This window comes from Nitrosovibrio tenuis (assembly GCF_900109785.1).
Classification (GTDB): domain Bacteria; phylum Pseudomonadota; class Gammaproteobacteria; order Burkholderiales; family Nitrosomonadaceae; genus Nitrosospira; species Nitrosospira tenuis_A.
On record NZ_FOBH01000013.1, the window covers coordinates 1 to 57,671 of the forward strand.

At 52.5% G+C, this 57,671-nt stretch carries 53 protein-coding genes and 1 pseudogene (1 of these 54 running past the window's edge); 23 read left to right on the forward strand and 31 right to left on the reverse strand.

Annotation, left to right across the window (positions count from 1 at the left end; all coding sequences use genetic code 11):
- Positions 1-112 precede the first annotated feature (112 nt).
- Both BMX00_RS15145 and BMX00_RS15150 read right to left on the reverse strand, forming a co-directional pair.
- Entirely contained in the window at positions 113-367 is a 255-nt protein-coding gene (locus tag BMX00_RS15145) for a retropepsin-like aspartic protease (protein WP_090829387.1), read from the reverse strand.
- Positions 325-423 (reverse strand): annotated as a pseudogene (locus BMX00_RS15150) (helix-turn-helix domain-containing protein); the annotation flags it as partial. The gene BMX00_RS15145 and the pseudogene BMX00_RS15150, both read right to left, overlap by 43 nt.
- Before the next feature lie 265 nt (positions 424-688).
- Here BMX00_RS15150 and BMX00_RS12405 point away from each other — a divergent pair.
- Positions 689-1,282 carry a hypothetical protein gene (locus BMX00_RS12405; RefSeq protein WP_090829340.1) on the forward strand — a complete coding sequence of 198 codons (594 nt, stop codon included), beginning with the start codon at positions 689-691 and terminating at the stop codon, positions 1,280-1,282.
- Between the two features lie 234 nt (positions 1,283-1,516).
- Here BMX00_RS12405 and BMX00_RS12410 read toward each other — a convergent pair whose 3' ends face one another.
- Positions 1,517-1,738, reverse strand: a complete 222-nt coding sequence (locus tag BMX00_RS12410) for an SOS response-associated peptidase family protein (protein WP_090829341.1) — start codon at positions 1,736-1,738, stop codon at positions 1,517-1,519.
- Between the two features lie 157 nt (positions 1,739-1,895).
- The gene (locus BMX00_RS12415; RefSeq protein WP_090829342.1) at positions 1,896-2,294 is read right to left on the reverse strand and encodes a DUF1801 domain-containing protein; all 399 of its coding nucleotides are present in this window, start codon (positions 2,292-2,294) and stop codon (positions 1,896-1,898) included.
- Positions 2,295-2,794: 500 nt separating this feature from the next.
- On the opposite strand from BMX00_RS12415, the gene BMX00_RS12420 reads away from it, so the two are divergent.
- From BMX00_RS12420 to BMX00_RS12425, 3 genes are read left to right on the forward strand one after another with little or no spacing between them, the layout of a single operon-like run.
- Positions 2,795-3,193 (forward strand): hypothetical protein, encoded by a 399-nt coding sequence (locus tag BMX00_RS12420; protein ID WP_143053101.1) that lies wholly within the window; start codon positions 2,795-2,797, stop codon positions 3,191-3,193.
- Positions 3,163-3,402: a hypothetical protein gene (locus BMX00_RS14605; RefSeq protein ID WP_177171858.1), complete on the forward strand. Its 240-nt coding sequence runs from the start codon at positions 3,163-3,165 to the stop codon at positions 3,400-3,402. Before BMX00_RS12420 ends, BMX00_RS14605 begins: the two co-directional genes overlap by 31 nt.
- A 55-nt stretch (positions 3,403-3,457) precedes the next feature.
- Complete coding sequence (locus tag BMX00_RS12425) at positions 3,458-5,236, forward strand: phospholipase D-like domain-containing protein (protein WP_177171859.1); 1,779 nt, start codon at positions 3,458-3,460, stop codon at positions 5,234-5,236.
- 281 nt (positions 5,237-5,517) lie between these two features.
- Here the strand turns inward: BMX00_RS12425 and BMX00_RS15000 are convergent, their stop codons facing one another.
- The gene (locus tag BMX00_RS15000; RefSeq protein WP_281245910.1) at positions 5,518-5,640 is read right to left on the reverse strand and encodes a hypothetical protein; all 123 of its coding nucleotides are present in this window, start codon (positions 5,638-5,640) and stop codon (positions 5,518-5,520) included.
- A 199-nt stretch (positions 5,641-5,839) separates the two neighbouring features.
- On the opposite strand from BMX00_RS15000, the gene BMX00_RS12430 reads away from it, so the two are divergent.
- The gene (locus tag BMX00_RS12430) at positions 5,840-7,000 is read left to right on the forward strand and encodes a metallophosphoesterase (RefSeq protein ID WP_245728052.1); all 1,161 of its coding nucleotides are present in this window, start codon (positions 5,840-5,842) and stop codon (positions 6,998-7,000) included.
- Between the two features lie 301 nt (positions 7,001-7,301).
- Entirely contained in the window at positions 7,302-7,433 is a 132-nt protein-coding gene (locus BMX00_RS15155; RefSeq protein ID WP_425433902.1) for an HU family DNA-binding protein, read from the forward strand.
- Between the two features lie 37 nt (positions 7,434-7,470).
- Here BMX00_RS15155 and BMX00_RS12440 read toward each other — a convergent pair whose 3' ends face one another.
- On the reverse strand, positions 7,471-7,692 hold the full coding sequence (locus BMX00_RS12440; RefSeq protein ID WP_143053103.1) for a hypothetical protein: 222 nt from the start codon (positions 7,690-7,692) through the stop codon (positions 7,471-7,473).
- 7 nt (positions 7,693-7,699) lie between these two features.
- Between BMX00_RS12440 and BMX00_RS12445 the strand changes: the two genes are divergently transcribed.
- A complete protein-coding gene (locus BMX00_RS12445; protein ID WP_090829346.1) occupies positions 7,700-8,119 on the forward strand; it encodes a hypothetical protein in 420 nt (139 codons plus the stop codon).
- Positions 8,120-8,353: 234 nt separating this feature from the next.
- Here BMX00_RS12445 and msrA read toward each other — a convergent pair whose 3' ends face one another.
- Positions 8,354-9,694 carry a peptide-methionine (S)-S-oxide reductase MsrA gene (gene msrA / locus BMX00_RS12450; RefSeq protein WP_090829347.1) on the reverse strand — a complete coding sequence of 447 codons (1,341 nt, stop codon included), beginning with the start codon at positions 9,692-9,694 and terminating at the stop codon, positions 8,354-8,356.
- 414 nt (positions 9,695-10,108) lie between these two features.
- On the opposite strand from msrA, the gene BMX00_RS12455 reads away from it, so the two are divergent.
- Positions 10,109-11,494 (forward strand): sensor domain-containing protein, encoded by a 1,386-nt coding sequence (locus tag BMX00_RS12455; RefSeq protein ID WP_090829348.1) that lies wholly within the window; start codon positions 10,109-10,111, stop codon positions 11,492-11,494.
- 94 nt (positions 11,495-11,588) lie between these two features.
- On the opposite strand, the gene BMX00_RS12460 is transcribed toward BMX00_RS12455, so the two are convergent.
- From BMX00_RS12460 to BMX00_RS12470, 3 genes are all read right to left on the reverse strand, one after another.
- A complete protein-coding gene (locus tag BMX00_RS12460) occupies positions 11,589-13,265 on the reverse strand; it encodes a hypothetical protein (protein WP_143053104.1) in 1,677 nt (558 codons plus the stop codon).
- Positions 13,266-13,779: 514 nt separating this feature from the next.
- A complete protein-coding gene (locus tag BMX00_RS12465; RefSeq protein WP_143053105.1) occupies positions 13,780-14,721 on the reverse strand; it encodes a sulfotransferase family protein in 942 nt (313 codons plus the stop codon).
- A 120-nt stretch (positions 14,722-14,841) separates the two neighbouring features.
- Positions 14,842-15,318, reverse strand: a complete 477-nt coding sequence (locus BMX00_RS12470) for a Spy/CpxP family protein refolding chaperone (RefSeq protein ID WP_090829351.1) — start codon at positions 15,316-15,318, stop codon at positions 14,842-14,844.
- Positions 15,319-15,510: 192 nt separating this feature from the next.
- On the opposite strand from BMX00_RS12470, the gene BMX00_RS12475 reads away from it, so the two are divergent.
- Both BMX00_RS12475 and BMX00_RS12480 read left to right on the forward strand, forming a co-directional pair.
- A complete protein-coding gene (locus BMX00_RS12475) occupies positions 15,511-16,263 on the forward strand; it encodes a response regulator transcription factor (protein WP_342707159.1) in 753 nt (250 codons plus the stop codon).
- 2 nt (positions 16,264-16,265) lie between these two features.
- Positions 16,266-17,633, forward strand: a complete 1,368-nt coding sequence (locus BMX00_RS12480; protein WP_090829352.1) for an ATP-binding protein — start codon at positions 16,266-16,268, stop codon at positions 17,631-17,633.
- Positions 17,634-17,918: 285 nt separating this feature from the next.
- On the opposite strand, the gene BMX00_RS12485 is transcribed toward BMX00_RS12480, so the two are convergent.
- The 5 genes from BMX00_RS12485 to BMX00_RS14420 all read right to left on the reverse strand — a co-directional run bounded on the left by BMX00_RS12485 (position 17,919) and on the right by BMX00_RS14420 (position 23,486).
- Positions 17,919-18,380 carry a hypothetical protein gene (locus BMX00_RS12485; RefSeq protein WP_245728054.1) on the reverse strand — a complete coding sequence of 154 codons (462 nt, stop codon included), beginning with the start codon at positions 18,378-18,380 and terminating at the stop codon, positions 17,919-17,921.
- A 247-nt stretch (positions 18,381-18,627) separates the two neighbouring features.
- Positions 18,628-19,293 (reverse strand): response regulator transcription factor, encoded by a 666-nt coding sequence (locus tag BMX00_RS12490; RefSeq protein WP_245728056.1) that lies wholly within the window; start codon positions 19,291-19,293, stop codon positions 18,628-18,630.
- Entirely contained in the window at positions 19,293-21,104 is a 1,812-nt protein-coding gene (locus tag BMX00_RS12495; RefSeq protein WP_090829353.1) for a sensor histidine kinase, read from the reverse strand. Before BMX00_RS12495 ends, BMX00_RS12490 begins: the two co-directional genes overlap by 1 nt.
- Positions 21,105-21,410: 306 nt before the next feature.
- The gene (locus tag BMX00_RS12505; RefSeq protein ID WP_245728058.1) at positions 21,411-23,141 is read right to left on the reverse strand and encodes a RecQ family ATP-dependent DNA helicase; all 1,731 of its coding nucleotides are present in this window, start codon (positions 23,139-23,141) and stop codon (positions 21,411-21,413) included.
- 123 nt (positions 23,142-23,264) lie between these two features.
- Positions 23,265-23,486, reverse strand: a complete 222-nt coding sequence (locus BMX00_RS14420; RefSeq protein ID WP_143053106.1) for a hypothetical protein — start codon at positions 23,484-23,486, stop codon at positions 23,265-23,267.
- Here BMX00_RS14420 and BMX00_RS12510 point away from each other — a divergent pair.
- Together BMX00_RS12510 and BMX00_RS12515 are read left to right on the forward strand one after the other, a co-directional pair.
- Positions 23,479-24,492, forward strand: coding sequence for a methyltransferase (locus tag BMX00_RS12510; protein WP_177171860.1), 1,014 nt, complete (start codon positions 23,479-23,481; stop codon positions 24,490-24,492). The two genes, BMX00_RS14420 and BMX00_RS12510, sit on opposite strands and share 8 nt — an antisense overlap.
- Positions 24,493-24,607: 115 nt before the next feature.
- Positions 24,608-25,936: an endonuclease/exonuclease/phosphatase family protein gene (locus BMX00_RS12515; protein WP_090829356.1), complete on the forward strand. Its 1,329-nt coding sequence runs from the start codon at positions 24,608-24,610 to the stop codon at positions 25,934-25,936.
- 488 nt (positions 25,937-26,424) lie between these two features.
- On the opposite strand, the gene BMX00_RS12520 is transcribed toward BMX00_RS12515, so the two are convergent.
- A complete protein-coding gene (locus tag BMX00_RS12520; RefSeq protein WP_090829357.1) occupies positions 26,425-27,009 on the reverse strand; it encodes a diguanylate cyclase in 585 nt (194 codons plus the stop codon).
- Between the two features lie 261 nt (positions 27,010-27,270).
- Complete coding sequence (locus BMX00_RS12525) at positions 27,271-27,816, reverse strand: SRPBCC family protein (protein ID WP_218141554.1); 546 nt, start codon at positions 27,814-27,816, stop codon at positions 27,271-27,273.
- Positions 27,817-28,205: 389 nt separating this feature from the next.
- Here BMX00_RS12525 and BMX00_RS12535 point away from each other — a divergent pair, with 389 nt between their 5' ends.
- The gene (locus BMX00_RS12535; RefSeq protein WP_245728060.1) at positions 28,206-30,062 is read left to right on the forward strand and encodes an alpha/beta hydrolase family protein; all 1,857 of its coding nucleotides are present in this window, start codon (positions 28,206-28,208) and stop codon (positions 30,060-30,062) included.
- Between the two features lie 56 nt (positions 30,063-30,118).
- On the opposite strand, the gene BMX00_RS12540 is transcribed toward BMX00_RS12535, so the two are convergent.
- Genes BMX00_RS12540 through BMX00_RS12550 form a run of 3 tightly spaced genes read right to left on the reverse strand, consistent with a single transcriptional unit; the run spans position 30,119 to position 31,987 of the window.
- Positions 30,119-30,937 carry a hypothetical protein gene (locus BMX00_RS12540; protein WP_090829360.1) on the reverse strand — a complete coding sequence of 273 codons (819 nt, stop codon included), beginning with the start codon at positions 30,935-30,937 and terminating at the stop codon, positions 30,119-30,121.
- Positions 30,938-30,950: 13 nt separating this feature from the next.
- Positions 30,951-31,352, reverse strand: a complete 402-nt coding sequence (locus BMX00_RS12545; protein WP_090829361.1) for an ExbD/TolR family protein — start codon at positions 31,350-31,352, stop codon at positions 30,951-30,953.
- Positions 31,349-31,987 (reverse strand): MotA/TolQ/ExbB proton channel family protein, encoded by a 639-nt coding sequence (locus BMX00_RS12550; protein WP_090829362.1) that lies wholly within the window; start codon positions 31,985-31,987, stop codon positions 31,349-31,351. Before BMX00_RS12550 ends, BMX00_RS12545 begins: the two co-directional genes overlap by 4 nt.
- Before the next feature lie 392 nt (positions 31,988-32,379).
- Between BMX00_RS12550 and BMX00_RS12555 the strand changes: the two genes are divergently transcribed.
- The 5 genes from BMX00_RS12555 to BMX00_RS12575 all read left to right on the forward strand — a co-directional run bounded on the left by BMX00_RS12555 (position 32,380) and on the right by BMX00_RS12575 (position 39,786).
- Positions 32,380-34,365, forward strand: coding sequence for a PAS domain-containing sensor histidine kinase (locus BMX00_RS12555; RefSeq protein WP_090829363.1), 1,986 nt, complete (start codon positions 32,380-32,382; stop codon positions 34,363-34,365).
- 2 nt (positions 34,366-34,367) lie between these two features.
- Positions 34,368-34,811, forward strand: coding sequence for a response regulator (locus BMX00_RS12560; RefSeq protein WP_090829364.1), 444 nt, complete (start codon positions 34,368-34,370; stop codon positions 34,809-34,811).
- A gap of 309 nt (positions 34,812-35,120) precedes the next feature.
- Positions 35,121-38,195, forward strand: coding sequence for an EAL domain-containing protein (locus BMX00_RS12565; RefSeq protein WP_090829365.1), 3,075 nt, complete (start codon positions 35,121-35,123; stop codon positions 38,193-38,195).
- Positions 38,196-38,579: 384 nt separating this feature from the next.
- Entirely contained in the window at positions 38,580-39,410 is an 831-nt protein-coding gene (gene pbpG / locus BMX00_RS12570) for a D-alanyl-D-alanine endopeptidase (protein WP_090829366.1), read from the forward strand.
- Positions 39,411-39,483: 73 nt separating this feature from the next.
- Entirely contained in the window at positions 39,484-39,786 is a 303-nt protein-coding gene (locus BMX00_RS12575; RefSeq protein ID WP_090829367.1) for a LapA family protein, read from the forward strand.
- A gap of 181 nt (positions 39,787-39,967) precedes the next feature.
- Here the strand turns inward: BMX00_RS12575 and BMX00_RS12580 are convergent, their stop codons facing one another.
- The 3 genes from BMX00_RS12580 to glnA form a co-directional block, all read right to left on the reverse strand.
- Entirely contained in the window at positions 39,968-41,227 is a 1,260-nt protein-coding gene (locus tag BMX00_RS12580; protein ID WP_090829368.1) for a putative Na+/H+ antiporter, read from the reverse strand.
- A gap of 151 nt (positions 41,228-41,378) precedes the next feature.
- Positions 41,379-42,038 (reverse strand): tetratricopeptide repeat protein, encoded by a 660-nt coding sequence (locus BMX00_RS12585; protein ID WP_090829369.1) that lies wholly within the window; start codon positions 42,036-42,038, stop codon positions 41,379-41,381.
- A gap of 62 nt (positions 42,039-42,100) precedes the next feature.
- Complete coding sequence (gene glnA, locus BMX00_RS12590) at positions 42,101-43,510, reverse strand: type I glutamate--ammonia ligase (RefSeq protein ID WP_090829370.1); 1,410 nt, start codon at positions 43,508-43,510, stop codon at positions 42,101-42,103.
- Between the two features lie 526 nt (positions 43,511-44,036).
- Between glnA and BMX00_RS12595 the strand changes: the two genes are divergently transcribed.
- Positions 44,037-44,489, forward strand: coding sequence for a rhodanese-like domain-containing protein (locus tag BMX00_RS12595; protein WP_090829371.1), 453 nt, complete (start codon positions 44,037-44,039; stop codon positions 44,487-44,489).
- Between the two features lie 64 nt (positions 44,490-44,553).
- Here the strand turns inward: BMX00_RS12595 and BMX00_RS12600 are convergent, their stop codons facing one another.
- Positions 44,554-45,378, reverse strand: coding sequence for an undecaprenyl-diphosphate phosphatase (locus tag BMX00_RS12600; protein WP_090829372.1), 825 nt, complete (start codon positions 45,376-45,378; stop codon positions 44,554-44,556).
- A gap of 296 nt (positions 45,379-45,674) precedes the next feature.
- Entirely contained in the window at positions 45,675-47,582 is a 1,908-nt protein-coding gene (gene thiC, locus BMX00_RS12605) for a phosphomethylpyrimidine synthase ThiC (protein ID WP_090829373.1), read from the reverse strand.
- A 218-nt stretch (positions 47,583-47,800) separates the two neighbouring features.
- Between thiC and BMX00_RS12610 the strand changes: the two genes are divergently transcribed.
- The 4 genes from BMX00_RS12610 to hpnA all read left to right on the forward strand — a co-directional run bounded on the left by BMX00_RS12610 (position 47,801) and on the right by hpnA (position 52,886).
- Positions 47,801-48,466 carry a protein-L-isoaspartate O-methyltransferase family protein gene (locus BMX00_RS12610; RefSeq protein ID WP_090829374.1) on the forward strand — a complete coding sequence of 222 codons (666 nt, stop codon included), beginning with the start codon at positions 47,801-47,803 and terminating at the stop codon, positions 48,464-48,466.
- A gap of 111 nt (positions 48,467-48,577) precedes the next feature.
- The gene (locus BMX00_RS12615) at positions 48,578-49,957 is read left to right on the forward strand and encodes a TolC family outer membrane protein (protein WP_245728061.1); all 1,380 of its coding nucleotides are present in this window, start codon (positions 48,578-48,580) and stop codon (positions 49,955-49,957) included.
- 128 nt (positions 49,958-50,085) lie between these two features.
- The gene (locus tag BMX00_RS12620; protein WP_090829375.1) at positions 50,086-51,732 is read left to right on the forward strand and encodes a MutS-related protein; all 1,647 of its coding nucleotides are present in this window, start codon (positions 50,086-50,088) and stop codon (positions 51,730-51,732) included.
- Between the two features lie 161 nt (positions 51,733-51,893).
- Positions 51,894-52,886, forward strand: coding sequence for a hopanoid-associated sugar epimerase (gene hpnA, locus BMX00_RS12625; protein ID WP_245728062.1), 993 nt, complete (start codon positions 51,894-51,896; stop codon positions 52,884-52,886).
- Between the two features lie 245 nt (positions 52,887-53,131).
- Here hpnA and BMX00_RS12630 read toward each other — a convergent pair whose 3' ends face one another.
- From BMX00_RS12630 to BMX00_RS12655, 6 genes are all read right to left on the reverse strand, one after another.
- Positions 53,132-53,626 (reverse strand): hypothetical protein, encoded by a 495-nt coding sequence (locus BMX00_RS12630; protein ID WP_090829376.1) that lies wholly within the window; start codon positions 53,624-53,626, stop codon positions 53,132-53,134.
- A gap of 298 nt (positions 53,627-53,924) precedes the next feature.
- Positions 53,925-55,202, reverse strand: coding sequence for a c-type cytochrome (locus BMX00_RS12635; RefSeq protein ID WP_090829377.1), 1,278 nt, complete (start codon positions 55,200-55,202; stop codon positions 53,925-53,927).
- Positions 55,202-55,936: a c-type cytochrome gene (locus tag BMX00_RS12640; RefSeq protein ID WP_245728063.1), complete on the reverse strand. Its 735-nt coding sequence runs from the start codon at positions 55,934-55,936 to the stop codon at positions 55,202-55,204. The genes BMX00_RS12635 and BMX00_RS12640 overlap by 1 nt, the downstream gene beginning before the upstream one ends.
- Before the next feature lie 54 nt (positions 55,937-55,990).
- The gene (locus tag BMX00_RS12645; protein WP_425433904.1) at positions 55,991-56,302 is read right to left on the reverse strand and encodes a metal-sensitive transcriptional regulator; all 312 of its coding nucleotides are present in this window, start codon (positions 56,300-56,302) and stop codon (positions 55,991-55,993) included.
- Positions 56,286-56,495 (reverse strand): heavy-metal-associated domain-containing protein, encoded by a 210-nt coding sequence (locus BMX00_RS12650; protein WP_090829379.1) that lies wholly within the window; start codon positions 56,493-56,495, stop codon positions 56,286-56,288. The genes BMX00_RS12645 and BMX00_RS12650 overlap by 17 nt, the downstream gene beginning before the upstream one ends.
- A gap of 39 nt (positions 56,496-56,534) precedes the next feature.
- Positions 56,535-57,671 carry the final stretch of a heavy metal translocating P-type ATPase gene (locus BMX00_RS12655; protein WP_090829380.1) on the reverse strand. The gene runs 1,266 nt beyond the window's last position, so the window shows 1,137 of its 2,403 coding nt (coding positions 1,267-2,403); its start codon lies beyond the right edge, outside the window; it ends in the stop codon at positions 56,535-56,537.

Below are 57,671 nucleotides of genomic sequence, written 5' to 3' on the forward strand. Positions count from 1 at the left end.
TGACCCCAAGCGAATACGTTAAAACCAAGCAGGTCAGACTGCCAGAAGCGGCCAGATTCTAGTTTTGAATCCCAGCAGAATTGGGGGGACGTCACCTGCCAGAAAGTTCTACTTATTGCTTGTCTCTTAAAAAGGGGAGCTTACGCCACCATCCTTCGCTTAGATCCTTTGATACTACGATTTCTTGGAAGGTAACCTTACCGGGAAGAGAGAGGTTTACTTGATAGCCTTCACTCTGATATACCCCGTTTCCACCTTGGACAAGGGTAGGCTTAATGGACCCCAGGGGTTTAAGCCCACATGCCTCGATGACTCTGGGGGTGATTACTGATCTGGTCGCGCCGGTGTCCCATAGGGCCGAATGTATTGATAAAGAGTTTCCCGGCTTATGCCGAACTCTTTTGCTAACTTTGTTTTGTTAGCGCCGCTTCTGCTTCTGTATCTGGAAGCGTCACCTTACGCACCCATTACCTGACCCGTTTACGTCACCCGTTACCTCACCCGTTACCGTAACGTTACCTCACCTGGGCGGTAGGGCTTTTTTGTTGTCTGGGGCGATTTTCATGTAATGGCGGCAAGCAGGGCGGCAAAATTCCCTGCTTAATGCCAACTGTGATACTAAAATTCTCTAATAGGAGAATATCAATCTATCTGGTTGGCGGCTCGGCAAAGCATTGTGGAGGTGCACATGAACGCACATTCTGATTCAACGGCACAGACAAACCACCCTCGGTCTAATTTGAGCTTCCAGGATATTCTGGAAACGGTGAGCCACGAACCGGGACAAGGTCGCCTGCTTGAGCAAATCGAAAAGATTGTAAGGGTCCAGCAGCGGGAACGCTTATATGTCATGCTGTCGGAAGTCACGGAAGACCAACTCCTGCCTGTGCTGGTCCTGCTCGAGCGCGATCTGCCACAGAGGGGAAAATGCAATACGGCCTATAACCGCTTCGTGATTCCATCCTGGAAAAAATACGACGACATCTATTGGCAATCGCTAATCGACTATACGATCCTCGCGCTTCGTACATTCAAGGAAATCGACTTCTGCGCCAGCCGGGGGAAGCTCGTGCTGCATTATTTTGATATTCCAGGTGGAACGCCACGGGTTCAGGATGTCATTAGAAGACTGGTCTGGCTGATCGGTAATGATCGTTTGTCCGTCGACTTTACACGATCCCGGTGGATGGAAAGCTGGCGCAATACTGTGGCGAGCATGAGCCGTGAGGAAGTATTCACGGCTGCCGGCATCCTCGAGATTGTCCCTAAATTGTTGCTCTAGTCCAGATTGGATGGCCCGGATCAGGATCTTTACACAAGGAACGTCAACTGGAGAACAGGACACTTGGGAGAAAGTAGAGATAACTCACGTTTGATCACTTTCATTTACGTCCCTGCCAGAAGCAAGGACAATGGATAAAAGCGGTCTGTTTCAGGTAGTCTCGCTTATGGGTAGCAGCAAGTGCCGCCCGTTGTTGCTGAGATCGGCGCGATTCACCGCCCTGTCCACCTTCCGTCAGACGAATTCTTCCGTAGGCAATGACCGGCTGTGCGCAATATGAGAGGCCTCTTCTACTGGCGTTTCTGAGTCCATCCAGCGCCTGGCATCCTCGGGCGCCAAAACAACAGACCTGCAGTCATGGATGTCCACCATTCCGCCTTCGCACTCCTCGGTGACGATCAAGGCGGCGGAAACAAAATTACTGGCTTGCGCTGGCTGCCTGATACGCTTAAGCATTAATATTTGAAGAGGTATTGCATCCCGAATAGGGGTTGCAATACCATTTTTCGACTGATAATTACGCCAGTAGCATTGTCAGAACACTTCTTGTGAGTACCTCTACAAATCGATTCCAAGGGGTAGATTGAGTTTAAATGTAGGGGCTGTAAGTAGATTAGCTTTGGACTTTGGACTTGTTCAGGGCCACGGCGGCGCGAATGAGAGCCTTCAACGCCTCCTCGTCTATTTTCTCATCCTCGTGGAAGTCAATGGCACGCCTTGTGTTCCCGTCAAGACTGGAGTTGAAGAGGCCCGAAGGATCCGTCAGAGCCGCCCCTTTAGCAAAGGTCATCTTTACGACGTTCTTGTAAGTCTCGCCTGTGCAGATCAACCCGTCGTGCGACCATACCGGAACCCCTCTCCACTTCCATTCCTCGACGATTTCGGGATCGGCTTCCTTGATTAAGGTGCGGAGCTGGCTGAGCATCTTGCCCCGCCAGTCGGCTAGCTCCTTGATTCTAGCGTCGATCAGCTGAGAAGGAGGCTTGCTTTCATGCGACCCGCTCTTCTTCATGCCTATTTTTCTTCCTTTTAAAAAAGGTTTACCACAAACCTGCCGTAGGCAATAAACGCGCGTATGGCAGCCACTATGCGAAGTTGCTCAACATTGTCTTTTTCATGAGGTGAATTCAATATTTCTCTAATCAAGGCCAGGTATTAGGACGAATCTTAGTAAACCGATTAAAGATAGAATTGTTTTCTCTGTCTTTTGAAATCAAAATATTTTTATATCTTATTTGAGTCTCCCATTAACGGCAAATCCGGCGGCTTGCGTCCGCGCAAAGGGGGCGCGCGCCGGGCACTGCCCAAAGGCTGCGCAAGCAGCGCCTGTTTGCCAGCGGTGTTTCAGTTTCATTCCAGAATAGCCCATTCGATCAGGCCGACTTCTAGGGAAGGAAGAAAGACATCATGGCTAGTAAAATTGAATAATATTAGAAGCTATGCGGACCATGAATACAGCGTCCTTAAGGATGAGGCAGATTATGTTGCAGCCGATGCGGGCGACCATTGTTCGTGTCACTCACCGAATCGCGCGGTGCAGAGCTTGGCTTCTCCACACCCGGAGACCCAAGTGCGCCACTTTTTAAACCAGAAATAAGAATGAAGAAAGCTGCCATCATTTTAACACTCGCCCTTTGTGGCTGCTTTGGACCGTATCACGGACAAACGCCAATGGTTGGGACTGATGGCACACCGTTTTATCTATTAAAAGGTGCGGCATCTTTTACTGAAAAAAGCAGGATTGATGCCGCGATTGACTTGGACACACGCTCCCTTGAGATTTGTCCAGCGGGATACCATCTTATCAATCGAGATATTCAGCCCGTAAATAATCCAGCAGGTTTTCATAGCGGCTCATATGACGTGCTTTGGCAAATAAAGTGCAAGAACCAAGAACAGCCAAAGCCCTAGCTGTTAAACATCGCTATAAAAACAAAGCCGCAGCGGGCAAAGACAATGGCGGCAAATATATGAAAAGATACGTGCATCCGTTCAGTTTCGTCAAAGTTGGTGATGGTGATGGTGATGTCGGCGATCAAACGGCGGGCTTATTTGATAGTGGCCAGATCGATCCAGCATCGAGCGAACCTGCGGTATCGCGGGGCTACTCCCATTCATAGTCGCAGCCGGGCGCGACGGCGTACACAGACAATTGTTGCAAGTAAGGAGACTGCGGTGGCCATAGCCATATCAAACAGCACGAACGGAATCCAGCTCAAGCTGATGGCCTACTCTAATTGCGACGACGTACAGTTGTTCTGGCGCGTCACGGTTGATGGCATCGCCGACTCGCCGATTCCCGGCTGCCTCGGCTTCATGATCGAGCGTCAGCGCATGCAGGACAACGGAGAATGGGCACCGGTCGAGATTCTGCGTAATCGCGTCGCATTCGTCGATCAGCCGGAGCCCGCGGCATTTGATGATCCGAAGGACCTTTCGCGGCCTTCGAATGTATGGCCTTTCCAACGTTATGAATGGACCGATCACGGCGCAAACAATGGCCAAACCCTACGCTATCGCATTTCTGCAATCATTCTACCGACTGACGGAACAGCGGGTACAACAGTGCTCACAGCGGTCGCTGATACGGGTTGGACGCAGAGCTTCCGCATTGATGCCGCAACTGGCAACGAGTTGGAGGCCTACTTTAACCGCGGTTTTGTCATGTCCCAGTTCGTCTCGCGGATCGCGCGTGAAAATGGCTGGAAGGCGCCCGATATCAAGGAGCACCTCAAGGAACTAGAGGAGCCGCTACGCCGATTTCTGTCGGGGGAGCTGCGCCTTTCGTTGCTCCGCCTTGTCGACGAGGTAATCGATAGCCCTCTGCTCGAACTCTATGGGGCACTATACGAACTGAGCGATAAGGAACTGATTGATCGCCTCCAGAAGGGCGGCACACGCGCCCACATCGTGCTCGCCAACGGCTCAAAAGGCGGCGACGAAAATGCCGAAGCAAGAGCAGCTTTGAAAAAGGCAAAAGTAGACGTCCACGATCGGTTGCTGGGCAACAAGGGGCTCGGCCACAACAAGTTCGTGGTGATAGTTCGAAAGAAGGATCAGCTGTCGCTTAAAGCATGGACCGGAAGCACAAACTGGACTCCCTCGGGTCTATGCACGCAAGTGAACAATGGATTGCTGATCAAGAACGGTGCTGTGGCGCAGATCTTTCTCGACCAATGGCATCGGCTGGCGGCCGCTGATGGCGATTTTCCGCCCGAGCTCGTGTCGAAAAATGCAGAGTCTCCGCGGAGCGTCGACAATCTGGATGTATGGTTCACGCGGGTCAGGAACAAATCGAAGAAGAACGCGGGATCGCCTGGAATCGACATTCAGGGGCTTATCGATTTAGTCAAGAGCGCTAAGTCGATGGTCCTCTACGTCATGTTCCAACCTGGCCCCGAGCCGCTAACGACCATTCTGCAGTCTACCGCACAGGTCTACACGCGCGGAGTCGTCAGCACCGTCATCGGCAGCAATGTTGAATATTTTTCGTTGAAAGGAATTGATACACAGTCGCGCAGCTACCGCACTGCGCTTATTCAGCCAGAAGGTGTGGCACGAGGGTTCTCGTCTTGGATCGCCGAGGTCACGCGCGCACAATTTCTGCCGCGAGACGGATACCCTGGGATCGGTCACGCTATTACACATTCCAAGATGATCGTCATTGACCCTTTTAGCGATGACTGCAAGGTCATTACTGGCTCGCATAATTTTTCAGGTTCGGCAAGCGAGCAGAACGATGACAACTTTGTGGTAGTGCACCGGAACAAGGCACTCGCAGAAGCTTATGCAGTCGCCTGCCTTGGCACCTATGAGCACTATGCGTGGCGTGCCTACGTGAAGGATCGCAAGGCCGCTGGCAAATCTGTCTGGTCTCACCTTTCGACAGATCCGTCGTGGCAACAGACCTATCTAACGACACAGCGCAAAGATCACCTCTCGCGTTGGTGCTGAACACTAGACTGGGGTTCTCGTCGTTGAAGTGAACGACCCTATCTCTCTTCCTGCCTCCGATATTCCTCTCTTTCGTCTCTTGGTGCGCCAAAAATGTGCCATCGCTTCCGATGTGCCACACTCTCCGCTGATTCGGTTTTCCCGTTGGTACACCTCCTCGATTGAATCATCCCGGCAATTTTGTACCCCTTTATAGCTGCTCATCTTATTGAGTTCGGTTTCGTAATCGGTAGGTCGGAGGTTCGACCCTTCCCCATTACATATAAAAAGCAAGCAAGCGTTTAAATGAACCATGCCAGCACCGCCTGCTCTCCGCCGTTTTCACCAACACAAACCGTACGTCGGCCGCGTAATTGCGTCGCAATCGCCTCGACGTCGTCGCGGCCGCTTTTGTTCGTTTTCATCCATGGTGAAGGTTTTCCTGTTCAATCGCCGTTTTATGAATAGGCCGTTCAGATTACGCAAAATTTTTCTAAGGAGTTACGGTTGTAATGTGTGGCCCCTAACATCTTTGTCGGCAAAGATTGCCGCTGGGACGTCAACGATAGTCAAGGTACTGCCGCCTTGAATAAGGGACACCTTGCTCTTCTAAAGGAAAAAATAATGCGAAATCTTATCTTTTCAATGTTGTTAGGCGCCAACGTTCTCGCGATCGCCGGAACGGCCCTGGCTGACGAATCCGATCACAAGGAGTCGCGAGGCGTCTTAAGCATCGCCGTATTCGGTGATTCCCCTTATGGCAATAACGACGCCGACACAGCCCAGTTTCTCGCGACCCCGGCGTTCATCAAGTCGATCAATGACGATTCCGACGTCTCCCTGGTCCTCCACGTCGGCGACATCCACTCCGGCAAGCAAACATGCAGCTTGGGCTACAACCAATCGATCTATGACATGTGGAAGGCTTTCAAGTCTCCCGTCGTATATACCCCCGGCGACAATGAGTGGACCGATTGCAACAAGAGCAAAGAAGGCGGTCTCGACCCGCTAGTCAACCTGGGTTATGTGCGTGATACCTTCTTTGCGACCCCTGGCCACGCCATTGCAGTTGACAAGCCGGTGTTGTCCCAGTCCCAGCACTACGATCCGAACTACCCTAAGGATGCCGAATACGTCGAAAACGTGATGTGGGAGCAGTCAAACGTCGTGTTCGTCACCCTGAACGTTCCAGGCGGCTCGAACAATGATGAAGACAACTGGTATGGTATCGATCGCACGCAACCGCAGACCGATGAAATTTTGAATCGCACCGGCGCCGATCTGCGCTGGCTCGACAAAGCCTTCGCCCTTGCCAAGGCCAGCCACGCCAAAGCCATGGTCATCCAGCTTCAGGCCGACATGTGGGATCTCGACGGCAATCAGCCCAGCCACATCGGCGCGTATCGGCAGTTCATCGACAGCATAGCATTGCACACCACGAACTTCGGCAAGCCGGTGCTGCTCTTGAATGGCGATTCCCATGGCTACCGTTCGGATAACCCTCTGCTCAAGGGCGCTCCTTGTGTTACAGAAAAAATAGGAAGTCAGTCGACGGAAGTGGCTTGCACCAACGATGCCTATAACAATCAGCCTAACGGTTACAGCGTAAAAAACTTCCACCGCATAACCGTGCACGGCAGCAACAGCGTCGATAACCCCAACATGGAGTGGCTCAAGCTCAATGTTGACCGGGATGATAGTGATGACCACGCTAGTGCTAGTTCATTCGGGCCCTTCAGTTGGAAGCGCATGGTCCAGGCGTTACCTCCGAAGCCGAAGCCTTAAGTTGTCCGTTCGGTCCCGGAACTCACGCTGTTTAAGTCCGTCTGCTTGATTTTGGTTAACAGCTGCTTTCAACAAATTTAAAGAGGGAGCTTCGGGTCGGAAACCAACCATCGCGACAGGCAGATCTTGGCGAAGTTAACATGCCATAACCAACTAGCGGATGAATGAAGGAATAGCCAAAAAAAAACGGACTCTAGCAAAGCTCAAGCCGAACGCATAGTTCGCGCCCTGCTTGAGGTAATCTCGAAACGCTTAAAAAGGGAGAGTCTATGACGTTGCCCGGTTTTGGCACTTTTGAAGTGTGTGCGAGCGTGCCGCCCGTGCCGGCCGCATCCCAAAACCGGGGAAGAATTGGAAGATTGCCGCATCTAAGGTTCCAGCATTCAAGCCAGCGGCAATGCTAAAGGCTGCTGTGGACGGCAGCGGAAAATGAAAAGCCGGCAGGCCGACTGCAAGCGCTGCAGGAGTGATTAACCCTTGTCGATTTCGATGAGGTTGCCGTCCTCATCAACCTTGATCTCAATCTTCGAGCCGTCGGTTTTTCTTACATCGGCTTCATAAATCGGTGTCATCTTGCCACCGATCATTTTGCTTTCTTTCTCGATCTCTTCGATCTCTCCGCCACCTGCATTTTCAGTTATCGTTTTCTGCACCATTGCCGGAACATCAGACCATTGAACTTTTTCATTCACGATCCCTGTGGCGTTGGGGTGGGACGAGATCCCTGCGGCGTTGGGGTGGGACGAGATCCCTATGGCGTCGGGGTGGGACGAGATCCCTATGGCGTTGGGGTGGGATGAGATCCCTGTAGCGTCGGGGTGGGACGAGATCCCTGTGGCGTTGGGGTGGGACGAGACCCCTGTGGCGTTGGGGTTGGACGAGATCCCCGCGGCGTTGGGGTGGGACGAGATCCCTGTGGCGTCGGGGTGGGACGAGATGCCCGTGGCGTTGGGATGGGACGAGATCCCTCGGGCGTTGGGGTGGGACGAGATCCCTGTGGCGTTGGGGCTGGACGAGATCCCTGTGGCGTGGAGGTCGAATGAGATGAAAAATAGGGGTATAAGGGGGAATAATCTTACTATCAAGCGCTTCAAACGAGAATTACTGATTGAACCATAATAATCGTTATCCTTCTTCACTCCTGCTTCCGCAACAGTTTGAGGCTTATCGCCGCCATTCGTAGCTATTCCCGAGGACGCTAATAATTCGTTAATCACTTTTTATACATGTTATATGTGAAAAGGGCCGCCCCTTGGTAGGTTTGGCTAAGAGAGGCTGGCGAAGGCTAGCAAACGGGAGACGGAAAGATTTTCGCAAGTGCGAAAATCTCCGGAAAAGGGTAAAGAGGCCGATTTATCGGTCCGCGACGAATTTCAGGACGTTTCCATTGATGCAATAACGCTTGTGGCTGGGCGGCGGTCCGTCATTGAACAGATGGCCGAGATGAATGCCGGAGCTTGCACTACGCACTTCGACTCGCCTCATGCCGTGCGAGTTGTCTTCGTGCAGGGTAACGGCGCCTTCCACGGGATCGAAGAAACTGGGCCACCCCGTTCCGCTTTCAAATTTGGTATTGCTGTAAAAGAGCGTTGCGCCTGTGACAGGGTCGACAAATCTTCCAGGACGCTTTTCATCCAGATTGGACGCGGTAAAAGGAGGCTCGGTGCCTTGCTGGAAGGCGATTTTCTGCTGTTCGGGAGACAGCAGCTGAAAACCCAGCCATTTCCAGAAATTGGATTTCTCGCCGTTGTACCCCGTGTAGCGGGCGGCCTCCTTGCCGTCCTTGAACAGCACGATGGTGGGTGCCGCGAACAAGGGCTTTTCCAATGTCCAGCCGCTGGGCGGATTTGAGTTCAATGTCCTGGCAATTGGCACTTCCGCTTGCCAGTGGCTCATTATGTCCTTCTCGAAGCGCTCGCAAAATTCGCAATGCTCGGCCTCGAATGCAACCAACTGTCGCGCGAGGTTCAGATCGCTGCTCTTCAGGGGCTGCGCTGCCATGTTGGATGTTGCTGACGCCGCAGAGGTCCCGGAGGAGATGGAGGATGTGTCCGCCTGCGCAACTTTGCTGGCTGAATCGGGGTATTTCACTCCGGTGCCACCCAGGCCGCAATAGCCATCGGGGTTCTTTTTCAGATAGTTCTGGTGGTATTCCTCAGCAGTAATGTAATTCTTGAGCGGCAAGATTTCTGTGGTGATCCTGCCGTAACCCGCAGCATCGAGTGCTTTTTGATAAGCGGCCTGGGTTGCCAGTCCCGCAGTCTTCTGGTTCGCATCATGGTAATAGATGGCACTGCGATAATTGCTGCCGACATCGTTCCCCTGGCGGTCGCCTTGAGTGGGATTATGGCTCTCCCAGAATTTGCCTAGCACTGTTTCCAGGTTTACCTTGGCTGGATTGAAAATCACCTTGACCACTTCCGCATGATTGCGCGCCGTAGTTTTACCGGTATGAAGCGCTCTCTCGTGATTCAGAATGTCCTGGTAACCGGCGCCGGGAAGATCGCCACCCGCATAGCCGCTTTCCACGTCGACAACACCGGGAATTTCTCCCATGCGCTTTTCCGCACCCCAGAAGCAACCCATGCCCAGAACGATGTAATCCGTCGCTTGGCGGTGCGTCGTGGTTTTCTCCATTGCATATGCTCCTATAATAACGCTCAAGCCTGCTGCCATGGCTATAACCCCTTTCATTTCAGGGCATCTCCATAAATCCACATCGTAAAATCCCGATCTCGTTTTGTAATACTTTTGTAATACTTGAATACCGTATCTTTCAAGAAATTCTGTCGCTTACCGTTAAACCAGGCGATGCCAAGCGCATGCTTAGTACATCCGTCGATCTTATCGATGGGTACATCTTCATGTTACTTGTTCTGCTCGCACATGGATGGAGGAAGGGAGCGCACATTTCTTGGAATTTGAAACCTGAAATGAAAATAAATTCCCCCTTGGCTATAACGAAAAAATAATTTAGGCTTCCCCTCTTTTGTTTGGCTTGTTTCCGCCTGATCGCGTGCCTTGTGGCGCCCCGTCTTCTTAATGTCGTCACATTCGGGACCGGATATAGCCTTGGCTATGGTTAACCCCAAGTAGTATCCTTCGCATATGGATATAAAAACTTACGCACCTCTGGCTAGATTTATAGATCACCTGCTCGACGCTATTTGCATTGTTGATAGAGAGGGGCGTTTTATCTTTGTCAGTGCAGCATGCGAGCGTATTTTTGGCTACACACCGAAAGAAATGATTGGCAAGGCTATGTTAGAGATGGTGGTACCCGAGGATCGAGCGATAACTCTCCAGGCGGCCAATGAAATCATGTCAGGGCATCCCAAACTTGATTTTGAGAACCGCTATATACGGAAGGACGGACAAGTGGTGCACATTATGTGGTCAGCCCGCTGGTCGGAAGCCGATCGGTTGAGGATTGCTGTTGCCCGAGACGTCACCGGGCGCAAGCAGGCTGAATCAATGCAGGCGGCGCTCTACGCCATTTCTGAAGCCGCGCATAATGCGGAGGATCTGCCCTCTTTGTTTCAGCTAATTCATCAAATAGTCGGCAAGCTGCTGTCAGCAACTAATTTTTCCGTGGCGATGTACGATGAGAGCAATGATCAGCTGAGCTTTCCCTATTACACCGGTGACTGCGGCGAGGCGTCCGAACTGCAGCAAACAGCCGTAGGTACCCTCTGTGCAGAAGTCATTCGTACCAGGCAGCCCCTGTTGCTGGGGCCTGAGTCGCTGGCCACCTTTCCCGAGGAATTAAGAGCTATCAAGGATAGCAATGTGGTGTGCTGGCTGGTCGTCCCGCTCAACTCTCATAAGGGTACTATTGGTGCCCTGATTTTGAAAGGCCACTCGGACGGAGCACGCTACACCAAAAAGGACAAGGAACTGCTGCAATTCGTCGCTACTCAAGTTGCCACTGCTATCGAGCGAAAACAGTTACACGCCCGACTAACGCACATGGCGCAATACGACAGCTTGACCGGGCTACCCAACCGAGGACTTTTGTATGATCGCCTGAAAATGGCCCTCGCAAGAACACGACGGGAACAAGGACAAATGGCCGTGCTCTACCTGGACTTGAACAATTTCAAACAAGTCAACGACTCTCTGGGTCATGCTGCAGGAGATGAGTTGCTGCAGAAGGTTGCCAATCGCCTAAAGCAGTGCATGCGCGATATGGATACGGTCGCGCGCATGGGCGGCGATGAGTTTGTGGTGCTGCTCGAAAACATCCAGTTGCCTGAGCACGCCTCGAATATGGCCAAAAAAATCCGCAGTGCTATCAGCCAACCCATCAAAATAGAGGGCTGCAGCTTGTGCATACTACCGAGCATAGGAATTGCACTCTACCCTGATCATGGTGACGAGGCGCAACAACTTCTCAGACATGCTGACGAGGCCATGTATTTTGAGAAAAAGAACAGTGATAACCGCTTTGCAAAGGGCGCTTATAACGGCGTCCGCACGAAATCGGCATCATAAAAGAGAGGTTTATCAGTGAGGTATCCGGGAGCGATTACGAAGTATAAGGCCCTTCCGGATGAATTCTTGCCGTCAGCGAGGCCGACTCTCAAGTTTAATTAACTGTCGAGAGAAGATTAACCCTTATTTTATGTTCCCCGGCGGGCGGGCTGTTCAGCGTTATTTCCCAATTAGTAATGTCAGCAGGGTTAATACCATAAAGCGGTCCCATTGCAACCTGGCAGTGGTCAATATACGCGTTAGGACGTGTTCCAGGTGTTCCAGGAGGTACGGAAGGGCAAGTTGTATAAATCCAGAGTACTGATCGTCCAGCTTTTGGCAAGCTATAAGCTTGCTGCCAAATTTTCCCATCCTTTGTCGTCAGCATGAAGACAACCGCGTCGGGAGAGGGGTTCACATAGCTGTTAGTAACTTCGAGGGTGAAGCCGCCCCCTGATCCATCAATCGGGGCGGCAATGGAGAGGCGATCTCCGACGCCTGCTGAGCTAATGTCTGCAATCACCCCATCAGAAGAAAAGCTGCGCTCCAGCCATCGCGCCTGCCCGGTGGTTCCAAACGTGTTGGCCGCCCGGACTAAAGAAGTTGCGACAATGGTATCAATGCTGCCAAGGAAAACAGCATGCTCTCCTTGCCCAAGATTATTGAAGAACAACTCCCATGCTTTAATCCGGCTGAGGTCAAATCTGCCTGTCGGCCCCCAGGCCGCCATCGTCCAGCCCTTCCCGTCGGGAGCCAGGGGAAACCTGTATGGCGAAACGAGATTGCGATCGTCCGCATAGTTCATCAACGAGCCAGACTCTCTAACCACATCCAGCGGCCTACCTTGTTGCCAGATGCTGCCATCCTCCATGGTAAGGCTCATGATCAAGGCGTTCGGATCCAGATTTAGATCAGCATTCACTAAAGCCACAATTTGGTTGTTGCCGTTGGCTGTCAAATCGAAATAGGTTTGTGCTTCCTTGCGCAATGACACGGTTTCCCATGGGTCACCTTCCGAACGGTAGACCGCCTTTAGAAACCCATATGGATCATAAGACGTCGGCTGCTTGCGTATGTGATATAACCAATCGGTATCGCCGTCGGCCGGGTTCCAGTCAGCATGACGGAATAGGATACTTCCATCCCCATTGAAAAAATTTACCCCGAACGGCTCGGCAGCATTCTTATCTTGTGGCGCGTCGTAATTACCCTTCATGTACACGGCACGAAAGTTAATGTGATGGTTATTATTGGGAGGCAGATCAGCCAGGATAACTTCCCATGAGGCAACCTTGCCAAGGTCGAACATACCCTCCGGCCCCCACTGGGCACGGGCAAACGCGTCCTCCTTAATCGGGAATGCTCCTGTTTGCCATACGTTATTTGCCAGCACCTTGGGCTGGTCCCAGATACTGCCGTCCTGCATGGTCAGGCGCAGTACGACACTGACAAAGGGATTGCTCGTCACGTATAGTGGGCGGGCAACAAGCTGCATTTCCTGTGTTTGCCGCAGGTCAAGTTGTTCCCCGGCAAGGCTTTTTATCGAGACGATTTCCCAAGGATCGTCCCCGACAGAAAAGCTCCCGGCAACATTCGCTCCAAAAAAATCCAAAAGGTAGGGGTCGGTACCGACCCACATACCATCGACTCCAATGGCTTCCCAGTGTGTATCGCCATCTGCCGGGTTCCAGTCATTTTGAAGAAACTGTACTGTATTCGTCGAATCAATGTACTTGAGGGCTTTCAGCGTGGTTGCCTGCGAGGGTAAGGCGAGCACTAAACTTGAGGTCATAATCAAAAGCCGAATCTGCGAGATATCCATATCTTGTTGCTCCGTATTTGTATTGTTACCTACAGGAAAAGCAACCTCGGGTGCCTAAAATAATCGTAGCTCAAATTTTTCATAAAGCAAGGAAATGAGTATTGTTTAAACAATTGATTATAATTATAAAAATACGAAATAGACCATGGTTTTATCTTACGCTCCATCGGTACCCGATACCGAATTCATGTGATGCCGCGCCGTGCCCGCCTTGCTTTCGCACATACATCTCTACACATCATCCAACGCGGCAACAATCTTAAGCTTGCTGCTGCGCCGGACCCGAACCTTGCCGAGAAGAGTTCAGGAAGAACAAGCGCTCATGAGTTCCCGGACCTGTAAGAATAGAAACCTAAGAGGCCGAGCCTGTGATGATCTGAATTGCTACCAGCGCGATCGTCTCCGGCGTTTCATTGAAAAATAACGGATAAGCTCCGCCGCGAAAGCCCCGGCTGTCTGACTTATCCTTTCAAACAGTGTAATGTCATATATTATTATGCGTTCCAAATAATCTAAGCCAAATGTTTTGTCCGGACAATCGGAACCGTTTGTGTACCTGTCCGGAGATATTTGCAAACACTTCCGCAACATATTCCGAATCCAGACTTAGATTGTCTGCCGCAACATCGGCAAGCACTGACGCTGCCGTCCTGACAGGGGCTGGAACTATTGGGTCATTAAAGACATCCTCTGGTTCGAAACTGGCATGGCGTAGTCTTCTATCCAAAAAATTTTGGCTGAAGTCAATCAAACGAGCAGGATCGAGCCTTTTGACCAAGCCCAGGTGGAGGGCGATTCTGCTGATCTGTTTGTAAGGGTCCGCCAAAAGGAGATCGTAGTCGACCAGCACGCGAGGCGCTCCCTGGGTAAGCAGCACTGACGGAAGAACATGATCAAGCCAAAGATTATGGCATTTCTCAGGGGGGAAATTGTTCCTTTTTCTTAGCGACTTCGCGACACTGAGCGGATTTCTCAGTGCAATGACATACGAGACGTCAACTTGCAGTTCTTCAAAAATACCTTGCCAGAATGGCAAGGTGCGGCATATACGGGGATCTTTAACGCCAAAATACTCTACAGTTTCCAATCGCGATCCGAGCACTTCAATGGCGCGCAGCCGGAGAGGAGTATTTTTTTTGTGAAGGAGTTCGTTTTTTGGCACAGACGCGGGGGTATGCCAACGGAGGGGACGATTCAGAGAGCGATATAAGGCCTTATTAATGGCATGTATATCGGTATCCTCGAAAAATCCTTTCTCGTTATTCGGTGCCGGCGGCAGCAGACGGTTTCCCAGATCGACATCCATGACCATAAGTCCGCGAGTAATAGCGCTTGTACCGCTTCTATGCATACCCAGGACGACAATAATGGATTTTCCGCATCTCATCGGTGTATTTTGGACACATGCCGTGGAAGTCGCACTCATTTAAATATCCTTTTCATGGGCTAAATATAGATACCGGGCTGTTGTTCAGATCCTGAATTCCCGCCTTAGGGGCACCACAACCGCATGGCGTATATCAAACCGCTGTTCCAGCGTTGTGCCTCATCCTTTATTGCGCTCCCAATGTTTCTCACGCATCTGCCTCATCTGTTCCTGCTGCGTGTCAGTCAGTACCTGCCGAATCTCGTTACGTACCTTGCTACGCGCGACGATCAGCTCGGCCATCAGATTTCCTCGTTCCCGCGCCAATTCCTGTACTTGGCCATCATCAATCTTGACGCTCTGCCCGAGTTCTCGTAATGCCTTGCGATTCGTCCGCATTTTTTCCTTTAAGTCCGCGATTTGAGGTTTTGATTTTTCCATAACTGTTTTAACCGATATCCGCTGTTCGGTAGTAAGCTTGAGGCGATCGGCCATTCGTTCCAGAAAACGCCCCTGATCCTTCATCATTTTGGAATGCGCGCCAGGGCCGCATCCACGCGATCCATTTCCAGAGTAAGTGTCCTGATTCGGATCGGCCAAAGCGATGCTGCTGGCTAACAATCCGCTGATTAGCGAAATTTTCGTGACGGTCTTCATTGGTTGATTCCTCGTAATGGTGTTGGTTACGAATATCAGCCGGTCTGGTGGGTAGACAGGCGCCCATACGGCATGAACAAAGAATAAGATCAAGCCGTGTCAAGATGGGTGATGGAAGCGTAAATTTATGTAAAGAAATCAGCGCTCTCTATATTTGTTTGCTTCAATTTGGCAATATCTGAAACGAAATGAATGACCGGGGTGATCCATAAAGTGGTTCGTAACAGGCTTGATTCCCAAGAAAAGATGGCGCGCATACTTCTGGCGGATGACGATATCGAATTAAGCGACATGCTCATCGATTACCTTGACAAAGAGGGGTTTGAGGTCGACGTGGCTCATGATGGCAACGCCGCTTTAGAAAAGGCGCTGGCTAACCAATACGATTTATTGATACTCGACGTCATGATGCCGAATAGGAACGGGTTCGACGTATTACGCGAACTGCGTACGCAATCTTCACTTCCCGTGCTGATGTTAACGGCGCGCGGGGATGACGTTGACAGCGTCGTAGGGCTTGAACTCGGTGCGGATGACTATCTGGCCAAACCGTCCAATCCGCGTGTAATGGTGGCGCGGATTCGCGCAATTTTGAGAAGAGCGGAGACGCAAGGAGAGTTGCATGGTGTCAACGAGCCACCCGACAGGATTGCACAGCATGACCTGGTTATGCATATTGGCTCACGCACCGTGCTGTGCGCAGGTAAACCCATACCCATGACCAGCACGGAATTCAGTCTGTTGGAGGTGCTGCTGCGAGAAGCCGGTCACATCGTATCGAAAGCGAAGCTGTCCGAGCAGGCGCTTGGCCGTAAATTGAGCCGTTACGATCGCAGTCTTGACATGCATGTAAGCAATCTGCGTAAGAAGCTGGGTCCGTTACCCAACGGCCAGGAGCGGATTAAAACAGTGCGCGGCGTCGGTTACATCTATTCATTACCCTGACCGTGCACAGACTTTTCTGGAAAATATTCCTCTCCTTTTGGCTGACGCTTGCCATTTTCGCCGCAGCGCTTATGTTCGCTGCCTCCAGTTATCTCGAACATACCCGGACACAGCAGGATATCGGCAGCATGCGGACGCGTCTGTCGAAATACTTCGACCAGGGTCAAGCCGTCGCAAAGCAGGAAGGTATCGCAGGCCTCAAGGAATGGTTGGATCAGTTAGACCGTAGCGAAGCAATCCCTATTCTCCTGATCAATGAGGCAGGTCGGGACCTGCTTGGGCGAGAGGTTCCCGCTTACATCATTACAAGATTGGATCGAAGGCGGCAACGGGCTGAACAAAATGAACAAAGATGGCTTCATCACCAGCAGCCCATTCGCCTGGCTGATGGGAGTTCCTTTCACATGGTGCCGGATTTTCAGAGCATTACGCTGCGCAGGGTTTTGCAGCGGCCAAGAGTCATTGCGCTACCCATGGCTATCGCCGCCCTGGTAAGTGTGCTGGCTTGCCTGATACTCGGCCGCTATTTGACCTTTCCGCTGGAGCGCCTGCGACGTGCCACCCAGCACATCGCGGCCGGTGACCTTACTCAGCGTGTTGTTCCATCCATGAGGGGCCGGCGGGATGAAATTGCAGAGCTGGCAGGCGCGTTCGATAAAATGGCTGAACGGCTCGAGAAAGTGTTTAGCGCTCAACGCCAGCTACTGAGCGATGTTTCCCATGAATTGCGCTCTCCGCTCGCGCGCTTGCAAGTCGCGTTGGGGCTTGCCCGGCAGCGATCTAACGGCCAGGCAGAAAAAGAGCTTGACCGCATCGAGCTTGAAATAGAACGCCTGAATGAGTTGGTCAGCCACCTCCTCGAGTTCTCTCGCCTGCAAGCCGGCGTGGATGCGGCCCATATCGAGCAGGTGGATATACGGGAACTGCTCGAGGGACTTATAGAGGATGCGCAATTTGAAGCAGAGTCGAAGGATTGCAAGGTCAGATTGAGAACATCCTTTCCGGCGATCGTTAAGGCAAATGCGACACTGCTTTACAGCGCGATTGAAAACGTCGTTCGCAACGCCATCAAATATACAAAACGGGGTACGGCAGTGGAAATAAGCATGCTGGCGGATGCAGGAAATGAGCAGGGTATCATTATTCAGGTACGCGATCATGGACCAGGTGTGCCCAATGAAATGCTGCCCCATCTTTTTGAACCATTCACAAGAGTGGAGAAAGCGAGAGACCGCCTAAGCGGTGGATACGGGCTCGGGTTAGCCATTGCTGATCGGGCTATCCGATTGTATGGTGGCGATATCACGGCAAGAAACGACCCCGATGAAGGGTTGAATATTCATATCCGCTTACAGCTCGTCAAGGTTTAACGAGAATTTAACGGCGCGGCCGCTTCCCTCCTCGCATACAAGGGCTGGGCCACGGCAGGACGTTATTGTTGAGAAGTGAGGCAGTAGCTCAGCCTTGAGCTGACAGATAGACAGCTAGAGTGCCCAGAACTTCTAAATGGGAATCATTAGCTTGCAATAATCTCGATAATCCGACTCACGCCGGTTGGAACACAGGCTTGCTTATTTGCAGCCTGCCCCGGTAACTGCAGCTCGACCCGTAGGCCGACCGTCATCTTGTCAGATTGAGGGCCGGTCCTATGCACCTTATAGCGTTTTGCCGGAATTACCGCTCCAGTCTTCGGCATCTATTCCAGTCCTGGCCTTTGTATCCCGGTTGTTTAGCCGGGCAGCATGATCGTCTTTTAAAAGTTCCGACGCCATTCTCTGGTGAAAAGCAGCTTGCTTTATGGTTTCCTCTGCAGCTTGCTGATACTTGTTCAGCAAAGCCGAAGTATGCGATTGGTAATCTTGTGCCTGTCTACCATAGAGATAGCTTTTTTCTTCGTAATGCTGAAGAAGTTTCTTTTGTTCTTCTACTTTTACCAGCAATTCCCTGGCGGTATTCTCATATTGCTTTGCCAACCTGTTGTGGTCGGCATAAGTCGTGGCGTTCTCTGCAGCTTTACGAATACTGACATTCTGTGCCTCGAGAGGACCCATTTGTGCGCAGGAGGCCAGCAGACCTATGACTAAAGCCGCAGCAAATTTTCCTATTTTCGTTTTCATGGTAGTAATAAACACAAATAGAATGGAGTGATGGCATCCTATCCGAGTCAATACTATGCGTATATTGGGGAAACCCTTGTTTTAGTCTAAGGGAAACCCTTAGACAACATTGTTATGGTAGAAGTATCAATTAGTCCCCCGCCTTCGCGGGTGCTGAAGGGTGCTTGATTGAAAGAATAAAATTGAACACTTTGAGTACTTTCTGTGAGTATTTTATTTGCGGGTCCCTTGCTCAGAAGCAACGTTTCTAGCGCTCTTCCGAAATCCAGTGGGTGGCATAACGTATCAGGTCGGCGCTATCCTTTAAATTCAATTTCGCGCGAATGTTGAACCGATGCGTTTCGATGGTCTTAATACTGCGGCTAAGCAACCTGGCAATTTCCTGGCTGCTATGTCCGGACCCGATCAAATGCAGCACCTCAAATTCACTGGGGGTTAAGTTGTTGATCAATGGTTCAGGCTCCGTACTTCCGATCGCCACCCGATTCAGCAGCCTCGCGTGAATTTGCTTGCTCAGATAAATATTTCCCTTCAATACTTCGCGGACGGCAGTTATCAGTACTTCACCCGGCTCCTGCTTCATTACGTAACCGCGCGCACCCGCCCGCAAAGCGCGCTGGGCATAAACGCCTTCATCGTGCATGGAGACGACGAGCACAGGCAACGCGGGGACCAGGCTATGCATGTTTTTTATCACCTCGAAGCCGGAGAGGGTCTTCAGAGACACATCCATCAAAACGATACTGGGATGAGGCTCTGTCCTGAGTCTGGCCAGCGCTTCGTCACCGTCACCCGCTTCGGCAACCACCTCCATGTCAGTCTCGAGATTGATGAGCATTGCCATACCATGGCGCAACATGGCATGGTCGTCCACGAGCATCACTTGGGCTTTCTTGGTTGATGTGGCTGACATTAGACCCCTTGCATCTCCAGCCGCACCTCTATGCCGCCTTGGGCACGCCTCAGGAATTCCAGCGTCGCGCCGAGCTGTCTGGCGCGATACTGCATGATTTTAATGCCCATCCCCGGGGTGGTTGCGTTCTTGTTGTCAACGCCCGCAAAGCCACTGCCATTGTCGGATATCGAGAGACAAAGAATTCCTTCCTCCGAGCCCAGCGAGATTGTTACCCGCTGCGCACCCCCATGGCGTATCGCGTTATTGGCTGCCTCCTGGGCAATCCGGTACAGGTTAAGTGCGAGATTATTATCATCGATAACAACTCCGTTTTTGTATATAAAATCGCATGTAATCTTGTAGGCGGACGCGATCCTCGATGCAAAGGCCTGCAACGCGGCTACCAGGCCATTGGTCTCCAGCTCAAACGGGAGCAGTCCCTGTGCGATCTGCTTGCACTGCATCACGGCGGTCTGCGCCTGTGCCGCAATCGAAGCCGCAACGGTTGCCGCATCCACGCTGCCCGAGGCGGATATTTTTTTCTCCAGCGCCTTGGCTTGATAGCTAATTGCCGCAATCTGCTGCCCAAGATTGTCGTGCAATTCCTGCCCGAGCGAACGCTGGTGCTCTTCCGTTATGGAAACGAGTGTCTGCTCCAGAGTTTTACGCTCAAGCCACCTTTCCAGATCGCTCGCAATGGCGTCGATGAGCCTCTGCTCTTCAGGCACCAGGAACGGTTTGTCTTCAGGATAAAACACGCGCAGTTGGCCGCAGGGTTTATTGTTGACGCTGATTTTCGATTGCAGCTCATGCGTAAGACCCTGGCCGTGATTTGCTGAGGTGAAGCGCCTGCCATCGAGCTCAATCACGGCGGTCGCAATTTCCGGGAATTGCATGGCGGGAATCAGGTGCTCGAAAATCTGCTGGCACGCACCATCTATCGATAATTCCAGTCCCATGCCGCGGCGAATTTCATAGAGGCAGGTGATCTCCTTCAGGCGCTCGCGCAGCAGCTCGTCGACCTGCTTGCGCTCCAGCCACATCTCCAGGTCGCTTGCGACAGCGTCGATGAGCCTCTGTTCTTCGGGTACCAGGAAGGGCTTGTTTTCCGGATAGAACACGCGCAATTGGCCGCAGATTTTATTGTTGGCGCTGATCCTGGATTGCAACTCATGCGTAAGACCCTGGCCGTGATTGTCTGACGTGAAGCGCCTGCCATCGAGTTCGATCACGGCGGTGGCAATTTCCGGAAACTGCATGGCGGGTATCAGGTGCTTGAAAATCTGCTGGCAGACATTCTCTACCGATAATTCCAGTCCCATGATGCCTCGGCGAATTTCATGTAGGCACGTAATTTCCTTCAGGCGCTCGCGCAGCGTCTCATCGATCTGTTTGCGCTCCAGCCACATCCCCAGATCGCTCGCGACTGCGTCGATAAGTCTCTGCTCTTCCGGCACCAGGAACGGCTTGTCTTCGGGATAGAACACGCGCAGCTGGCCCCACGGTTTATTGTTGGCGCTGATCGTGGATTGCAACTCATGCGTAAGACCCTGGCCGTGATTCTCTGAAATGAAACGCCTGCCATCGAGTTCGATCACGGCAGTTGCGATTTCCGGAAACTGCATGGCAGGAATCAGGTGCCTGAAAATCTGCTGGCAGACATTCTCTACCGATAATTCCAGGCCAATGCCGCGACGAATCTCATAAAGACAGGTAATTTCCTTCAGACGCTCGCGCAGAATCCCCCCTGTGTTTGAATGCCCATCCGGCGTGGGAAGGGTTGCATCTGCGGGGCTTGCGTCTGCGTCGCTTTTACCCTTGCTGGTCATTGAAATTTTTCATCATTCATCAATCTGATGTTTTCGTCCGTTTCATATACATCTACCTGATTTCATCAGCGCCTATCGCTTGTTGAAAAATTCCAGGACCCAAACCTTATAAATTATGCAGCGTCTCTTGTGTTCTGTGCAATGCTGTTCGTTTTTTGGACCGAACAGGGTAGTGGATGAGGAGGTGTTTCCGCGGAAGTTGCCAGCGACAACATGGATTCCCCTATGCACGCAGCTGATTGCCGAACGATGCGTAAAGCTGGCGCGCGGGTTGAATCCGATACGCCCGGTCGGCCCCGTTCCCATTCACGGTATCGCACCCATACCCCCGGGGTTTGCATCCAGATTCGCTTCAGCTCGCTTTACATAGCTCTTCAAAAACATCCGCTGCTGGCTATCGGGAAAGACGATGGTAACCATGTCGCCCGTGGTGCCGACGACCTGACCTTTTCCCACTTTCGGAACTTCCACTGGGGTGCCAATGGGGAACGAAAACTGTAGCAAGGGTTTTGTTTCCCGAAAGAGGCTCGAGCTCGGGTGCCGATCAGGAACAGGCTGTGCCGATAGGGCTTTTTCCGGCGGGTTCAGGCAATTATCGCAGTGCCCGCAGCGGTCCCATTCCACTTCCTCATCGAAATACTCCAGAAGAATCTTCCATCGGCACAATCCGCTCTGGGCATAAAATATCATGCGTTCCAGCGCCTGCCGGTCATGATCGGCTTTTTTACGCGATGTGGCGGCAAGTTGAGTCAGGGTTTCTGTGGTAAGATTTTCATTTCGAAGGCGATAATCCAGAGCTTTATCACGCACGAGTATGTCCCCATCCTCCAGCAGCTTTAGCATTACCTGAAGTCGGCGAACAGAATATTGGGGAATCCGAGCATGTAGCCGCTCGAATTCAACCACAGGCTGCTCCTTGAGGAGGCCCTGTACCGTTCGATAGACTTCTCGCAGCTCTTCATGCCCCGGATGATGGCGCGCCAGGAAGAACTGCTGTATCCGTTTATCCTGTGTGTCGTAAAGAAGCGTGCACCTGGCGGGTTTTCCGTCACGCCCGGCACGGCCGGACTCCTGATAATATGATCCAAGGCTTCCCGGAATCTGGTAGTGCACCACGAACCGGATGTCAGGCTTATCAATACCCATGCCGAATGCATTGGTCGCCACCATGATCCGGCTGTGGCCCTCCATGAAGCGTTGCTGGTTTTCGTTGCGCACTTTTCTGGGCAGATGTCCATGGTAGAACGTCACGCTGTCCTCGACCATCCGCAATGCCGGTATCAGATCGTCCACCGCTTTTACGGTGGCGGTATATATGATTCCGCTGCCTTCGCTCTCCTGAATCAGGTGTTGCAGTTTCTTGAGTTTTTCGCCCGCGCTTGTGGCATGTACGACGTTGTAGCTCAGATTGGCTCTATAGATGCCTGTATTGACAATATGGATGGTGGGACGCTCCAGCTGCCGGACGATGTCGTCAATTACCTCTGGTGTGGCAGTCGCGGTCAATGCGAGCACCGGGGGGCTGCCGAGCGCCTTGATCGCATCACTCAATGCGAGGTAAGCCGGGCGAAAATCATGCCCCCACTGCGAAATGCAATGCGCTTCATCCACGACAAAGACGTTTATCGTGATGCGCTGCAGGTTGGCAATGAAATCAGGATCGGACAGGCGCTCAGGCGTAACAAATACAACTTCGCTGCGCGCCCGCCGGATATTCCGTAACGTTTCCGACTTTTCCTGCGTGTTGAGCATACTGTTGACCTGGGCCGCATCAATCCCGACCTCTTCCAATTTTTCGGCCTGATCCTTCATCAGGGAAATGAGAGGCGAAACGACCACGGCAGTGCCGGGTAATTTTAACGCGGGCAACTGGTAGCAAAGCGATTTGCCGCTTCCCGTTGGCATGACTGCAAGTGTGTCTTGCCCATTCAGCACATTCCGAATGACCTCCTCCTGGCCGGGTCTCAAGTGAGAAAGACCGAAAACTTCATGCAGGCTTTCTTCCAGGCTATCCTGCTTATCGGGCAAGTTTTTCATATGGTTAAATCTGTTTGCCATCATCCTGCCTTATCAATTATCCTGTCCTATATCCTCTTTCCTATACCCTATTTGGTCAGCCTCTGTTCCTCTGTTTGCTCAGCTGTGGCCGCCCCCTTGCACTTATCCTGTCATCATATCCTGAGCAGGGATGCCAACGGAGATGCTCGGGAAAATAAAAGGCAGGTTACGATGGACCGCATGATTTGCGGTACGCCAGCCGAGGTCGAGCCGGACAAGCCGGAACAACGTTAGCGCGGCATGCTTGAGATGTAGTGGTCGCCGTAGCGAGCGTACCGATTCTTCAATCCACTTTTCCCTATCATCTGGAGCATCAATGGACAAGCAACTGACTCCCGAAAAAATTATGCAGACTGGTATGGCCTTCTGGCCAGCGAAAACCCTATTATGCGCTGTCGAGATGGGTCTTTTCACGGAACTGGCACAAGGACCGAAAAATCTGGATTCGCTACGCGAGCGGGTAGGACTGCATCCGCGCGCCGCGCGTGATTTCCTCGACGCGCTGGTAGCACTCGGGTTCCTGAATCGCGAGGGAGATCGCTATAGCAATACGCCGGATACCGATCTGTTCCTCGACCGGACCAAGCTCTCCTACATTGGCGGAATACTTGAGATGGCAAACCGCCGCCTCTACCCGATCTGGAACAACTTGACCGAAGCGCTGCGTACCGGTGCGCCGCAGAACGAATGTAAGAACGGAGGAGCGGATCTCTTCGAGACTTTATATGCCGATCCCACCGGCCTGAATGAGTTTCTCTCAGCCATGACCGGCGTCAGCCACGCAGCCAACACCGTCATCGCTCAGTCCTTTCCGTGGCAGGGCTATCACACATTCGTGGATGTAGGTACCGCGCAGGGGGACCTCGCGGTCCAGATCGCGCTGGCGAATCCTCACTTGCGCGGCCTGGGATTCGACCGGCCAGAAGTTGGGCCCATTTTTCAGCAGTATACGGAAATCACAGGTGTCGCCGACCAGGTCGCTTTCATGCCCGGCGACTTCTTCAAAGAAGATCTGCCCAAGGCAGACGTTGTGCTGATGGGGCACATCCTGCATGACTGGGACTTGCCCACAAAAAAAATGCTTATCCGGAAGGCATTCGACGCGATCCCTTCCGGTGGCGCGCTCATCGTTTACGAATCCATCATTGATGATGACCGGTCAAAGAATGCCTTCGGATTGATGATGAGCCTGAACATGCTCATAGAAACGCCGGGGGGGTTTGATTATACCGGCGCCGACTGCACTGGATGGATGAAAGAGGCTGGATTCTCGGCCGCGCATGTGGAGCAGTTGGTCGGACCGGACTCCATGGTTATAGGAATTAAATAAGGGATGGAATTAAATGAGGGATCAAATAAGCTGGGCCATGTTTACTTCGATCTGCCTATAGAAGCTCGGGATCTCCCGATCTCCCACTTACCCTGCGGATTGATCTGAGAGGAATATGATCTCCTTGGGGGCATTCATGCATGAGCTTTTTATCCCGTCGTCCTGCATTGAGCATATTCGTCGCATTAGTTGCTTCGCGGCAATCCTGTTATCGGGCTTGCCAGCCTGCGCGTATACGGAGGAAATTTCCCCTGCCCAGGAAACTTCCCCTACTGAAATCCCTGTAGCAAGCTCTGTTCCAACCCCTGTTGGCATCGCGGTGTTCAACATGGCGTGGGCGGGGACCATCGACGATTTCAAACGCCATGTCGAAGTCTGTAGCGCACCAGAGGTTGACTGGTGCGACAGCCGGGTAAAGATTTCGCGGGGCGCTTCGCATCCAACACCGGAAGAAGAAGCTCGCGCAAAGAAATGCCAGGAAGCCTTCATTGCAGCAGCCGGGGGCTTTGACACGGCAATGATGATCGCCCCATGCAACGCCTATGGGAAGCATCCGGCAAGAGCGGAAACAGTTGAAAATTACAATCTCAAGCTGGATGGTTTGCGAGCAGCCGTCGAGGACTTGATTCAGAACGAGAAAATTAAGGTAATCGCCTTTCAGGAAGTTAAGTCACAAGAGACTATCGAGCGGGTACTTGGAAAATTCGCCGGGCAATTCGATGTTTGTGCCGCGCCGCACAGCGCATTTCAGACGGTCGCATTCGCTTGGGATAAATCGATACCAGCAGGCGCAAACAGATGCACAACGAACCGGGAACTTGCACTCGCGGAAAATCCTGGGGATAAACGCGCGCACCGGGTCAGGCCTGGCTTGGCGCTCGAACTCGTGATCGGCGGCTCACCCGTGACTTTCCTGAATGTCCATCTCAAGTCGGGCTGCGCCAACCTGAAGACTGCGCCTGGTTTCCCGGGTCACCAGCTCACGGACTCCGAGCCGGCCTGCACGGTTCTCAACCGCCAGATTCCCATCCTGGAGGATTGGATCGAACAAATCGCCAGTCAAAGTCCTCGTTTTATTTTGCTGGGAGACTTTAACCGGCGAATAGACGAGGAAGCCAGAGCGCGGATTCCCAAGGCCCAGGTGCGCGCGGATGGCTCCGACCCGGCGGGGCCCAATACCAGGGATGAGTTCGGCAGCGTTAAAAGCAATTACCTGTGGCAAGAGATTGCCGACGGGTCTCCTTCAATGTACCAGGTGCGCCTGACATCCACGGAGCCAGGCTGCACCGGCTTCAAGGGGCTGGATCACATTGTCATAAGTGGCCCGGTCAGGCGGGCACAAGCGGGCGCGCCGCGCTCAAGCAAGATCGCATTGGTAAAGAGCGGCCGCCAGTCCATTGCAACGAGCGATCATTGCCCAAGAATCACTATTCTTGAGTTTTAAAAGTATCGGCGCACGGGGAAGGCATTCGTCGTTGTGCGGCCTTTCGCACAGATATGTTGCATCGAAATGAGGATCATGGAGCCGTGATTAATCACATGCAAGGAGGTGCGCCATGAACAACATGTTATTGTTTTGGGGTACATATATTCTTGTACTCGTGTCCGGTTTAGGAATTCTGGGAGCAAGCTGGAGCTGATCGGATAGCCGACGAGATACGGCGAGGTAAAGGTAAAACAATGGCCCGCAGCGGCAACCGCTCCGGGCTATTTCATTTTGGGGGGATTAAAAGGCGCGGAGCATTCCGGGCAGAGATTACGCCAAACGACTTGCGGAGTACGTGATTTTTGCACGGTCCGCCGCTGTCAGCCAATTCTTACGCTGCCCACGCAGCTTTAAAGCGCCGGGAGTTCATGGCGAGTTCGTGGCTGGTAAAGTCTCATCGACCGCCACCATTTAAAAGAAAAAGCCCGCGGATTGCTTGGCGCAACTCAACGGTTTTTAGCCCGCGCCTTGGGCGGCACCAGGGCCCCGTGGTTGGCTCGCAGCCCACGCAAAAACTCTTCAATATACGGGATGAGTTCGAACAAAAGGATGGCCGCCATGACGGAAAGCACATAGGTTGCAGGCAGCGGTGGATCCTTCCAGGCTAGATCGAACCGGGCAGCTTCCGTACCAAAGCCGAACAGCGCAAGAAACTGGTCCCAGTGACGGGATAGCACGAACAGAATTGCCATGAGGGGAATCATCTCCAGAAAGCTGTGCACGTGCTGCTCGATCGGGGTCACATCCCGGGCGGTAACCGCATAACGGACATCCCACAACGCTGTAGCTTCGTGAATGAAGAACGCAACAATCATAATGGCGATGATTCCGGCGTTTATCTGCAGGAAGATCGCTGCGAGCAGCGGCAGGCCGAGCTCGGCGAACATGAGAAGGTGAAGGAGCGATTCCTTTGCGCCGGTCGTCCTCTCGATATGGGATGCGCGATGGCAGAGCCAATCGGCACAGCCCGCCATCAACCAGACCGGCAGAATGAAATACATCAATATGAGAAGCGTTGGATCGTTCAGCATGGCGTTTTTCCGCCTTGGGAAAATGCGGGGACACACTCTCGATTCATCATTGGGGCTTATCCAGCATTTGAAGCTGAAATATCGACCCCTACGAATGAAGAACTTGGGAACGAAGGACCTGGAACGAAGAATTTGGAACGAAGAATGTGAGAACGAAGACCTTGCAACGCTAACTGGTCAGGCCGAGATAACCAACGGCAACTCCCCTGCCAGGCTGGCAACGTCCGCCAAGCTTCGTACTGCTTTCCCCGCGCAACCCTCCTACTGCTGGGGAACCGCGCCGCGCCATGAGCCGGTTTCTTTGCCGCGCCCTTCAAGAAATTCCTTGAAACCCCTCAGGTTATCACGGACTTCCATTTTCACCAGTCCTAATACATCACCGATTCCTTCAACAACATCACGAGGCTCATAGTCCATTTGCAGCATGACTCTCGTGGCTGAATCGGAGATTTTATGGAATGTAACGACCCCTGCGTTTTTTGCACCGCTGGTGCTGTGCCAGGCAATTCGTGTGTCAGGAATTTGCTCGGTAATTTCCGAATCCCATTCCTGTTCTTTGCCGGCAACCACCGCGCGCCAATGCAAATGTGTGGGGTCAAGCTGCCGCACTTCCTTTACCCCCTTCATGAACTTGGGAAACTCCTCGAATTGCGTCCACTGATTGTATGCGGTACTGACCGGCACGTTGACTTCCACTGACTCTTCAATCGTCGACATCGTTTCCGATCCGGGAGATTTACGGAAACGTTTCGATAACATGATTCCTCCTGCGGCAAGCGCGGCAAGCGCTACAATTTTCTTCAACATTTCAAGTACCTCCGGTTATCTGTTTGCGATAGGATCGTTGCCCCGTCCATTCATCCCTGAAAGCCTTCGGTTGACCCTGGCTTTGGGAAAATGCCTGGTTACGGTCCTGGACCGAGATCTCATTTTTGAGACCTCATTCTTCACGGGAAACTTGTCCAGAACTTCTCCGAATGCAATTTCCTATTATGGTGCGAATGATACCTACATAAAAACGATCGCTCTGTTCGGTGGTGTACATTGTGAAATGGAGTGGTTGAAGTCCGTCATTTGAGCAATAATATAGCGCTTGCCCATCTCCTGCGCCTCGTGTTCCATGCTTGGCGAACCTGTAAACCCCCGAGCCAGTCAGCCAAATCTCTCAAATGAAGCGTTACACCATAGAACAGTTCATGGCTACGACTTCTATATTGGGAGCGTCTTTTAGTGCCGATGAGCAACGGATTCTGTTCAGCAGCAATGCATCCGGTATATTTAATGCCTATACGCTGCCAATAGGCGGAGGAAGTGAAGGCCGAGCCGGCAGGACCACGCCAGAGCCTCTGACTCGGTCTACCGTTGACAGCACCTTTGCAGTAGCCTTCTTTCCCCATGATGATCGCATCCTTTTTACGCGAGACCGGGGCGGCGATGAGAATTTTCATCTGTTCGTGCTTGGCCCGGATGGTGCGGAAACAGACTTGACGCCGGGCCAGACGCTCAAGGCCCAATTCATCGGTTGGCGGCCGGATGGGAGCGCTTTTTTTGTATCAAGTAATGAGCGTGATCCCAGATTCTTCGATATTTACCGCTACGATGCAAAGACTTACGCCCGGACTTTACTATACAGGAACGAGCAGGGATTCGATTTGGGGCCGATTAGCCGCGACGAGCGATGGATGGCGCTGAACAGGTCCAATACCACTTCCGATAGCGATATCTATCTGTTTGATATCGGCAAACAAGAGATGAAACACCTTACCTCGCATGAGGGCAGCATCAGTTATCGTGCGGAGACGTTCGATCCAGCCTCGCAAAAGCTGTTTTTTCTCACGAATGAGGGAAGCGAGTTCAAGCGCATTTGCACCTATGACCTGACCACGGCCGAAGTCGAGGATCACGAAGGCGCGGATTGGGATGTAATCAACACCTATTTCTCCCAGGATGGCCGTTTCAGGATTACGGGAATCAATCAGGATGGCAGCATCATGATTCGGATCGTGGAAATTAAAGAGGAAAATGGGGAAGAGGGCGGCGATAAAGGTAAAAGAGAAAATTCGGTAAATATCCCGGCACTTCCGAAGGGAGAAATTCGTGGTGTGGTTTTTTCGCGGAGCAGCACCCGCATGGCCTTTTATTTGAATGGTGACCGTTCCCCCGATAATCTGTTCGTTTATGATTTCTGCACCGCACAACTCCTGCAGCTTACCCAGAGCCTGAGCAGTGAAATCGACGAGTCAGACCTGATCGACGCGCAAGTGATCCGTTTCAAGTCTTTCGACGGAATGGTGATTCCATCGATCTACTACAAGCCGCATGGAGCTTCGGGATCAAACAGAGTGCCCGCTATCGTGTATGTTCACGGGGGGCCGGGTGGGCAGACCATGCGCGGCTATAACGCTCAGATTCAATATCTGGTGAACCACGGCTACGCCGTGTTGGGGATCAATAATCGCGGCAGTTCCGGTTACGGCAAGACTTTTTTTACCGCGGCAAATCGCAAACATGGACGGGAGCCCCTTTGGGATTGCGTGGAGGCCAAAACCTATCTCGCCAGTCTGGGTTACATCGACCACGAGCGTATCGGCATCATGGGCGCCAGCTATGGCGGCTATATGACATTGTCCGCGTTGGCTTTCCGCCCCGAGGTTTTTAAAGTAGGGGTGGATATTTTTGGCGTCAGTAACTGGCTTCGTACGCTGGAAAACATTCCGCCGTATTGGGAATCCGTTCGTAGAGCCATTTACGATGAGATTGGCGATCCGGTGAACGATATAGATATCCTGGTCGCGACTTCCCCGCTTTTTCATGCCAAAGAAATACGAAAGCCTTTAATGGTTATTCAGGGTGCCAACGATCCGCGCGTGGTCAAGGCGGAGAGCGATGAAATCGTGGAAGCGGTCAGGAAACACAATGTTCCGGTGGAGTATGTAGTCTTCCCGGACGAAGGGCACAGTTTCACCAAGAAGAAAAATCAGATCGAGGCCAATCGCAGGATTTTGCAGTTTCTGGAGAAATACCTCAAAGGCGACGAAAGCGGAAACAGATAAGGTGACGGGCAACGATCGCTGAATGTCGTCAGATCGAGCCTGTCGAACACCCATCCCTATCGTGGAAGCGGCGCGGCGGTTTCGCCAAAAAACTCGCGTATCAGGAAATCTTCAACTCCTTTACTGTCTTCAAGGCGTGCCGACAGGACAACCACGCGATCGAGCCGGAACGACTCCCAGTTAAAATCACCTTTGTGATATTCCCGGATCAGTTCGATCATTTTCCGGGCGACCGCGCGGTGTATGTCGCCATCCGGTCCGGCAGTGACTTCAATTACTTCGCGCCGGGGATTGCTGCTATCCATTCTCCAGGCGCGAAACAAAAACTGGGCGGTGCGCGGTCCCATCCGCGTAATTTGAAATATGCCGGTTGCGCCGGGTTCGCGAAGGTTGCGTTTGACGTTGGCCATCCTGAGCTCTTCCTCCGATGGCTCGCGCTCGACATTTTTCGGTTCTGCCGGCTCATCTTGGAAAATCCCTCCAGCACGGCGGCGCTCCCGGGTTTCGTTCATGTAGGCCGTTAGGTCTTTGGGAGCTGTGGGCGGGGTGCGCGCAAGCGTTGACGGCGTTTCGTCCTTCGGAGCGCCTTTTTGGGATGAGGGTTTTGCCGGTTTGGGCTCGTTAACGCCCAGACGTGGCTGAGGTCTGGGGCTAGGCGGCGCCTTTGTGCTTTTCTGGGGAACCGGCGCCGATTTTTGTACAGGCTTTTCCTCAGGCAGTTCCACGAAGCTTGCTTCGATCGGAGGCGGAGCGTTAGTTTCAATTTTCGGAGCGGTCAGAAAAAATCCGAATGCCCAGATAATAATCAACCAGATGGCGGCTGCCAGCGGCAAAGGCCACCAGACTTGAACCTCCCTCGACCTCGATTTGACCATGCGTGCGGTGTATTTACTGATGTTTAACCGCAATCAGGAAGTGCTGCGCACCAGCGGACCGGGCCCGCAACATGGCCTGCACGACCATTCCTTGTGGCGCATCGTTATCAGCGGATACGACCAATTTCTGGTCGGAATCCTGAAGTAATGGTTTGAGCGTCTCAGCGAGCGTCTCCAATGTGACGGGTGTACGGTTAACAAAAATTTTGCTGTCGTTTGTCAGTGTTAGGGTTACCGGTGCTTTGGTATTGAGCTTCTCGGCCTGGCCCTGAGGCAGATTCACCTGCAGGGAGTCGAGGTTTTGCATGGATAATGAAGCCAGCATGAACGTTGCAAGCAGGAAAAACATCACATCGATCATCGGGATGATTTCGATTCGCCCCTTGCGAAAAACCCTGGGCTTACGCAGTTTCATGATCGAACACCCTCCTGGTCGAGGCGGATATGGTCGATCAGACGCGTGCCAAGCCGTTCCATCTCGTCCATTGTTTGGGATTGCAAACGCGAAAAATAATTGAATCCGAACAGGGCAACCAAAGCGATGACCAAGCCAACCACGGTTGCAATGAGCGCTTCGGCCACGCCTCCCGTTACCGCTGTAGGGTTGACGACGCCCTGACTGCCGATTACCTGGAAGGCTCGCATCATCCCTACGACGGTTCCGACGAGTCCGAGCAGGGGCGCTGCGGTAACGATTGTTTCCAGCACCCATAGCCTGCGGGCAAGCGAGGTTTCGATCAGTTGAGCCTCATCGGCTGCACGAGATTCGGTCCACCATGATGGTCGATGACGGTTACTGATGACCACCTCGAAGAACCGCTTGTAATAATGCCGTTCGTCCAGCCCTGAAAGAATTTTTTCCAGATCGGCCCAGGCGAACCCGTAGGTCTCGACGAGGTTCAGCAAGTCGTGCGACAGGCGGGCGAAGCGCCAGTAGACGAACGCCTTCTCGAGCATGATGGCCAACGCGACGACCGCCAGCAACGATAACGGCAAAATGATAAATCCGCCGAGTTTCAGCGCGGTCCAGGTTGCATTGAGTTCTTGCATGTTTATCTCCGAACGGGGCAGGTATCACCCCTTTTTCTGGTTAAAAATTGATTTACCAATTAAACCCTATTTATTTACAGCGTGGCAGGTGGTTCGGCACAACGCATCAAATAAACAGGATGGGCTAGCCGCACCCATCCTGTAGCGTCGATTTTAGCTTGTCAGGGCTGGGAAATTCTGCCCGCGAGATAAGGGGCACGTGTAGTTCTTTCAGTTATGAGCTGGTCCTGTATTCCTCGAGGCAAAACCTTCCGATTTCCCACCTGTAAGATTTTACAGCTATGCACTTCTACCATTTTAAGGTTTCATAGCTCTGTTATGGCTGCGCAATTCGGCTCAGCTTTTTAAGTTTTTTAACGAAATTTACGGTTAAAAATGACGCTGGAGGAATTATGGGCATCCCTGAGATGACCACAAACGCCACCGAACTTATGGTCGATAAGCTGGACAAGCAGTTTCCCGCCGTTCTTGAGCAGAGTTTGACTGAAATTTATATTTTTGACGCGCAAACCTTGCGTTTCAAGCACGTTAGCATGGGTGCCCAGCGCAACCTGGGCTATCACAGAGAAGCGTTTTTTATGATGAAGGCGCTGGACATCATGCCGGAATTTGACGAGGTATCGTTCCGGGCCTGTGCCAAACCGCTCATTAATGATGAGCAAGAAGTTTTGACTTTCGAGACTATGCACCTGCGCGCTGACGGCACGGTCTATCCTGTGGAAATTCATTTGCAGCTATTTGTGCAGCCGGATCCCGGGGAATTTTTGACGATCGTTCTGGATATTACTGCCCGCCGTCGCTCAGAGGTAGCGTTGCAGCAAAGCGAGGCGCGGTTCCGCGCCATGATCAATACCATTCCCCAGTTAACGTGGGTAGCTGAAACCAACGGCTCGCGATCCTGGTACAACCAGCGCTGGTTCGATTACACAGGCACAACGCCAGAAGATATGCTCGGCTGGGGTTGGCAGAAAGTGCACGATCCCGAACTCCTTCCGAAAGTTCTGAGAAAGTGGGCAGATGCAACAGCCGCTGGGCAAGCGTTCGATATGGAGTTTCCTTTGCGCGGCGCCGATGGAAACTTTCGAATATTCCTGACACGGGCTGAACCGCTAAGGGATGCAGAAGGCCATATAGTACAGTGGTTTGGTAGCAATACGGATGTAAATGAGCAGAGGCTCGAGGAGAAAGCCCGACGCGAAACAGAAAAACGGCTCCAGGTAGTGATGGAGAATATGAGCGAAGGTCTCATCGTATCGGATTCTGCACGCCAACTGCTGTACTGGAACCCGGCGGCGCTTAAGATGCATGACATCCGTAATCCGGAAGAAGTACGGCTCGGTCTTCACGACTTTATGCAAATCTATGAGCTGGCTACCATTGAGGGATTTGTTCTGCCTTTTGATGAGTGGCCGTTCAATCGCATTCTTCGAGGTGAGCATTTGCACGATGTAGAGCTACGCATCAGACGTATGGATAGGGACTGGGAGCGTATTTTCAATTATTCCGGAGCGGTTTCTCAATACGACGAAAGCAACGGGCTGGCGTTCCTGACCATTAGAGATATTACCGATCGTAAACAGGCTGACGAAGCTTTGCGCGATGCAAAGATGAATCTCGAGTCAAAAGTTGATCAGCGCACTGCTCAGCTTCTAGCCAAGAGCAAGGAGCTGGAAAATTTTTGCTATTCCGTTTCCCATGATCTTAGGGCGCCGCTGCGAGGAATAGATGGTTACAGCCGCCTTTTACTGGAGTGTTATCACGAACAATTGGATGAAGAGGGCCGGAGCTTCTTAAGAAATGTGCGGACGGCAACGAAAAATATGACACAGCTGATTGAAGATCTGCTCGCATATTCGAAGCTCGAACGGAGAAAGTTATCCGCAACGATCGTAGAGCTTTCCAGCTTTGTTTTCGATTTATTGGATCAATGCCGCGACACTACTGAAAATGTACGGTTCTCTGTCAATGTCGATGAGTGCCACATTACGGCGGATTCGGATGGTCTCGCGATAGCGTTGCGCAACCTGATCGATAATGCCGTCAAGTTTTCTCGGTATGCTCCTGTACCGGCCGTGGAAATCCTTGCACGAGAAATGGGTGAACACTGTGTTATTTCCGTGCGCGACAATGGGATTGGGTTTGACATGCGATTTTACGACAAAATTTTTAAGATATTTCAGCGCCTCCATCGTGCCGAAGAATATCCAGGCACCGGTATCGGCCTCGCGATGGTTCATAAAGCCATGGAACGGATGGGAGGTCAGGTTTGGGCGGAAAGCAAGGTGGGCGATGGAGCGGTTTTTTTTCTGCAATTACCTCTTGCTAAACCCATCTTATCCGTTAATTCAACCAGTATTCACGGTTCAGCCAGGATTTAATCATGAATATAACGTCGCCAATTTTTCTAATCGAAGACAACCCGATGGACGTGGATCTCACGCGGCGCGCCTTCGTTCGTCATAATTTGACCAATCCGCTCCAGGTGGCGCGCGATGGGCAGGAGGCGCTCGACTTTCTTGCCGGATGGAAAGCAGGGGAGCCTGTGCCTTCCCTCATATTGCTCGATTTAAAATTACCCAAGGTGGATGGGCTGGAAGTCTTGCGAATTATTCGGGCGCATCCCACTTTTGGAACTGTCCCCGTGGTCGTTCTCACATCTTCTGCCGAGGACCGTGATATTCATGAAGCCTATTCGCTTGGCGCAAACTCCTATATTGTGAAGCCGGTGGATTTTGAGAAATTTATCGATGTAGCCAGACAAATTGAGCTTTATTGGACAGTTCTCAACATGCACTGCTTTTCCAAGTCGCGGACCTCTGAATGAGAGTCAGTGCAACGCTCAGTTGGCAAATGAGTTGGCAAATGAGTTGGCAAACGAGTTGGCAATGAGCTGGCAAAAATCAAATGATGACAAGGCGCACCGCAAAGACCGCGCCTCGCACCCCTATATTAATAGCGATACTGGAGAAATCCCGCAGTGAGCGCCCGATTTTGCTCCCATCTGATGGGGGGGAAATCGCCGGACAATCGATGTAGTCGGGCTTCTTGGGAACCCATACGCAGGAACGCTGATCGGTCAGCAGCCGGGATACCCCTGCCGTGGCTGCCGGGGTCTCATTCGGAGATTCCGTGAATGAAAATTCTCTACCTGGAGGATAACGCACAAGACGCCGATCTCGTGCGAACCGAACTACGAAAGCGTGCGCCCGATATGCAGTTGGATATAGCGTGTACGCTGACCGAGGCACTGGCAAAGATTAAACTGTTCGAGGAGATTTATGGAACCGGTCTGCAATCGACAGCAGCCGAACCACCATCTGCTTCGGCGGATGGGAACAGTTGTCCTCGCTATGATCTCGTCCTGACCGATCTTAATCTGCCGGATGGAAGCGGGACAACTCTGTTGGCTGAGGTCCGCAGTCAGCATCTGCCGTTACCGGTGGTGGTGCTCACCTCATCTGGCAGCGAAGAGGCACTGGCGCTGCTCCAGGCGGGCGCCGATGATTACGTCATAAAACGTCATAATTTCCATGAGACCCTGGCCCTCGTACTGCGTGCCGCGCTGGATAAATTTCATACGGAAACCAGCCGGCGAGCCGCGCCACTACGGGTCCTGTATGTCGAACCCAACGCCCATGATATCGATCTTGCAAAAAGGGAATTGGCTTCCATTGCTCCGCACCTCCGTATTGAATCACTGCGGACAGCCGGGCAGGTGTTTCAACGCCTGGAGGCGCAGAGTCCACAGGCCACCGTCGACGTTCTTCTACTTGATTATCGCTTACCCGGACCTTCCATCACCGATATTTTAAAAGAACTGTGCCAGGTCCGCGGGCTGGACCTTCCTATCATTCTAATCACCGAGCATGGAGACGAAGAGATTGCGCGGCAGTCTCTCAAGCTGGGAGCGGCTGACTATGTAGTGAAGGGTAATGGTTACCTGCAGCGTTTATCCACTGTTATTGAAAACGCCTGGCTTAGAGCCGAAACATCTCGGAGGGAGAGGGTCTTGCTGGAAGAAAGAACTCGACTTGCTCTAGCCACCGAGGCGGCCGCAATGGGCATATGGGAGTGGAACCCCGTTACCAACAAGATGATCTGGGATGACCGCATGTACAACATATTCGGCGCACGTCGCGGTAGCCTGGTTACTTATGAGACCTGGAAATCCTATATTCATCCTGACGATCTGGCCGAGCAGGAGGCACAGCTTAAAAAAATCAGCAAGGAGGATGGTGGCGGGCAACTGGATTTCCGAATCCTGCGTGGACATGAAACGGTGCGTCATCTGCATATCGCCAAAGCGGTGAGATGGAGTACAAACGGTGATGAATTGAGAATCGTAGGTACTGCCATCGATATCACCAAGCGCAAGCAGACTGAATTGGCAATCCAGCGACATGCGAAACAGCAGGGTCTCATTGCGGCATTCGGACAGCAGGCACTGGCCAATTTGAATATTGATGAGCTATGGGATCAAGCAGCGGTGATGGTCTTACAAGGCCTCAATGTCGGCTTCTGCAAAGTGCTTCAGCTTGCGTCGGATAATAGTCGTTTCATACTTAAGGCAGGGGCGGGGTGGAAAGACGGCTGGATAGGCCGCCATATAGCCGCCACCTACGAGAATACGCAGAACCGTTTTGTTCTCGCGAGTCACCGATCCGTCATAGTGGGGGATTTTCACTCCGAGGTTCGCTTCAAGCCTTCGGCCATTCTCACGAAACATGGAATACGGAGTGCCGCCAATGTGCTTATTTCCGGGGCGGGTGGACCCTATGGTGTATTAGGAGCTTATTCCCGCGATGCCCACCGTTTTACCCCGAGCTGTGTTGATTTTTTGCAGGGACTCGCCAACATTCTTGCGACCGCGATAGACAGAAAAACCACAGAGGAGCGGCTCACTTATTTGGCGCAGTTCGACCCACTGACCGAACTGCCCAATCGGAGCCTATTTCTCGATCGCCTCAACCAGGCGATGCAGCATGCCAAACGCAGCAAGGGTCGAATTGCCGTGGTATTTGTCGATCTCGATCGCTTCAAGATCGTCAACGATACCATGGGTCACAGCATGGGCGACAAATTGCTGGTTCAGGTTGCGCAAAGACTCCGGCAGTGCGTGCGTTCAGGCGATACGGTCGCCCGTCTGGGGGGGGACGAGTTCGCTTTCATTCTTTCCAGTCTGGCCCAGGCCGAAGATGCAACGATGGTTGCAGAAAAAATAATTACTGCCCTATCGCTGCTGTTCGAGCTTGACGGGCAGGAAATCTATATTTCTGCGAGCGTCGGCATCAGCATCTATCCCGGAGATGGTACGGATGCGGGTAGCTTGCTGAAAAACGCTGATACTGCGATGTTTCAGGCTAAAGAACAGGGTCCCGCAATCTACCAGTTCTATCTTCCACAGATGAACGAACGCGCTGTCGCTCGCCTGAAATTGGAAACGCAGCTCCGTGGCGCGCTGGCGCGGCAGGAATTTATACTGCATTATCAGCCGAAGGCAAGTTTGATAACCGGCAAGATCACCGGTTTCGAAGCGCTGTTGCGCTGGCAGCATCCCGCGCATGGGCTCGTGCCGCCACTCCAATTTATCTCTGTCCTTGAGGATACCGGTTTGATTGTATCGGTTGGAGAATGGGTAGTGCGAACTGTCTGTGAGCAGATCCGGAAATGGCAGGACCAAGGCTTGGCTCCTTATCCCATATCGATCAATCTTTCCGCTCGGCAGTTCCAACAGCAGGACCTTGATGCCATCATTGGGAAGACTCTGAAAGTCACCGACATTGATCCCCGTCTGCTGGAGTTTGAGCTGACCGAGTCAGTCCTGATGAAAGAAGCCGAAACGGCCACGAATGCACTCCAGAACCTGAAGTCCTTCGGTGTACAAATATCCATGGATGATTTCGGGACCGGTTATTCCAGCCTGGCTTACCTCAAGCGATTTCCGCTTGACGTACTCAAAATAGATCGTACATTTATCCGGGACGTTACGACAGATCCGGACGATGCGACCATTACTGTGGCAATGATCAAGCTTGCGCACAGCTTGGGGTTGAAAGTCGTAGCAGAAGGGGTGGAAACCAAGGCTCAACTGCACTTTCTGATAGAGAACGGTTGCGACGAGATGCAAGGTTTTTACTTCTCTCGGCCTCTACCGCTCGAAACTGTCTCGCAAGCACTTATTGAAGGATACCGATTGCCGGCATTTTAAGAGGCCTCGCACGGTTCCCCGCAGGGGCACGTGGATAATCCGATTGCAACGCGGCTGCAACGAGTGTCAAGCCTGACAATATAAACAACGCGCAGCGGTTTTTCGCGCGCAGGCGTCGGACGGGAAACGAGTAGATGGCTGAGCCGGGCAAGGTCGGGACTCATCCGGAGATTCTCCAATAATAGCAACGCGCTGGATTCGCCGGCGCACCGCCGATGTTGATTGCGCAACAATCGAATAAAGTTCTTCCACTATCCGCCGTTATTTGTTAACTTAATGCCCGCTGAGCAAGGGCTCCACAGTTCATGAAACCTGTTCAGAATTTCCTGATTTTGCGAATCCCGGTCCGCGGGGGGCGGATGAATTTCTCCAAGGGATAAGATAATGAAAAAAATTATCCTTGCGGCTTGCGTAATATTTGCATTTATCGGCTGTGCTTCAGCACAGCCGGGCGGATTGAATCTGAGATCGCAGGCTGCGCTGATTCTGGATGCGGAGCATGGGCGCATTCTTTTCCATAAGAATGCAGATGCCATCATGCCGATCGCTTCCATTACGAAGCTCATGACAGCGATCGTTGTGCTCGATGCCAACTTGCCTCTGACTGATCAAATTTTCATTGAAGATGGCGACGTAGATATTCTCAAGAATACCCGTTCTCGCTTGCGGGTGGGTTCGAGCCTTTCGCGGCGAGACATGCTGCGATTGGCACTGATGTCTTCCGAGAATCGTGCCGCCGCGGCGCTCGGGCGCACCTATCCCGGAGGCATAGGCGCTTTCGTGGAAGCAATGAACCGCAAAGCCTTTGAACTTGGCATGGGTAACAGTTACTTCGTTGATTCGACGGGGTTGAATAGTGCAAATGTCTCCACAGCACGAGATCTGGCCAAGCTTGTGGATGCGGCCGAGGATTACGACATCATTCGTGAATTCTCAACAACTGCGAAGCACGCCGTAATATTTGGAGATGAAGACCGCAGCCTGCAATTCGTCAATTCCAATAATCTGGTGAGTAGCAGCAACTGGGATATAGGCGTGTCAAAGACCGGTTTTCTCAGCGAGGCCGGAAGATGTCTCGTCATGCAGGCGAAAATAACGGGGAAGCCGGTCATTATTGTGTTACTCGATTCCTGGGGTAAAAACACCCGCCTCGGCGATGCCAACCGTATAAAAAAATGGATGGAGACGGGTTTCGCTCGTAAAGTTCGCGGCTAATCCTCCAGTTCTGCGCGCCCTCCGGATAAATCGCTTTTCTGTTTGGAGCTAACGATCGCCTGGTGGAATTGTCATGCCGTTACAGTTGGTTGCCGCGTTCATTATCGTCTTTCTGATTGTCGTGTTCGCGGTTCAGAATGCTGTGGCCGTAAGCGTCGTATTTTTTCTATGGCGAGTTGATGCTTCGCTTGCCACGGTGATTGCCGCATGTTTTAGCCTGGGCGCTCTTATCGGCGCATTGGTAACGGTCCCAACGATGTTGCGTGAACGCATCTCGATTAGCCGGTTGCGTAAACAGGTTGAAGCCTTGCGTGCCGAGAATGACAATTTGCGCAAACTGAAGAAGGATTCGCCGTCGGCCGCATCAGATTTCTGACAGAAAAGAATACTGAACACGGCGGTTCAGGGGTGACGGTCCAACCAACGGATGGCGTGCTTTGCACGCTACGGCAGCACCGTTGCCGCCGGTAACGTTCATAATATCTGGGACTTATATATCCCTTATGCGCGGACCAATAGACCTTTCGAACAAAATTCACTGTTCTGAGGGTGTTCATTTAGAGCAGCTGAAACGCAAGAATAGCAACAACTGTCGGCGGCAACGCGGCTGCCAACAGGCCTAAAGGATGAATGGCTTCATCCCTGAATGATCTTTTGAGCAGAGCGAAGCCTGCCGGGTTTGGAGCATTGGCAATCACAGTCAACCCCCCGCCAGTAACAGCTCCGGCAACGAGCGAATACCGGAATTCGGCGCTCGTCCCTTCCAGAAGAGACCCCAGGTAAGTCAGCGCTGCATTGTCGGTCACCGCTGTAAGGAGCGTCGCGCCGAAAAAGAGCGTGGTACTGTCCATTCCCGCCAGCATGGGCTGCAGCCACCACTTCTGCTGCCCTCCAAGAACGATCAAGCCAGCGAGAAAGAACGCAACCATTAATCCCTCGCGCAGGATGAGACGGTCCTGGTAGCGTTCATATGCCTGGGTAAAGCCGATGAAGAAGAGGAGCAATCCGATAAAGACGACGGGATGATGAGCAAATATCACTACGCCAATCAGAAAGGCGAGATGCACAAGCGCTACCGGGAGTGGCACTGCGGCGGATAGCCCGTTTTCCTGGTTTTTGATTTTCGACAATTCGCTCTGAAACAGCAAAGTGGCCGCCAGAGCGTTGATTATTACTGCGAGGGCGGCTTTCCAGCCGAAGGCGCTAAACATAAAGGCCGTGTCCCATCCCCACTTGCCGGCCACCATGAGCACGGGAGGCGCCGCGAACGATGTCATCGTTCCGCCTATCGAAATATTGACGAACAGCACGCCGAGGGTGACGTATTTGAGCCGGACGGAAATATCCTTCCGGGAGTATAAGCGCTCGAGCAGAATCAAGCCGGCCAAGGTCATGGCTGCCGGCTCGGTGATGAAGGAACCCAACAGGGGAACGAACGACAGCGTTATGAAATAAAAAGCCTTTCCATCCGGCCAGGGAATGAGCCGCGCGAGCATTTTGACGCAAAGCATGGCGAGTTGCAGAATCGGGCGGCTGCCCGAAATGACCATGATTGCAAACACGAACATTGGTTCGGTAAAACTCTGCTGATTGAGATACGCGACGGCGGTTTGCTTTCCGTCCATGACCAGCATCGCGACGATCAGTACCATTGCCCAGAAGCCAAAAACGACCTCGACTTCGCCCAGAAAATGCCATATACCCGCGTGTGCCGGGTGAACGTGTGCAAGATGCTCGAAGAACTTTGTCGAAAAAGTATGAATCAGCGCGATTCCGAACAGGGCTGCACCAATAATTTCGATAGGAACGGGGTCCATTCTTTTATGTGGATGAGCCTATGCGGATTTAGGATGGCGCTGGGAAGCATCTTCAGATTCAAGTGCTGAATCCGAAGGTTTGAAAGAACGTATCTCGAACCGCTTCCCTGCTTGTCAGCGAGCTCGGATGGGTTTTAGCTGGAAAATGGTTCTATTTCATCGCATCGAGGTTTGCCTGTGCATCAGCATTACCCTGCGCGGCCGCTTTCTTGAACCATTCCTTTGCCTTGGCCGCATCGTTGGGAACACCTTCACCCGAGTAATACATTACGCCGAGGTTATTTTGCGCGTCGGCATTTCCTTGATCGGCAGCTTTTTTAAACAACTCTACCGCTTTGGCGGAATCTTTCGGCACGCCTTCTCCGTTGGCGTATAGCAATCCGAGGTTGAATTGTGCGTCGGCATATCCCTGGGCCGCAGACCGGTGAAACCACGCCGCGGCCTTCTCCGGGTCATTGCTCAGGGTCTTGCCTGACGCATCCTTGGATATGGCTTCCCCTGTGTAGTACATCACGCCGAGGCCATTTTGTGCCTTGGCGTCCCCACTTTCCGCGTCCTGCCTTAATTTAACGAATTTTTCTTCCGGCGTTGGTTCGTTCGCTGCCGAGGGCATGATCTGATTTATCAGCGCCGCTTTTTCTTCTGGCGTTAACTCATTCTCCAGTACCGACGGAATTTGCTTCTCAGAGGTAAATTCATCCGGAATCTTGATCTGTTTTTCGGTTTTGGCAGCGGTCCCGGGAGATTTCTCACCGCACCCTGCAAGCATGAGCAGGGGTACAGCGAGCAATGTAACGAACAAAATTTTCATCGCGTATTATGTCCAGTATTCTGCCAGGCTGGCTCCGCAACAGGCATGGAAAAAAATGATTCTCACAGGCTGTAGTACATATCAAACTCGACCGGATGCGTGGTCATCCGAAAGCGCGTAACCTCCTCCATCTTGAGTTCGATATAACCGTTTATCATATCATTTGAAAACACGCCGCCGCGTGTCAGAAAATCACGGTCCTTGTCCAGGCTGCTCAGCGCTTCTTCCAGCGAAGCGCAAGGGTTTGGAATCCGGGCGGCTTCTTCAGCAGGAAGGTCGTAGAGATTTTTGTCCATGGGATCGCCTGGATGAATCTTGTTCTGGATGCCATCGAGTCCTGCCATCATCAGTGCGGTGAACATGAGGTAGGGATTCGCGGTCGGATCAGGAAACCGGACCTCGATGCGCCGCCCCTTGGGGCTATTCGCATAGGGAATACGTACTGCTGCGGAACGGTTGCTGACCGAGTAAGCGAGATTGATCGGCGCTTCAAAGCCGGGGACCAGTCGCTTGTAAGAATTGGTACCCGGGTTGGTTATCGCATTCAGCGCCTTCGCATGTTTGATAATGCCTCCTATGTAAAACAGGGCCATTTCCGAAAGTCCCCCATAACCATTTCCGGAAAACAGATTATGCCCTCCTTTCCAAATGGACTGGTGGACGTGCATTCCCGAACCGTTATCGCCGACGATGGGTTTCGGCATGAAGGTCGCTGTTTTACCGTACGAGTGCGCCACGTTGTGCACCACATACTTGAATACCTGGGTCCAATCGGCTCGCTTCACAAGGCTGCTGTATTTCGTGCCGATTTCGCATTGTCCCGCGGTTGCGACCTCATGATGATGCACCTCGACTTCGATACCCATCTCTTCCAGGGCCAGGCACATGGCGGAACGAATGTCATGCAAGGAATCGATCGGAGGGACCGGAAAATACCCGCCTTTTATGCCGGGGCGATGTCCGATATTTCCGCCTTCATATTTCTTCCCGGAACTCCAGGCCGCTTCCTCGGATTCAATTTTTACCGAACAACCAGACATGTCGGCATGCCAGGTTACAGAATCAAAGATGAAAAATTCGGGTTCCGGGCCGAAGTAAGCGGTATCACCAATACTGGTCGATTTGAGGTAAGCTTCACCGCGCTTCGCCAAAGAGCGTGGATCACGATCATAGCCTTTCCCATCTGAGGGCTCTACCACGTCACAGGTAAGAAAAAGCGTAGCCTCATCCATGAACGGATCCATTTTCGCGGTGTCTGGGTCGGGTATCAGCAGCATGTCGGACGCCTGAACGCCTTTCCAGCCGGCAATGGAAGAACCATCGAACGCATGACCGTCCTCAAGCTTATCCGCGTCAACCGCATGAGCGGGGAGCGTCACGTGTTGTTCCTTGCCTCGGGTATCAGTAAATCGCAGATCAACAAATTTGACTTCATTGTCCTGGATCATTTTCAGAACATCGGCTGCCGCCATTTTAATCTCCAGACTAGGACTTTCAGTTGTACGATAAAAGATAACAAGAGAATAATCGAAAACAGCATTATATCAGCAGGAGCGCCGCCATTACCCTATTACCTTAAGGGTGACGGCCGGGTGACGGCCGAATCCATGCAGGGGCTTTGCCTTTCTGGTCGTTCAATCTCGAACAGATAGACGGCATTAGAAATGCCGCCAGCCTTGAGCACCTCAACGGGTTTCCGTGGATTAGTGCGGGGGGAAAAAGTATTAATTCTTTTTCAGAGCGGTAATCCGCGAAGAACGCGACGAAGCCCCTACCTTGATTCGAAGATGAAATTTACATGCTGGAGCACAACCGTTTTTCCATCCACTATTGAGCCGAAATATATTGCGATCCACCTAGGTCTTCGTGAACAAGCAGTGTGCCGTAATGATGGATTCGCTCGCCGGTTTCTTCGAAAGCCCCTGGGTATTTTAACCATACGCCGGCCGAAAAATGGAATACCATTGTATATTCCGTTCACCGTTATCGAGAGTTTATATGGAAACTATCGCCGCGATACTCGACAGGGCCGAACAACGCGCCAAGGAAATGGATTTACCCTATCAAGGTGCTTTGTTGCCCGCTGAAGCACTTACTCTGCTTCAGGAAGCGCCGGACGCCAAACTGGTGGATGTGCGTTCCCGGGCTGAGTTGGATTGGGTGGGCCGAATTCCAGGCGCGGTTGAAATTGAGTGGCAATCCTATCCTGGCATGCGATACAACCCGGAGTTTGTGAACTATCTTTCCAGCCAGGTGGACAAGGAATCACTGGTAATGTTTATCTGCCGCAGCGGAGGGCGGTCACATCAGGCCGCCACGACCGCCACCGAACTGGGTTATACGGGCTGCTTCAACGTTCTCGAAGGTTTTGAGGGCGACAAGGATGCGACTGGCCATAGAGGAACCAAAGGCGGCTGGAAGGCAGCAGGATTGCCGTGGGTGCAGGGTTAATTGGGAATAATACCGCGGGGAATGACATACCGAGGTTACGGCGTGGCGTGCTACTTCGCCTTGATCAGGCTGCCGACCATTTAACCAAGCCGGAATAAGCTGTGATCAGCACGATTACCCCAAACCCGATGCGATACCATGCAAATACGGTGAAGTCATGATGACTGATAAAGCGCAATAACCCCCGCACGGCCAGCAGCGCGCTAACGAACGACGCTATAAAGCCAATCGCAAATACCCCCGCGTCACCGAAATGGAGGATATCGCGGTTTTTGTAAAGGTCGTAAAACGTGGCGGCGAACATAATGGGAATTGCCAGAAAGAAAGAAAATTCCGTGGCGGCCCTGCGGGATAAACCAAAAAAAAGACCGCCAATAATGGTTGCACCGGAGCGCGAAGTGCCTGGTATCAGTGCAAGGCACTGCATTAGTCCAACCTTGAGCGCATGTTTCCAGTCCATGTCTTCCACTCGCTCGACATCCACCACATGCTTTCTGCGCTCAGCCCAGAGAATGAGGATTCCGCCAATAATAAACGCCATTGCCACGGGCACCGGGTGAAAAAGGTGTTGCTTGATGGTCTTGATGAACAACAAGCCCAAAATGGCGGCGGGCAGAAATGCTATGAAAAGGTTTAACACAAAGCGGTTCGCGTCCTGACGAGAACCGATATCCGACACCACATTCCCGATCTTCACACGATATTCCCAGCACACTGCAAGGATTGCGCCGAGCTGGATGACGATAGTGAATACCTTGCCTTTTTCATCATTGAAGTCGAGCAAATCACTTACCAGGATGAGATGGCCGGTAGAGGAGATCGGAAGAAATTCGGTCAGACCCTCTACGATACCGAGAATCAAAGCCTTGAGGAATAGAAACCAGTCCATGAGCTTATCCGGAAACCATTTGGGGCTGGACAGGTATGAATGAACGCAGGCAAATCCTGAGGTTACCAGGCAACGGGATTATCCAGTCGTATTCAGAGGTCTTATGAGGATTTGGTATTTACCGGTGGCCCTCATCCGTCTGATTATTAATTATTATTCCGACATTATCGCACGAATTGCGGTGTCAGGCTTGAGCAGGTACCCAGGGATACAAATTGCGCAATCGCTCGCACGTACCCGCCCGATGGCTCTGGCAGCGCGCCTGCATTGGCCGTAGCTGATAGGCGATGTTGGCATTACAACCTGCTATAAATTTCCGCTCCTCTTGCCTTGAACTCGGAGGCTTTTTCTTCCATTCCCTTTTTCAAGGCATCATCTTCATTGACACCCTGGCTAGCGGCAAAGTCGCGTACATCCTGAGTGATTTTCATCGAGCAAAAATGAGGTCCGCACATGGAGCAGAAATGCGCGAGTTTCGCGCCTTCCTGAGGCAAGGTTTCATCATGAAATTGTTTTGCCTTGTCGGGATCGAGGCCGAGATTGAACTGGTCCTCCCAGCGGAACTCGAAGCGGGCCTTGGAAAGCGCATTGTCGCGGATTTGTGCGCCGGGGTGACCCTTGGCCAGGTCTGCCGCGTGGGCCGCGATCTTATAGGTGATGATACCGTCCTTCACGTCATCCTTATCAGGCAAGCCAAGGTGTTCCTTGGGCGTCACATAACATAGCATCGCTGTCCCGTACCAACCGATCATCGCGGCGCCTATGGCGGACGTAATGTGATCATATCCCGGCGCGATGTCCATGGTGAGCGGGCCCAGCGTATAAAAAGGCGCCTCATCGCAGTATTTCAATTGCAGATCCATATTCTCCTTGATGAGGTGCATGGGAACATGGCCGGGGCCCTCGATCATCACCTGCACGTCGTGCTTCCAAGCAACCTGCGTTAATTCCCCAAGCGTTCTCAGTTCAGCAAATTGGGCCTCATCATTTGCATCATAAATCGAGCCCGGACGCAGCCCGTCGCCAAGCGAAAAACTGACGTCATAAGCCTTCATGATTTCGCAGATTTCCTCGAAGCGGGTATAAAGAAAGCTTTCACGGTGGTGCGCAAGGCACCACTTGGCCATAATGGAGCCGCCGCGTGAAACAATGCCGGTCAGCCGCTTTGCTGTCATTGGAACAAAAGCGAGCCGCACACCCGCATGGATGGTAAAGTAGTCCACGCCCTGTTCAGCCTGTTCAATCAAGGTATCGCGGAAAATCTCCCAGGTGAGGTCCTCCGCTTTGCCATTGACTTTCTCCAATGCCTGATAAATGGGGACCGTACCAATCGGAACAGGACTATTTCGGATGATCCACTCACGGGTTTCATGAATATTTTTGCCGGTGGAGAGATCCATTACGGTATCGCCGCCCCAGCGGATAGCCCAGGTCATCTTTTCGACTTCTTCCTGAATGCTCGAGCCAAGTGCGGAATTCCCGATATTCGCATTAATTTTCACTAGAAAATTGCGCCCGATGATCATGGGTTCTGATTCGGGATGGTTGATGTTGACCGGAATGATGGCACGACCTCGAGCCACCTCATCGCGTACAAATTCAGGCGTAATATGCTGAGGCAGAAAAGCGCCGAAATCCTTCCCGGGATGCTGGCGGGTAAGTAATTCCCGGTGCTGTTTGCTCAAATGCTCGCACCGCTGGTTTTCGCGTATGGCGATGTACTCCATTTCGGGAGTAATGATACCCTTGCGGGCATAATGCATTTGTGTCACGTTTGACCCCGCTCTGCCGCAGCGGGGCTGGCGCTTCAAACTGAAGCGCATCTCCGCAAGCTTGGGATCGGCCAGCCGCTGTTTGCCATAAGCGGAAGCAGGGCCGGAAAGGATTTCGCTGTCGTTGCGCTCTTCTATCCACTTTTCGCGCAGGGGGGGCAACCCGGAGCGGATATCTATTTTTACCTCGGGATCAGTATAAGGGCCCGATGTGTCATATACAAAAATGGGCGGATTTGCTTCCGCTCCCGCGCCAGCGGGCGTATCCGACTGGCTGATTTCCCGCATTGGCACACGCATATCGGCACGCGAACCCTGTACATAGACTTTGCGGGATTTAGGCAGAGGCTTTATTGCCGCTTCGTCCACCTGGGCCGTTTTGCTCGTAAACGGGGAGGGAAATTGCGCCGTGTTAAAGACTGTTGCATTCATATAATGTTCCTTTAAGTGCCATAAACGAGCGGGAAGCTAAACCCAGCTTCCTTACGGCGGTATTAGCCATGTCAGGTGTAAGAAACCCATGAATAGCCGTCCGCGGACATCGCGCCGTGTGAGGTTCGTCCAGAGGTTTACCACGCTACTGCTGTGAAGCTAATGGAAATGTGGAATAATTGCAAGTCCGTCGAAGGCAATTTATCTGGAAGGTGGACATGGATCTCGAACAAAGCCGTTTTAACATGGTGGAACAGCAAATTCGCCCATGGGATGTGCTGGACCAGGAAGTTCTCAAATTGTTGTTCGAGCTGCGCCGCGAGGAATTCGTCCCTGCGGCTTATCGCTCTCTCGCGTTTGTGGACATGGAAATTCCGTTGGGATACGGCCAGGTCATGCTTGCCCCCAAGCTCGAAGCGCGCATGTTGCAGGAATTGCAGATAAAAAAGACAGACAGGATTTTAGAGATCGGTAGTGGCAGCGGTTACTTTACCGCACTGCTGGCCAGCAAAGGCGACTACGTTTATAGCGTGGAAATCGTCCCCGAACTGAAAGCCATGGCTGAAAAAAATCTGGAAAGGCACGGCATTAACAACGTGACACTCGAAATAGGCGATGCGGCGTGCGGGTGGCATCAGCACGGGCCTTATGATGCCATCGTTTTAACGGGATCCACTCCGGTTTTACCTGAAACATTTCAAAGAAGCCTTCGGGCTGGCGGTCGTTTGTTTGCAGTAAGAGGTGATGCGCCAGTGATGGAAGCCATACTCGTCACGTGCGTGGCACAGGAGGAAAAAGCTGGCTTGTATAACACTGTCAGTCTGTTCGAGACCTGCATTTCCCCGCTCAAAAACGCCAAGCAGCCGGAGAGATTCGTTTTTTGATTTTTCAGACCAGTTGGTACGAATTCGGATTACGCTGGCTCACCTATTGCTTATGCCTATGCTCAATCGGGCGGTGATCCGGGCTTGCCGCGAGCGGGGCGGTCCCTCAAAGTGAAGCTCGCGCAATACATTTTTACGTTTTTCATTGCCGGCTTGTTACCGCATGCTCCGGTGCATGCGGCCGACCTGATGGCGGTTTACCGTGAAGCGCTGGAGCAGGATGCCCAGTATAGTTCAGCGCGCGCTGCATACCAGGCAGCCCAGGAAAAGCTGCCTCAGGGTCGAGCCGGACTGCTTCCCACGCTTACATTCTCGGGAGTGCGCCGCAGGCAATTGATTGATAGAATTGGAGCTCCTGAGGTTACCATCGATAACCAGAGCTTGACTATTACCGCAACCCAGCCGATCTATCGCAAGGAAAATTTCGTTATATACGAGCAGGCCAAGCTCCAGGTTGCACAAGCAGATTCACAGTTCATACTGGCGTCGCAGGACCTGATCCTGCGCGTGGCACAGGCTTATTTCGACATATTGACCTCCCAGGTAAATGTAGAGGTTGCGGAAGCCCAGAAAAAAGCCATTGCGGAGCAATTGGAGCTGGCCAAACGCAACTTTCAGGTCGGTACTGCGACTATTGTAGACACCTATGAGGCACAGGCACGCTATGATTTGACGCTCTCCCAGGAAATAGCCGCCAGAAACGATCTGGAGGTGCGCAGACGTGCCTTACAGCAGATTATTGGACGCATGCCGGATATCCTTGTGCGTCCGGACGAAATAGCTTCCGATCTGCTCACACTGAAGCATCCGAGGATGGAGGATTGGATCAATCTGGCCGAACAGAATAACCTCACTCTCAAGATTCAGCAAGCCGTCTACAATATTGCTAAACAGGACGTGGAACGCGCCAAGGCGGGACACTATCCAACGCTGGACCTGGTTGCAATATACAGCGACCAGAAAGGCGTGGGGGGAACCATTACCGGCCAAGGGATAAATTTGACTTCCAGGGAAATTGGGCTTCAGCTAAACCTGCCTTTATTTCAAGGGTTCGCCGTACAGTCGCGTGTACGCGAAGCATTGGCTAATCAAGAGCGGGTGCACCAGGATCTGAACAATACGCGCCGTAGCAGCGTGCTGCTGGTGAGTCAACAGTATCTGAATGTCACCAACGGCATGGCCCAGGTGAAAGCATTGCAGCAAGCGGTGGTATCCAGCCAGAGCCAGTTGGACTCAACCAGGCTTGGGCGGGACGTCGGAGTCAGGACCGAAGTGGATGTGCTGAATGCGCAGCAATTGTTTTTTTCCGCCCGCCGGGATCTTGCCCAGGCGCGTTATAACCTGCTTATGTCAAGGTTGAGACTGGAGGCCGAAGCCGGCGAACTGGATGAGGATGATCTGCGACAGATTAACGATGTACTGCTGCAAAAATCGGATACTGTTGCGATAAACCCTCTGCGACATACCGAGCTTGAAAAAATATCCCGCTAAATATTCGATATATCCAGTGCACGTTTCTCAAACCCGATTTTCCCCTGCCGCTTTGACGCGCAAATGATTGAGTGCTAGATTTTCTGTAAGGGAAGGTCGCGCGTTTACACTCCATTTAAAGGCTGACCATGAAGGAGCCAGCTGTATCCGATGCGTACTGGGCTCAGCCGCCGCTTCTTTCCACCGGCGAGCGGCTTGCAGGTGTTCGGGATATGCGTCCTACCGACGTCGATAAAAACGTACTGGATGCGAAGACCTTCGACGCGGTCGAAGCCGATCAATTATTCGATTCGATCAATCTTGCCGCCACTCATGTGGGGCAGTGCGTGCTTTATCGCTCACTGGCCAGGCTTGGGACTGATGCCTCAGTCATACGGGATAAACAGGAGGCAGTACGCGAACTGGAATCCAACCCCAGCCTGCGGGAGTCGCTACAGCGGTTTATCGATGCGATGGCGCGCCAGGAACAGTCGCTTTACCAATTACTCTACGGCACGTTCATTGGCGGCCTGGCCATAGACAGTTCCAGAGCCGGAAAGGATGAGATGGAATTCAGTGGTTATGGATACCACCAGTTCGTCGATGGGACTGACTTTGTGGTTGACCTGGTGGAGACCGTGAAAGCCTTGCCTCAGCCGCACAGCAAGTATCTGCGGAATTTATTCGACGCCATTCGCAACTTCGAAAATTCGCGCATTTATTCTCTGATATGCGGGCCGGTTTATCTTGCAGGTGGAAAATTCAAGACACGCGAAGAAAAACCATCTTATATGTTTCTTCCGCGCTTCAAGCCGTCCATGATCAAGCCTCTTCCCATGTTGTTTGCGCTGGCGTCAATTGGCGGAGCCCTTTATTTCTTTCAGGGTCTGCTAGCGAGCTTCGGCATTGCTTACTTGGGGTATGGGATACTGGTGCTGGCGCTGCCGCTTCTGCCCGTTCTCCTGATTGCCATCGCCGCATCCGACCGAGATTCCGTCATTTATCCGTTACGCAGGCTATTCAAGCACAGTCCTGAACTGGCGCGCGTACTGGACACGCTGGGCATGATCGATGAGATCCTGTCCATTCATCGTTATTCGAAGGCGTTTGGCGGAGGCATGACGCTACCGGAAATACTTGAAAGCGAAAGGCACTTCATCAGTGTCACAGAAGCCAGAAACCCGATACTTGCCCGCGCCAATCCCAACTACGTGCCAAACGATATACTACTTGATGATGCCGGGCGGCTGCTGGTGATCACGGGGCCGAATAGCGGCGGCAAGACAGCCTACTGCAAAACAGTGGTCCAGATTCAGTTATTGGGACAGATCGGTTGCTATATCCCTGCGGCTGCGGCGCGCCTGGTTCTGGCGGAGCGAGTCTTTTATCAAGTACCTGATCCGGGCCATCTTGATGAGGGTATGGGGCGGTTTGGGCATGAGCTGAAACGTACGAAAGAGATTTTTTTCAATTCGACCGCTCGCAGCCTTGTCGTGCTCGACGAACTTTCGGAGGGAACCACTTTCGAGGAAAAAATGGAGCTTTCCGAGTACGTGCTCTCAGGCTTCTATAAGCTCGGAGCCAGCACATTGCTTGTGACTCACAACCACGAGTTATGTGAGCGTTTACAAGAAAAAGCAATGGGCCGCTACCTGCAGGGCGAGTTTCTGCCTCAAGGTCCTACTTATCGCCTGATTCCGGGCGTATCACGGGTGAGCCATGCCGACCGTGTAGCTGCCGCCCTGGGTTTCAGCAAGGAGGACATCGAAAAGCACCTGGCGGCGCGGGGCGCGTGATGCGGCAAAATTATTTTCCGATATGCTCGGACTGAGGGCGTAGTCGAATCATGCGTATTTCTTACTGAGTTTTTTCGGACGCTGGTTGCACGCACGGTACTATTTTTAAATATGACTTACAGGCTTTTCATAAAGAATCCGGAGCTGGATAGGAATCGACGATGATGAAATCGTTGGTCACTGGCGCGAATGGTTTTGTCGGTTCGGCGGTTGCGCGCTGTTTGTTGAGTGCCGGGCATGAGGTGCGGTGTCTTGTCAGACCGGGGAGCGATCGGCGGAATCTCGACAAGTTGCCGGTCGAAATTTCAGAAGGGGATCTTCGCTCCGCCCCATCGCTAAAACGCGCGGTTACTGGTTGCGATAATTTATTCCACGTTGCAGCGGATTATCGTCTTTGGGTTCCAAACCCGAATACGATGTATGACATCAATGTGAGGGGAACCGAATCACTCATACTCGCCGCAGCCGAAGCCGGAATGCGCCGCATGATATATACCAGTAGCGTGGCGACACTCGGACCATGCCAGAATGGCGTCCCCGCTAACGAAAAGACGCCCTCCAATCTGGGATCTATGAAGGGGCATTACAAGCGCTCGAAGTTCATGGCGGAACAGATGGTTCAACAAATAACCGATGAGTATAAGCTGCCCCTGGTCATTGTAAACCCGTCGACGCCGATAGGACCGCGCGACATCAAGCCCACGCCAACGGGTCGCATCGTTGTCGATACCCTGTGCGACCGGATGCCAGCCTACGTGAATACCGGTTTGAACGTGGCGCATGCCGATGATATTGCGCATGGCCATTTGCTGGCTTACGCCCATGGAAAACCAGGCGAGCGTTACATTCTAGGCGGCGAAAACATGACGCTGCTGCAAATACTTCAGACCATAGACGGAATTCGTGGCAAACGAACAAAGCGGCTCAATCTTCCCATAAAGCTGGTTTTACCGGCTGCCTGGCTGATGGAAAAAATGGCAATGGTTACGAATGTTGAACCGCGCGCGACAGTGGACAGTATACGTATGGCGGAAAAAAAGATGTTCTATTCCAGCGACAAGGCCGTACGGGAGCTGGGCTATAAATATCGCCCTGCGGAAGAGGCGCTTGAGGATGCGATGGGCTGGTTTCAAGCTAATGGTTATTGCGGTTAATGCTGCGGATAGGTTCTCAGTGGAGCCTCAGTTCCCAACCCAGCTTGGAAAATGGACTCCAATCCATTGTAATAAGGGCATCGGAATTAAAAATAATGAGCTGTGTTGAGAATCAGGTTAAATGATCTGATCCTTTCCCATTTATCGTCCCCGCCGGTTTTCAGTGCTTGTTTTACAATGCCGGGTCAACCACCATGGAAAATGGCGCTCCGCCATACAAGCAGCTAACGGAGCGCCAGCTTTTATCAGTGCTGCGTATGATGGTGATGTCCGCCAGCATCGTCTGCTTGTGGCTTGGCATCTTTATTCTTCATGGCAAGCTTGGCTTGGGATTTATGCGGAACGAAGCGGGCAGCAGTCGCTTCCTGCCCCGGCAGTTCCACGAATACGGTCACCACTGTTTCGGGCGTAACCGTGAAGTCTCCGATTCCCTTAAGCATATTGCTTCCCGCCGGTTCCAGCCTGACCGAAGTTTTGGTCTTGGCCTTGCCGATTTGAACCGTGGCCTTGCCTGCGCCACCTGCTGTGCTGAGATCCTGGTCGGCGTGATCCATTACGTAGAGCACGATTTCCTTGTCCTTGGCGACAAGCTCCAGATGATAAGGCCCGGCCATACGCGTTTGCCCACCATGAGCGGACTCCTTGGAGTCGAAATATTCTTCGGTATGCGCCGCAGCAAATATGGATACTCCCGCTAATGTGACACCGATGAGAAGGGTAACAACTCGCAACGTAACCATTCTAAGTTTCTCCTCGAAATATCTAAAATCTTGAATTCGGTCAAGGGTCCGTAAAACAATTTCTATTTTAATCCTGATCCTTTACGTTTATATACTATACCCCAGTTAGGTATATGTCAATACCCATTAGGGGTATAAATCAGTGCTCTCCAACGAATTCAAGAAACGGCCGGGCGGCCAGCAGCGATAGCATATCCAACGCCTCAGCGTGAATTTGCGATGTGACTCGGAGGGTACGTGTTATCTCTGCAGGGGGCCGGGACGGGCAACCACCACGGGTAAACTTGAGCCAACTACTTCATTGCGCACCCTTCCGGCTCCGGTCAACCTGAACCGCACTAACCAGAGTGCCGCGGTTACCCCATGCGTTACGGATATACGACAAAACCAATGCGATTTCTTCATCATGCAGAACTTGTGCAAACGGCGGCATACCGTAAGGACGAGGATTGCCTATAGTGACCGGCGCATAACCCCCGTTGAGAATGCTGCGAATTGCATTAATCGGGGACGCCAGCATAATGCCACGGTTGCCTGTCAGCGCTGGATAGGCGCCCGGTGCACCTTGTCCCAGATTTCCATGGCAATCCTGACAATGTGTCTCGTAGAGCTCGCCGCCTCGTTGGAGCAGCTTGTCGACTTCCTCCGTAAGTGGAGGCGCTACTCCCCTGGAATGCGGATCGGTCTCGGGCAAGGATTTCAGATACACAGCCATTGCACGGGCATCATCACTCGTTAGATGCTGAAGGCTTTGGCTGACGACGTCTGCCATGGGTCCTGTTGCGACTGCGCGGTATGACAAGCCCGTGGTGAGTAATTCAATGATGTCCTCGATCGGCCAGTCGGCCGTGCTGGCCTCCTGGAGGGAGGTCAGTGAAGGTGCATACCAGTTGGAGCCCATGAGTTGCCCGCCTCCCAGTATATTGCCCTGGCTTGCACCGAATGGATTCCGAGCTGTGTGGCAAGCGTTGCAATGTCCCAAGCCTTGCACCAGATAGGCACCGCGATTCCATTCATCACTCTTTGCAGCTTGAGGCTGATAAATGCCTTGCTCGAAGTAAAAGGCGCGCCAGACATAAATAAGTGGGCGGAGGTTGAATGGAAAATTGATCCGGTTCGGTGGATTGCGCTGCTGAATGGGAGGAAGCGACTGAAGATAGGCGAAGATAGCGTTGGAATCTTCACGCGTGATTTTAGTATATTCGGTATACGGAAACGCGGGATATAAAGGGCTGCCATTGCGTCCTTTGCCGTCGTGCAGAGCCCGCCAGAAGTCGTCTTCACTCCATCGTCCGATGCCGGTTTCCTGATCGGGTGTGATATTAGGCGTGACGAATGTACCGATGGAGGTCGCAAGGCTGTGCCCTCCTGCGTAAGGTTGTCCACCCTGCATCGTGTGGCATCCCATGCAATTGCCAACTTGTGCGAGATAGGCGCCCCGAGCTTGCCGTTGCACAATGTTATCTGTCTTTGTCATTGACTGTTCCTTGGCCTCGGGGGGCGGATCGACAGGTATCAGGAACATCGCAAGACCTATGAGCCCGGCGATCACAGTAACGATGATGGCGCGTTTCATTACAGCCCTGGGGATTGAAGAACGCTGCTGCAACGTCTGGCCAATTTATCAGGGAGGGCTGATGGTGGACCCTCGTGCTTTAAAAGCGCCTCCGAAACCGGCTGTGCCGCCAACCATTTTGCAACGGCCGTTGCCTCGTCGGCAGTGAGCTGTTTTGCAATTTCCGACATGCAGTCGGGGGTCTGTCCGCGCATCAAACCGCCATTTCGCCAGTTGCCGAATTGAGCAAGGATGTAGATACGTGGCAGACCGAGCAAACCCGGAATGAAAGGCGCTGTCCCCATTAAATCCCGGCCATGACATTCGACACACGCGGGAATTTTCCTGACAGGATCGCCCCGCATGATAAGCCTGCGGGCCAGCTCGATTTCGGCAGGTGAGGAGCCTATCGGTTCGGGCGGGGGGAAAGCCTGCCTCAGTGAAGCGAAATACGCGGCCATATCCCGCAGATATTGATCGGGCAAACCTTCCAGGAGTAAGGCCATGGGCCGATAGTGACGCCGGCCGTCCCGGAAATTGCGCAGCTGATTGAAAAGGTAGCCTTCTGGCTTGCCAGCGATGCGCGGATAGTATGCATCTCTTCCTTCCTTGTCCTCCGGACCGTGGCAGATGACACATGCTTTGACCCGCTCCGCCATCGTATTGGGAACCTCAACCGGAGGAATGCCGGCGGCAATGGCGGAGCAGGTAAAAAACAAGCTAGCGATCAGCAAAATCAGTGCAAGCGGTCTCATTTTATCTCCGTGAAGCTGCCTCCGTGAAGCGCCCAGGAGCCTATTGACTGTTGGCTACCGTGCAAATTTCCTCACCACAGCCATCAGCTCATCAATTGCCTCATCTCCGTTACCGGACTTGATCGCACCCTGCATGCAGCCGTGGGTATGGCTCTCCAATAACAGCATGGCCACCGCATCCAACGCGGACTGCAGCGCAGCGACCTGGTTCAGGATATCAACACAATATCGGTCTTCCGATACCATCTTGTTGACGCCGCGCACCTGGCCTTCGATACGGTTGAGGCGCCGTATCAGCGCCCCCTTGTCTGGTTGCACCACCGTCCGGGGGTCGTGACACGATTCCTTCCTAACTGGCGACTTCAAAACCGGCCCCCTTGATCGCATCCTTGAACTGGTCGGTATTGGCTGCGGCGGCGTCATACCGGATTGTGACCTGTTTCTGTTCGAGGGAAACATCTGCGCTGTTCACACCGGGCAGTTTCTCCAGGACGTTCTTCACGCTATTGACGCACCCCGAGCACGTCATTCCCTTGACTTTTATGACTTCTGTTTCCATTTTATGACTCCTTTCAGTTGGGTTAAATGAAGGGGTTGCTCAAGCACCAGCCCGCCATCGTTTCAGCAACAGTGAATTGCTTACCACCGATACCGAACTCATTGCCATTGCCGCGCCAGCAATGACAGGATTAAGCAATCCTATCGCTGCAAGCGGTATGCCGAATATGTTGTAGATGAAGGCGAAGAAAAGGTTCTGGCGAATTTTCCTCAGCGTCGCGCGCGAAAGTGAAATGGCGTCAGCCACACTCATCAAGTCGTTACGCATGAGCGTTATGTCAGCAGCTTCAATCGCCACGTCGGAGCCTGCACCGATGGCAAAACTTACATCAGCCGCAGCCAATGCCGGCGCATCGTTGATGCCATCACCAACCATACCGGTAAACTTACCGTCTGATTTTATTTTGCCCACTTCGGCAGCCTTTTCTTGCGGCAGCACTTCCGCACGGTAGACGGTGATGCCCGCCTGCCTGGCAATGGCGGCTGCGGTGGCGGCGTTATCGCCAGTCAACATCATGACCTCGATGCCCATCGCTTGCAGCCGTTCTACCGCTGGCGCGGAGGTACTTCGCAACCGGTCGGCAATGGCGAGATAGCCGAGAACTTCAAATCCGCTGCCGGATACAGTAGCAGCACTGGCTAAGCCTACGACGGTTTTGCCTTTCGCCTGGAGAACAGCTATTGCGTTATTGTCCGGGGACGCGCCATGTTCCTGCAGAAATCCGGGCGACCCGAGAATATACTCCACGCCATCAATACGGGCGGTAATTCCGCCGCCGGTAACCGCGCTAAAATCGCTCATCGTTCGAGGCCGGATATCCATGCTTGCGGCATAATCCATTACCGCTTTTGCGAGGGGATGCTCGGACCCCTGCTCAAGGGTGACGGCAAGTTGCAGTAAATCGCGCTCGGTAACTGATCCTGTTGAAACAATATCCGTAACTGTGGGCCTGCCTTCCGTCAGGGTGCCGGTTTTGTCCACGATCAGAACCTGAATTTTTTCTGCTTGTTCCAGCGCGGCAGCATTTTTCACCAACACGCCGACTTGCGCACCGCGTCCTGTCCCGACCATTATTGCGGTTGGCGTAGCGAGTCCCAATGCACAGGGGCAGGCAATAACCAGTACCGCTACCCCATTGATCAGGGCTGGAACGAAATCGCCTGCCAGCCACCATGT

Bases quoted from the DNA above. Each gene is read 5' to 3' on its own strand.
- BMX00_RS12405 (WP_090829340.1), top strand. From the start codon at position 689: ATGAACGCACATTCTGATTCAACGGCACAGACAAACCACCCTCGGTCT.
- BMX00_RS12410 (WP_090829341.1), bottom strand. From the start codon at position 1,738: ATGCTTAAGCGTATCAGGCAGCCAGCGCAAGCCAGTAATTTTGTTTCC.
- BMX00_RS12415 (WP_090829342.1), bottom strand. From the start codon at position 2,294: ATGAAGAAGAGCGGGTCGCATGAAAGCAAGCCTCCTTCTCAGCTGATC.
- BMX00_RS15000 (WP_281245910.1), bottom strand. From the start codon at position 5,640: ATGAAAACGAACAAAAGCGGCCGCGACGACGTCGAGGCGATTGCGACG.
- BMX00_RS12430 (WP_245728052.1), top strand. From the start codon at position 5,840: ATGCGAAATCTTATCTTTTCAATGTTGTTAGGCGCCAACGTTCTCGCG.
- msrA (WP_090829347.1), bottom strand. From the start codon at position 9,694: ATGAAAGGGGTTATAGCCATGGCAGCAGGCTTGAGCGTTATTATAGGA.
- BMX00_RS12455 (WP_090829348.1), top strand. From the start codon at position 10,109: ATGGATATAAAAACTTACGCACCTCTGGCTAGATTTATAGATCACCTG.
- BMX00_RS12460 (WP_143053104.1), bottom strand. From the start codon at position 13,265: ATGACCTCAAGTTTAGTGCTCGCCTTACCCTCGCAGGCAACCACGCTG.
- BMX00_RS12465 (WP_143053105.1), bottom strand. From the start codon at position 14,721: ATGAGTGCGACTTCCACGGCATGTGTCCAAAATACACCGATGAGATGC.
- BMX00_RS12470 (WP_090829351.1), bottom strand. From the start codon at position 15,318: ATGAAGACCGTCACGAAAATTTCGCTAATCAGCGGATTGTTAGCCAGC.
- BMX00_RS12475 (WP_342707159.1), top strand. From the start codon at position 15,511: ATGACCGGGGTGATCCATAAAGTGGTTCGTAACAGGCTTGATTCCCAA.
- BMX00_RS12485 (WP_245728054.1), bottom strand. From the start codon at position 18,380: ATGAAAACGAAAATAGGAAAATTTGCTGCGGCTTTAGTCATAGGTCTG.
- BMX00_RS12490 (WP_245728056.1), bottom strand. From the start codon at position 19,293: ATGTCAGCCACATCAACCAAGAAAGCCCAAGTGATGCTCGTGGACGAC.
- BMX00_RS12495 (WP_090829353.1), bottom strand. From the start codon at position 21,104: ATGACCAGCAAGGGTAAAAGCGACGCAGACGCAAGCCCCGCAGATGCA.
- BMX00_RS12505 (WP_245728058.1), bottom strand. From the start codon at position 23,141: ATGAAAAACTTGCCCGATAAGCAGGATAGCCTGGAAGAAAGCCTGCAT.
- BMX00_RS12510 (WP_177171860.1), top strand. From the start codon at position 23,479: ATGGACAAGCAACTGACTCCCGAAAAAATTATGCAGACTGGTATGGCC.
- BMX00_RS12515 (WP_090829356.1), top strand. From the start codon at position 24,608: ATGATCTCCTTGGGGGCATTCATGCATGAGCTTTTTATCCCGTCGTCC.
- BMX00_RS12520 (WP_090829357.1), bottom strand. From the start codon at position 27,009: ATGCTGAACGATCCAACGCTTCTCATATTGATGTATTTCATTCTGCCG.
- BMX00_RS12525 (WP_218141554.1), bottom strand. From the start codon at position 27,816: ATGTTGAAGAAAATTGTAGCGCTTGCCGCGCTTGCCGCAGGAGGAATC.
- BMX00_RS12535 (WP_245728060.1), top strand. From the start codon at position 28,206: ATGGCTACGACTTCTATATTGGGAGCGTCTTTTAGTGCCGATGAGCAA.
- BMX00_RS12540 (WP_090829360.1), bottom strand. From the start codon at position 30,937: ATGGTCAAATCGAGGTCGAGGGAGGTTCAAGTCTGGTGGCCTTTGCCG.
- BMX00_RS12545 (WP_090829361.1), bottom strand. From the start codon at position 31,352: ATGAAACTGCGTAAGCCCAGGGTTTTTCGCAAGGGGCGAATCGAAATC.
- BMX00_RS12550 (WP_090829362.1), bottom strand. From the start codon at position 31,987: ATGCAAGAACTCAATGCAACCTGGACCGCGCTGAAACTCGGCGGATTT.
- BMX00_RS12555 (WP_090829363.1), top strand. From the start codon at position 32,380: ATGGGCATCCCTGAGATGACCACAAACGCCACCGAACTTATGGTCGAT.
- BMX00_RS12560 (WP_090829364.1), top strand. From the start codon at position 34,368: ATGAATATAACGTCGCCAATTTTTCTAATCGAAGACAACCCGATGGAC.
- BMX00_RS12565 (WP_090829365.1), top strand. From the start codon at position 35,121: ATGAAAATTCTCTACCTGGAGGATAACGCACAAGACGCCGATCTCGTG.
- pbpG (WP_090829366.1), top strand. From the start codon at position 38,580: ATGAAAAAAATTATCCTTGCGGCTTGCGTAATATTTGCATTTATCGGC.
- BMX00_RS12575 (WP_090829367.1), top strand. From the start codon at position 39,484: ATGCCGTTACAGTTGGTTGCCGCGTTCATTATCGTCTTTCTGATTGTC.
- BMX00_RS12580 (WP_090829368.1), bottom strand. From the start codon at position 41,227: ATGGACCCCGTTCCTATCGAAATTATTGGTGCAGCCCTGTTCGGAATC.
- BMX00_RS12585 (WP_090829369.1), bottom strand. From the start codon at position 42,038: ATGAAAATTTTGTTCGTTACATTGCTCGCTGTACCCCTGCTCATGCTT.
- glnA (WP_090829370.1), bottom strand. From the start codon at position 43,510: ATGGCGGCAGCCGATGTTCTGAAAATGATCCAGGACAATGAAGTCAAA.
- BMX00_RS12595 (WP_090829371.1), top strand. From the start codon at position 44,037: ATGGAAACTATCGCCGCGATACTCGACAGGGCCGAACAACGCGCCAAG.
- BMX00_RS12600 (WP_090829372.1), bottom strand. From the start codon at position 45,378: ATGGACTGGTTTCTATTCCTCAAGGCTTTGATTCTCGGTATCGTAGAG.
- thiC (WP_090829373.1), bottom strand. From the start codon at position 47,582: ATGAATGCAACAGTCTTTAACACGGCGCAATTTCCCTCCCCGTTTACG.
- BMX00_RS12610 (WP_090829374.1), top strand. From the start codon at position 47,801: ATGGATCTCGAACAAAGCCGTTTTAACATGGTGGAACAGCAAATTCGC.
- BMX00_RS12620 (WP_090829375.1), top strand. From the start codon at position 50,086: ATGAAGGAGCCAGCTGTATCCGATGCGTACTGGGCTCAGCCGCCGCTT.
- hpnA (WP_245728062.1), top strand. From the start codon at position 51,894: ATGATGAAATCGTTGGTCACTGGCGCGAATGGTTTTGTCGGTTCGGCG.
- BMX00_RS12630 (WP_090829376.1), bottom strand. From the start codon at position 53,626: ATGGTTACGTTGCGAGTTGTTACCCTTCTCATCGGTGTCACATTAGCG.
- BMX00_RS12635 (WP_090829377.1), bottom strand. From the start codon at position 55,202: ATGAAACGCGCCATCATCGTTACTGTGATCGCCGGGCTCATAGGTCTT.
- BMX00_RS12640 (WP_245728063.1), bottom strand. From the start codon at position 55,936: ATGAGACCGCTTGCACTGATTTTGCTGATCGCTAGCTTGTTTTTTACC.
- BMX00_RS12650 (WP_090829379.1), bottom strand. From the start codon at position 56,495: ATGGAAACAGAAGTCATAAAAGTCAAGGGAATGACGTGCTCGGGGTGC.